Annotated in this window: 58 protein-coding genes and 1 tRNA gene (2 of these 59 only partly in view); 28 read left to right on the forward strand and 31 right to left on the reverse strand. The window is 62.1% G+C overall.

Annotated elements, in window-relative coordinates:
- From AC2YI2_RS04235 to olsB, 4 genes are all read left to right on the forward strand, one after another.
- Positions 1–40, forward strand: partial view of a TrmH family RNA methyltransferase gene (locus tag AC2YI2_RS04235; protein ID WP_487385167.1) — the end only. It extends 824 nt beyond the left edge of the window; only the last 40 of its 864 coding nucleotides appear in the window; its start codon lies off the left edge, out of view; its stop codon occupies positions 38–40.
- Positions 37–537, forward strand: coding sequence for a signal peptidase II (gene lspA / locus AC2YI2_RS04240; protein WP_487385168.1), 501 nt, complete (start codon positions 37–39; stop codon positions 535–537). The genes AC2YI2_RS04235 and lspA overlap by 4 nt, the downstream gene beginning before the upstream one ends.
- A gap of 59 nt (positions 538–596) precedes the next feature.
- Positions 597–2558, forward strand: a complete 1962-nt coding sequence (locus AC2YI2_RS04245) for a hybrid sensor histidine kinase/response regulator (RefSeq protein ID WP_487385169.1) — start codon at positions 597–599, stop codon at positions 2556–2558.
- 164 nt (positions 2559–2722) lie between these two features.
- On the forward strand, positions 2723–3541 hold the full coding sequence (gene olsB, locus AC2YI2_RS04250; RefSeq protein WP_487385292.1) for a l-ornithine N(alpha)-acyltransferase: 819 nt from the start codon (positions 2723–2725) through the stop codon (positions 3539–3541).
- An 87-nt stretch (positions 3542–3628) separates the two neighbouring features.
- On the opposite strand, the gene AC2YI2_RS04255 is transcribed toward olsB, so the two are convergent.
- Positions 3629–3808, reverse strand: coding sequence for a hypothetical protein (locus tag AC2YI2_RS04255; RefSeq protein WP_487385170.1), 180 nt, complete (start codon positions 3806–3808; stop codon positions 3629–3631).
- Positions 3809–3990: 182 nt separating this feature from the next.
- Between AC2YI2_RS04255 and AC2YI2_RS04260 the strand changes: the two genes are divergently transcribed.
- Positions 3991–4911 carry a LysR substrate-binding domain-containing protein gene (locus tag AC2YI2_RS04260; protein WP_487385171.1) on the forward strand — a complete coding sequence of 307 codons (921 nt, stop codon included), beginning with the start codon at positions 3991–3993 and terminating at the stop codon, positions 4909–4911.
- A gap of 11 nt (positions 4912–4922) precedes the next feature.
- On the opposite strand, the gene AC2YI2_RS04265 is transcribed toward AC2YI2_RS04260, so the two are convergent.
- The 3 genes from AC2YI2_RS04265 to AC2YI2_RS04275 form a co-directional block, all read right to left on the reverse strand.
- Positions 4923–5210, reverse strand: a complete 288-nt coding sequence (locus AC2YI2_RS04265; protein WP_487385172.1) for a HigA family addiction module antitoxin — start codon at positions 5208–5210, stop codon at positions 4923–4925.
- A gap of 12 nt (positions 5211–5222) precedes the next feature.
- A complete protein-coding gene (locus AC2YI2_RS04270; RefSeq protein ID WP_487385173.1) occupies positions 5223–5501 on the reverse strand; it encodes a type II toxin-antitoxin system RelE/ParE family toxin in 279 nt (92 codons plus the stop codon).
- 69 nt (positions 5502–5570) lie between these two features.
- On the reverse strand, positions 5571–7853 hold the full coding sequence (locus tag AC2YI2_RS04275; RefSeq protein ID WP_487385174.1) for an NADP-dependent malic enzyme: 2283 nt from the start codon (positions 7851–7853) through the stop codon (positions 5571–5573).
- A 146-nt stretch (positions 7854–7999) separates the two neighbouring features.
- Here AC2YI2_RS04275 and mutS point away from each other — a divergent pair, with 146 nt between their 5' ends.
- The 3 genes from mutS (at position 8000) to AC2YI2_RS04290 (ending at position 12909) form a co-directional block, all read left to right on the forward strand.
- Positions 8000–10711 carry a DNA mismatch repair protein MutS gene (gene mutS, locus AC2YI2_RS04280; protein WP_487385175.1) on the forward strand — a complete coding sequence of 904 codons (2712 nt, stop codon included), beginning with the start codon at positions 8000–8002 and terminating at the stop codon, positions 10709–10711.
- A gap of 85 nt (positions 10712–10796) precedes the next feature.
- Positions 10797–11414, forward strand: coding sequence for a TetR/AcrR family transcriptional regulator (locus tag AC2YI2_RS04285; protein ID WP_487385176.1), 618 nt, complete (start codon positions 10797–10799; stop codon positions 11412–11414).
- Positions 11407–12909, forward strand: coding sequence for an MFS transporter (locus AC2YI2_RS04290; protein ID WP_487385177.1), 1503 nt, complete (start codon positions 11407–11409; stop codon positions 12907–12909). Before AC2YI2_RS04285 ends, AC2YI2_RS04290 begins: the two co-directional genes overlap by 8 nt.
- A 24-nt stretch (positions 12910–12933) precedes the next feature.
- Here AC2YI2_RS04290 and AC2YI2_RS04295 read toward each other — a convergent pair whose 3' ends face one another.
- Entirely contained in the window at positions 12934–13656 is a 723-nt protein-coding gene (locus AC2YI2_RS04295; protein ID WP_487385178.1) for a glycoside hydrolase family 16 protein, read from the reverse strand.
- Between the two features lie 60 nt (positions 13657–13716).
- Positions 13717–14604 carry an acetylglutamate kinase gene (gene argB, locus AC2YI2_RS04300; RefSeq protein ID WP_487385179.1) on the reverse strand — a complete coding sequence of 296 codons (888 nt, stop codon included), beginning with the start codon at positions 14602–14604 and terminating at the stop codon, positions 13717–13719.
- A gap of 156 nt (positions 14605–14760) precedes the next feature.
- Between argB and AC2YI2_RS04305 the strand changes: the two genes are divergently transcribed.
- Together AC2YI2_RS04305 and AC2YI2_RS04310 are read left to right on the forward strand one after the other, a co-directional pair.
- The gene (locus tag AC2YI2_RS04305) at positions 14761–15300 is read left to right on the forward strand and encodes a sigma-70 family RNA polymerase sigma factor (protein ID WP_487385180.1); all 540 of its coding nucleotides are present in this window, start codon (positions 14761–14763) and stop codon (positions 15298–15300) included.
- Complete coding sequence (locus AC2YI2_RS04310) at positions 15297–16016, forward strand: anti-sigma factor (RefSeq protein ID WP_487385181.1); 720 nt, start codon at positions 15297–15299, stop codon at positions 16014–16016. The genes AC2YI2_RS04305 and AC2YI2_RS04310 overlap by 4 nt, the downstream gene beginning before the upstream one ends.
- Positions 16017–16113: 97 nt before the next feature.
- Here AC2YI2_RS04310 and AC2YI2_RS04315 read toward each other — a convergent pair whose 3' ends face one another.
- On the reverse strand, positions 16114–16653 hold the full coding sequence (locus tag AC2YI2_RS04315) for a GNAT family N-acetyltransferase (protein WP_487385182.1): 540 nt from the start codon (positions 16651–16653) through the stop codon (positions 16114–16116).
- 270 nt (positions 16654–16923) lie between these two features.
- On the opposite strand from AC2YI2_RS04315, the gene AC2YI2_RS04320 reads away from it, so the two are divergent.
- A complete protein-coding gene (locus AC2YI2_RS04320) occupies positions 16924–17427 on the forward strand; it encodes a fasciclin domain-containing protein (protein ID WP_487385293.1) in 504 nt (167 codons plus the stop codon).
- A gap of 63 nt (positions 17428–17490) precedes the next feature.
- On the opposite strand, the gene AC2YI2_RS04325 is transcribed toward AC2YI2_RS04320, so the two are convergent.
- From AC2YI2_RS04325 to rpmH, 7 genes are all read right to left on the reverse strand, one after another.
- Complete coding sequence (locus AC2YI2_RS04325) at positions 17491–17934, reverse strand: GNAT family N-acetyltransferase (protein WP_487385183.1); 444 nt, start codon at positions 17932–17934, stop codon at positions 17491–17493.
- Positions 17934–19298, reverse strand: coding sequence for an amidase (locus AC2YI2_RS04330; RefSeq protein WP_487385184.1), 1365 nt, complete (start codon positions 19296–19298; stop codon positions 17934–17936). The genes AC2YI2_RS04325 and AC2YI2_RS04330 overlap by 1 nt, the downstream gene beginning before the upstream one ends.
- A gap of 48 nt (positions 19299–19346) precedes the next feature.
- On the reverse strand, positions 19347–20000 hold the full coding sequence (gene yihA, locus AC2YI2_RS04335) for a ribosome biogenesis GTP-binding protein YihA/YsxC (RefSeq protein ID WP_487385185.1): 654 nt from the start codon (positions 19998–20000) through the stop codon (positions 19347–19349).
- A gap of 60 nt (positions 20001–20060) precedes the next feature.
- Entirely contained in the window at positions 20061–21050 is a 990-nt protein-coding gene (locus AC2YI2_RS04340) for a DMT family transporter (RefSeq protein ID WP_487385186.1), read from the reverse strand.
- A gap of 127 nt (positions 21051–21177) precedes the next feature.
- A complete protein-coding gene (yidC, locus tag AC2YI2_RS04345) occupies positions 21178–22968 on the reverse strand; it encodes a membrane protein insertase YidC (RefSeq protein ID WP_487385187.1) in 1791 nt (596 codons plus the stop codon).
- Positions 22952–23362 (reverse strand): ribonuclease P protein component, encoded by a 411-nt coding sequence (rnpA, locus tag AC2YI2_RS04350; protein ID WP_487385294.1) that lies wholly within the window; start codon positions 23360–23362, stop codon positions 22952–22954. The genes yidC and rnpA overlap by 17 nt, the downstream gene beginning before the upstream one ends.
- Positions 23362–23502, reverse strand: a complete 141-nt coding sequence (gene rpmH / locus AC2YI2_RS04355; RefSeq protein ID WP_258159884.1) for a 50S ribosomal protein L34 — start codon at positions 23500–23502, stop codon at positions 23362–23364. Before rpmH ends, rnpA begins: the two co-directional genes overlap by 1 nt.
- A 235-nt stretch (positions 23503–23737) precedes the next feature.
- On the opposite strand from rpmH, the gene AC2YI2_RS04360 reads away from it, so the two are divergent.
- Together AC2YI2_RS04360 and AC2YI2_RS04365 are read left to right on the forward strand one after the other, a co-directional pair.
- Entirely contained in the window at positions 23738–25246 is a 1509-nt protein-coding gene (locus tag AC2YI2_RS04360; protein WP_487385188.1) for a sensor histidine kinase, read from the forward strand.
- 135 nt (positions 25247–25381) lie between these two features.
- Positions 25382–25458, forward strand: a tRNA-Arg gene (locus AC2YI2_RS04365).
- Positions 25459–25516: 58 nt separating this feature from the next.
- On the opposite strand, the gene AC2YI2_RS04370 is transcribed toward AC2YI2_RS04365, so the two are convergent.
- The 3 genes from AC2YI2_RS04370 to AC2YI2_RS04380 all read right to left on the reverse strand — a co-directional run bounded on the left by AC2YI2_RS04370 (position 25517) and on the right by AC2YI2_RS04380 (position 28349).
- Positions 25517–26152 carry a trimeric intracellular cation channel family protein gene (locus AC2YI2_RS04370; protein ID WP_487385189.1) on the reverse strand — a complete coding sequence of 212 codons (636 nt, stop codon included), beginning with the start codon at positions 26150–26152 and terminating at the stop codon, positions 25517–25519.
- Positions 26153–26354: 202 nt separating this feature from the next.
- Positions 26355–27137, reverse strand: coding sequence for a YdcF family protein (locus AC2YI2_RS04375; RefSeq protein ID WP_487385190.1), 783 nt, complete (start codon positions 27135–27137; stop codon positions 26355–26357).
- Between the two features lie 21 nt (positions 27138–27158).
- Positions 27159–28349: a TMEM43 family protein gene (locus AC2YI2_RS04380; protein WP_487385191.1), complete on the reverse strand. Its 1191-nt coding sequence runs from the start codon at positions 28347–28349 to the stop codon at positions 27159–27161.
- A 204-nt stretch (positions 28350–28553) separates the two neighbouring features.
- Between AC2YI2_RS04380 and AC2YI2_RS04385 the strand changes: the two genes are divergently transcribed.
- Together AC2YI2_RS04385 and AC2YI2_RS04390 are read left to right on the forward strand one after the other, a co-directional pair.
- Positions 28554–30596: a hypothetical protein gene (locus tag AC2YI2_RS04385; protein ID WP_487385192.1), complete on the forward strand. Its 2043-nt coding sequence runs from the start codon at positions 28554–28556 to the stop codon at positions 30594–30596.
- A gap of 74 nt (positions 30597–30670) precedes the next feature.
- Positions 30671–31072 carry an endonuclease domain-containing protein gene (locus AC2YI2_RS04390; RefSeq protein ID WP_487385193.1) on the forward strand — a complete coding sequence of 134 codons (402 nt, stop codon included), beginning with the start codon at positions 30671–30673 and terminating at the stop codon, positions 31070–31072.
- A 216-nt stretch (positions 31073–31288) separates the two neighbouring features.
- Here the strand turns inward: AC2YI2_RS04390 and AC2YI2_RS04395 are convergent, their stop codons facing one another.
- Complete coding sequence (locus AC2YI2_RS04395) at positions 31289–31837, reverse strand: c-type cytochrome (protein WP_487385194.1); 549 nt, start codon at positions 31835–31837, stop codon at positions 31289–31291.
- Positions 31838–31984: 147 nt separating this feature from the next.
- On the opposite strand from AC2YI2_RS04395, the gene AC2YI2_RS04400 reads away from it, so the two are divergent.
- Genes AC2YI2_RS04400 through AC2YI2_RS04410 form a run of 3 tightly spaced genes read left to right on the forward strand, consistent with a single transcriptional unit; the run spans position 31985 to position 33864 of the window.
- Entirely contained in the window at positions 31985–32734 is a 750-nt protein-coding gene (locus AC2YI2_RS04400; protein WP_487385195.1) for a 3-deoxy-manno-octulosonate cytidylyltransferase, read from the forward strand.
- 24 nt (positions 32735–32758) lie between these two features.
- Positions 32759–33628, forward strand: a complete 870-nt coding sequence (locus tag AC2YI2_RS04405) for a prephenate dehydratase (RefSeq protein ID WP_487385196.1) — start codon at positions 32759–32761, stop codon at positions 33626–33628.
- Positions 33628–33864: an Lrp/AsnC ligand binding domain-containing protein gene (locus tag AC2YI2_RS04410; RefSeq protein ID WP_487385197.1), complete on the forward strand. Its 237-nt coding sequence runs from the start codon at positions 33628–33630 to the stop codon at positions 33862–33864. Before AC2YI2_RS04405 ends, AC2YI2_RS04410 begins: the two co-directional genes overlap by 1 nt.
- 31 nt (positions 33865–33895) lie before the next feature.
- Here the strand turns inward: AC2YI2_RS04410 and AC2YI2_RS04415 are convergent, their stop codons facing one another.
- Positions 33896–34192 (reverse strand): hypothetical protein, encoded by a 297-nt coding sequence (locus tag AC2YI2_RS04415; RefSeq protein WP_487385198.1) that lies wholly within the window; start codon positions 34190–34192, stop codon positions 33896–33898.
- A 135-nt stretch (positions 34193–34327) separates the two neighbouring features.
- Between AC2YI2_RS04415 and AC2YI2_RS04420 the strand changes: the two genes are divergently transcribed.
- On the forward strand, positions 34328–34954 hold the full coding sequence (locus AC2YI2_RS04420; RefSeq protein WP_487385199.1) for a ribonuclease D: 627 nt from the start codon (positions 34328–34330) through the stop codon (positions 34952–34954).
- Between the two features lie 5 nt (positions 34955–34959).
- Here the strand turns inward: AC2YI2_RS04420 and AC2YI2_RS04425 are convergent, their stop codons facing one another.
- Together AC2YI2_RS04425 and AC2YI2_RS04430 are read right to left on the reverse strand one after the other, a co-directional pair.
- Entirely contained in the window at positions 34960–35547 is a 588-nt protein-coding gene (locus AC2YI2_RS04425) for a calcium-binding protein (RefSeq protein ID WP_487385200.1), read from the reverse strand.
- 146 nt (positions 35548–35693) lie between these two features.
- A complete protein-coding gene (locus AC2YI2_RS04430) occupies positions 35694–36272 on the reverse strand; it encodes a calcium-binding protein (RefSeq protein WP_487385201.1) in 579 nt (192 codons plus the stop codon).
- A gap of 102 nt (positions 36273–36374) precedes the next feature.
- Here AC2YI2_RS04430 and AC2YI2_RS04435 point away from each other — a divergent pair, with 102 nt between their 5' ends.
- Entirely contained in the window at positions 36375–37265 is an 891-nt protein-coding gene (locus AC2YI2_RS04435; RefSeq protein WP_487385202.1) for a DUF817 domain-containing protein, read from the forward strand.
- A 52-nt stretch (positions 37266–37317) separates the two neighbouring features.
- A complete protein-coding gene (locus AC2YI2_RS04440) occupies positions 37318–37860 on the forward strand; it encodes a DUF1697 domain-containing protein (RefSeq protein WP_487385203.1) in 543 nt (180 codons plus the stop codon).
- On the opposite strand, the gene AC2YI2_RS04445 is transcribed toward AC2YI2_RS04440, so the two are convergent.
- Positions 37855–38190 carry a DUF6665 family protein gene (locus AC2YI2_RS04445; RefSeq protein ID WP_487385204.1) on the reverse strand — a complete coding sequence of 112 codons (336 nt, stop codon included), beginning with the start codon at positions 38188–38190 and terminating at the stop codon, positions 37855–37857. The genes AC2YI2_RS04440 and AC2YI2_RS04445 overlap by 6 nt on opposite strands.
- A 175-nt stretch (positions 38191–38365) precedes the next feature.
- On the opposite strand from AC2YI2_RS04445, the gene AC2YI2_RS04450 reads away from it, so the two are divergent.
- On the forward strand, positions 38366–40057 hold the full coding sequence (locus tag AC2YI2_RS04450) for a hypothetical protein (protein ID WP_487385205.1): 1692 nt from the start codon (positions 38366–38368) through the stop codon (positions 40055–40057).
- A 141-nt stretch (positions 40058–40198) separates the two neighbouring features.
- Here the strand turns inward: AC2YI2_RS04450 and rpsA are convergent, their stop codons facing one another.
- From rpsA to pdxR, 4 genes are all read right to left on the reverse strand, one after another.
- The gene (gene rpsA, locus AC2YI2_RS04455; protein WP_487385206.1) at positions 40199–41902 is read right to left on the reverse strand and encodes a 30S ribosomal protein S1; all 1704 of its coding nucleotides are present in this window, start codon (positions 41900–41902) and stop codon (positions 40199–40201) included.
- Positions 41903–42016: 114 nt separating this feature from the next.
- The gene (cmk, locus tag AC2YI2_RS04460; protein ID WP_487385207.1) at positions 42017–42643 is read right to left on the reverse strand and encodes a (d)CMP kinase; all 627 of its coding nucleotides are present in this window, start codon (positions 42641–42643) and stop codon (positions 42017–42019) included.
- 184 nt (positions 42644–42827) lie between these two features.
- Entirely contained in the window at positions 42828–43079 is a 252-nt protein-coding gene (locus tag AC2YI2_RS04465) for a hypothetical protein (RefSeq protein ID WP_487385208.1), read from the reverse strand.
- Between the two features lie 718 nt (positions 43080–43797).
- The gene (gene pdxR, locus AC2YI2_RS04470; RefSeq protein WP_487385209.1) at positions 43798–45255 is read right to left on the reverse strand and encodes a MocR-like pyridoxine biosynthesis transcription factor PdxR; all 1458 of its coding nucleotides are present in this window, start codon (positions 45253–45255) and stop codon (positions 43798–43800) included.
- A gap of 75 nt (positions 45256–45330) precedes the next feature.
- Here pdxR and AC2YI2_RS04475 point away from each other — a divergent pair, with 75 nt between their 5' ends.
- Both AC2YI2_RS04475 and AC2YI2_RS04480 read left to right on the forward strand, forming a co-directional pair.
- Entirely contained in the window at positions 45331–45969 is a 639-nt protein-coding gene (locus tag AC2YI2_RS04475; RefSeq protein ID WP_487385210.1) for an FMN-binding negative transcriptional regulator, read from the forward strand.
- A 205-nt stretch (positions 45970–46174) separates the two neighbouring features.
- Positions 46175–46864, forward strand: a complete 690-nt coding sequence (locus AC2YI2_RS04480) for a DUF4328 domain-containing protein (RefSeq protein ID WP_487385211.1) — start codon at positions 46175–46177, stop codon at positions 46862–46864.
- A 42-nt stretch (positions 46865–46906) separates the two neighbouring features.
- Here the strand turns inward: AC2YI2_RS04480 and AC2YI2_RS04485 are convergent, their stop codons facing one another.
- From AC2YI2_RS04485 to AC2YI2_RS04495, 3 genes are all read right to left on the reverse strand, one after another.
- Positions 46907–48505, reverse strand: a complete 1599-nt coding sequence (locus tag AC2YI2_RS04485; protein ID WP_487385212.1) for a CRTAC1 family protein — start codon at positions 48503–48505, stop codon at positions 46907–46909.
- 2 nt (positions 48506–48507) lie between these two features.
- Entirely contained in the window at positions 48508–49815 is a 1308-nt protein-coding gene (locus AC2YI2_RS04490) for a vanadium-dependent haloperoxidase (RefSeq protein WP_487385213.1), read from the reverse strand.
- 152 nt (positions 49816–49967) lie between these two features.
- Complete coding sequence (locus tag AC2YI2_RS04495; protein WP_487385214.1) at positions 49968–50390, reverse strand: calcium-binding protein; 423 nt, start codon at positions 50388–50390, stop codon at positions 49968–49970.
- Positions 50391–50501: 111 nt separating this feature from the next.
- Between AC2YI2_RS04495 and AC2YI2_RS04500 the strand changes: the two genes are divergently transcribed.
- The 3 genes from AC2YI2_RS04500 to AC2YI2_RS04510 are packed head-to-tail and all read left to right on the forward strand — an operon-like array spanning position 50502 to position 52866.
- A complete protein-coding gene (locus tag AC2YI2_RS04500) occupies positions 50502–50846 on the forward strand; it encodes a PepSY domain-containing protein (RefSeq protein ID WP_487385215.1) in 345 nt (114 codons plus the stop codon).
- Between the two features lie 5 nt (positions 50847–50851).
- Positions 50852–51517, forward strand: a complete 666-nt coding sequence (locus AC2YI2_RS04505) for a response regulator transcription factor (protein WP_487385216.1) — start codon at positions 50852–50854, stop codon at positions 51515–51517.
- The gene (locus AC2YI2_RS04510; protein WP_487385217.1) at positions 51514–52866 is read left to right on the forward strand and encodes an ATP-binding protein; all 1353 of its coding nucleotides are present in this window, start codon (positions 51514–51516) and stop codon (positions 52864–52866) included. The genes AC2YI2_RS04505 and AC2YI2_RS04510 overlap by 4 nt, the downstream gene beginning before the upstream one ends.
- A gap of 223 nt (positions 52867–53089) precedes the next feature.
- On the opposite strand, the gene AC2YI2_RS04515 is transcribed toward AC2YI2_RS04510, so the two are convergent.
- On the reverse strand, positions 53090–53794 hold the full coding sequence (locus AC2YI2_RS04515; RefSeq protein WP_487385218.1) for a DUF899 family protein: 705 nt from the start codon (positions 53792–53794) through the stop codon (positions 53090–53092).
- A 124-nt stretch (positions 53795–53918) separates the two neighbouring features.
- A complete protein-coding gene (locus tag AC2YI2_RS04520) occupies positions 53919–54470 on the reverse strand; it encodes a TetR/AcrR family transcriptional regulator (protein ID WP_487385219.1) in 552 nt (183 codons plus the stop codon).
- Positions 54471–54549: 79 nt separating this feature from the next.
- Here AC2YI2_RS04520 and AC2YI2_RS04525 point away from each other — a divergent pair, with 79 nt between their 5' ends.
- Positions 54550–54847, forward strand: partial view of an SDR family oxidoreductase gene (locus AC2YI2_RS04525; protein WP_487385220.1) — the 5' portion only. The gene runs 626 nt beyond the window's last position; the window shows 298 of its 924 coding nt (coding positions 1–298); the start codon lies at positions 54550–54552; its stop codon lies off the right edge, out of view.

The raw sequence follows: 54847 nt of genomic DNA on the forward strand, positions 1-54847 counted from the left end.
TGAAGCACGTCGTCATCTTCTCAAACTGGACGATCGTTGATGGACCGCAGACCGCTTTTCGCGCGGCCACCCGTGGCCGTGGCCTTCATTATTGTCGCGCTGCTGCTCGACCAGTTGATCAAATATCTCGTCGAACAGCACCTGCCTTTCCAGCAGATGGTAGAAGTCATCCCGCATCTCGCTCTCTACCGGACCTGGAACGAGGGCGTCGCCTTTTCCTTCCTCTCGGGGATGAGCGGCTGGGCCATCGTCGGCATGCGGCTGGCCATCGTCGCGTTCATTCTTTGGTGGTGGCGGAGCAGCGAGCATCCGAGCCCCTTCTCCCATCTCGGCTTTTGCATGGTGGTTGCCGGCGCCTTCGGCAATATCGTCGACCGGCTGATTTACGGCCATGTCGTCGACTATGTGCTGTTTCACACCGAGACATGGTCCTTCGCGGTCTTCAACCTGGCTGATAGTCTGATCACCGTGGGAGCCGTGCTTATCGGTTTCTGCGAGATTTTCCTCAACCGCAAGACGCAGGATGAAAGGCGGTGACGGCTCGTTAAGCATCGCGGGAAAGCCTTTGGAAAGCCCGTCCTGCTAAGGTTGAGCCAATGACCGAGCCACGCAAATTGCAGGACCGCCTATCGATCGCCTTCGGCGGTGCGGCATCCTTCACGTCGGATGCCGGCAACGGCAGCCTTGCAGCCATCCATGATGCGCTTGGCGACATCGCGCTTTCCCGTAACCTCGATGGCATAATCCTCGCCGCCAACCGCACATTCCGCGAAGTCACCGGTGTCGATGCCCCGGAAGGACGGACCTGCGTCGAGCTCGGCATTCTATTCAAGCCGGGCAAGGTGGCCCATTCCTACGATGTCGAATTCACCGGCTCCGGTTTCCGTCGCGTCTTTCTCTGGCATGACGTCGTCATCCGCGATCCGCTGGTCGATGGCCTCATCATCCAGTCGATCGCGCGCGAGGTGTCCGAGGAGCGCCTGCAGATCGAGGCCGGCGAACGGGCACGGCGCGCCGCCGAGGACGAGAGCCAGCGCAAGTCCCGCCTCATCGCCATGGTCAGCCACGAAATCCGCACGCCGCTCAGCGGCCTGCTCGGCATGGGCCAGTTGCTCGCCGGAACAGAGCTCACACCTGAACAGAGCAACTATCTCGAAGGCATCAGGCAATCCGGTACCGATCTCGCCCAATTGGTCGAGGATCTGCTCGATTTCTCGACGCTCGCCGCCGGCCGCTTCTATCTCCGGCCACGCCAGACAGCGATTCGGCCTTTGATCGAGAATGTCGTCGAAATGCTGTCGAGCCGGGCGCATGCCAAAGGCATCGAGATCGCGGCGATCATCGATCCCGTGTTGCCAGAGGCCGTGGAACTGGACCCGGCGCGTTTCCGCCAGGTCCTCTTCAATGTCATCGGCAATGCCGTGAAGTTCACGGAAAAAGGCGGCGTGCTTGTCCGTGTCGACCGTATCGATGAGGGCCTGATCATAAGGGTCGAGGATACGGGGCCCGGCATGAATGCCGCCGAGCTCACCCGCATCTTCGGCGAGTTCGAACAGGGCGACCTGAGCCGCGCCCGCGAAGGTGGCGTTGGCCTGGGACTGGCGATTTCCGCGCGGATCATGGCCGAAGCGCATGGCGCGATCGCGGTCGAGAGCGAATCGGGAAAAGGCACGCGCTTCACCATCCGGCTGCCGGCGGCGTCCGCAGGTGCCGGCATGCGCAATGGCCGCGAACTTGCCTCCGCTGACGTCATGCTGCTTGCGCCGGATGGCCCGGCGGCCCATGCAATCACGACTTCCCTCACGAACCTAGGCGCCAGGGTCCGCAACTTCACCAGTGTGGAGGCTGCGCGCTACGAACTGGTCCGACGACCGGTCAATGGCGTGATCGTCGATCATCGGCTCGATGCCGATTTCGCGGCACATATGGCGGATGATCCCGCGCTTGCGGCGGCCCGCAAGGTTTTCCTCGTCAGCCCCGAATCACGCCCGGCGACGATGTCTGGCGATGTCTATGACGGCTGGCTCATCCGGCCGCTTCGCGAGCAATCGCTGATCGACGTCCTGACTGGCAGGCTCAAGGGCCTGGAGCGCCGCCAGACCGATCGCGAGGAGTTCCCGGTTCTCGCGGCCGAGGCGTCCGACGATGGCGAGCCGCGCCCTGCTATGCCCCGCTCGGCGAGCGTCATTCTCGCCGAGGACGATCCGGTCAATGCGCTCATCGTCCGGACAATGTTGGAAAAGGCCGGCTTTGCGGTACGGCTCGCCACCAGTTTCTCGAAACTGTCAGAACTTCACAGGACCGAACCCGCGTCACTCATCGTCACCGACAACACGCTCGACGACGGCACCTGCGACAGTTTCATTGCTGCCTTGCGCGACCGCGAGGATGCGCTTTCCGTCGCCCCAGCCCCCATTATCGTGCTGACTGCAGACAGCCGGCAGGAGATTCGCCACGACCTTCTTACGCGTGGCGCCAATCTCGTTCTCTTCAAGCCTGCAAGGGCGGATGCGCTGATATCAGCGGTCCGCGACCTGCTCGGCCGCCACGCAGCCTGAATTTTGCCCCCTGCGACAACCAGCAACTGTCATTCTGCTGTCGTCTTGATATGGTTATAGACGACCCATATTAGAGGTCAGCCATATCCAGCGAGGACAGTCGACGGATGACGCTTGAGGTCGCCGAAACCAGGATCGCAACACGCAGCCCCGCCGCCCGCGCGATGGACGCCGCGGCCTCGACGCCTGTGCTGGGACGCCTTGGTTCGCTTGAAACTCGTCTTGCCGCGAATGGGGAAGAGATCCGCGCCGCCCAGTTGATCCGCTACCGGGTCTTCGTCGAGGAGATGGGCGCCCGTCTGCCGCCAGAGGCGATGATGGCCGGGTTGGATTTCGACGCCTTCGACGACATATGCGACCACCTTATCGTTCTCGACAAGTCGCTCGAAGGCGATACGCCGGACCAGATCGTGGCGACCTATCGCCTGCTACGCCAGGAAGTGGCCGATCGGCATTCCGGGTTTTATTCGACAGCTGAATTCGATATCGCCCCGATGATCGCCCGCCATCCCGGCAAGCGCTTCCTCGAACTTGGCCGCTCCTGTGTTCTGGCACCCTACCGCACCAAGCGTACGGTGGAACTGCTCTGGCAGGGCAATTGGGCCTATGCGCTCAAGCACAATCTCGACGTGATGTTCGGCTGCGGGTCGTTCCCGGGCGCCTTCCCGGAATTCCATGCGCTGGCGCTGTCCTTCCTGCATCATAATTCGTTGGCGAATGGCGATTGGGCGGTGCGCGCCACCTCGAACCGCTATCGCAACATGGACTTGATGCCGCTCGAGGCGGTTAATCCAAAGCGGGCGCTGATGGCGATGCCGCCGCTGATCAAGGGGTATCTCCGCCTTGGCGCCATGGTCGGCGAGGGGGCAGTGGTCGACCATGCTTTTGGCACGACCGATGTGCTGATCGTGCTTCCCGTCGAGAGCATCTCGACGCGTTACCTGAATTACTACGGCACCGACGCGCAGCGTTTCGGGTCCTGAGTTTGCGGTTTTTGCTCGCTGAACATCCGAACCCCTAGCCTTCAGCGGGTCCGGAGCTCCTGAGCTCCGGCATTTTATTCTCTCCCCTCACGCCGGGCAGTTGCTTTGCCCGGCGCTCCTCGTCCTAATCGAGCCGAAGGGCAAGTCCGCGAGCTCTCGCTCGGTCATGCGCCGTAGCGCCGGGTGGAGCAGCGGGTCGATCTCCGTCTGATCGACGTCTGCGGGTTCAATGAGCCTCTCGATCAAGCTCGCGAGAAACTTCAGCATTCCGATACGCCTTTCATCCTTTGGAGCCGTTGGATGTGTCGATTTGGCTGTGGTTTTCGCTTGTCTCGAGCGTGTTGAATACGACGTTTCCAAGGCTTATCGTTGTTGTGATGAAATCAATATCTGCCCAAAGCGCTCCGGAAACAATTGAGATTACCGGCAGTCCGATATAGAAAAACTATATGAGAAACCTCAACACCGTGCATTTGAATGGTCTGCGAGCACTGGAGGCCGTCGGCCGCCTGGGGTCGCTGCAGGCGGCTGCGGACGAGCTCGGCGTCTCGATCGGCGCGGTTAGCCAGCAGGTCATCAAGACCGAGGGCCAGCTCGGACACGCGATTTTCGAGCGGACCGGCAAAGGCCTGGTCGCGACCGAAATCGGCCGACCCATTCTCGCGCGCCTGACCGATGGCGTTCAGAAGCTTTCCGAGGCGGTGGCGCTCGCCCATCGGCGTGACAACAATTGCCTGACGATCTCGGTGGCGCCGGTTTTCGCGTCGCGCTGGCTCGTGCGCCGTTTCGACAATTTCGCCCGTGAGCATCCGGAAATCGTGCTCCGGATCGATGCGACGATGCAACTGATTGACCCCGCCATATCGGATGTCGATCTCGGCATTCGCGTCGGCGACGGGCACTGGACCGACGTTCAGTCGGAACTGCTGCTGGAGCAGCAGGTCTTTCCCGTCTGCACTCCGGAACTGGCAAGAGGACTTACCAAGCCGGCTGATGTGCTCAGACTACCGGCCGTGATCGACAGTCGGGCGATGTTCACATGGAACGTCTGGCTGCGCGCCGCCGGCCTGGAGGGCAGCCAGGTCAACGAACGCCATGTGTTCAACGATGCCTCGCTCTGCCTCGATGCCGTACTCGCAGGCCAGGGCGTCATGCTGGCCTGGCAGACGCTGACATCAGACGTCATCGCCGACGGCCGCCTCGTCGCGCCATCAGGCATCCGCGCAAAAACCGGCTATGGCCATTATTTCATAACCGCCAAGGGCGCACGGGAGAGCCGCAAGGTGCAGATCTTCAAGGCCTGGCTTCGGCGTGAACTGGCCAGGAGCATGGACGATCTCGATAGGCGCTTTGCTGCAGTGGGAGGCTAAGCTGCGCGCCGCTAACCTGTGGCGTCGAAGCGCTTGACCTCGATCGGCGGAGTTGATCTCCGGATCTCTGCGAGGTCATGGGCTGCTTGCATTCTCAGCCAATTGTCGGCGCTGCTGCCCAGGGCCATTTCGAGCCGAACAGCAACCTCTGGCCCGATTGCGCTACGCCCAGCGATGAGATTGTGAAGCTGCTGTCGAGAAATGCCGAGACCCTTTGCTGCCTCCACAACAGACATCCCCAGATCTTCAAGATTTTCCCTGATCACCAGACCGGGATGCAGAGGATTCTTCATTTCCATCGCATGCTCCATTCAGTGATAGTCCACGAGATCCACGTCCCAAACCCGACCATCTTCAAACCTGAAAATCACCCGCCAATTTGCACGCACCGTGACGGACCAGAAACCTTTCAAATTGCCGGTCAACGGATGAAGCCTGAATGTTGCGACATCAAGATCACCAATGTTCTGCGCGGTGTTCATCACGGTCAAGATAACTTTGAGCTTGGTAACGTGATCCGGATTTACTCCGCGTGCGCTGTCGTCCTCAAAAAGTTGCCGCAACCCCTTGTGCTTGAAGCTCTCGATCATTCCAGCTCAGCAATGAATGTAAAATATCATTTTACACATTGCAAGGCTGCTCTTTCTGCATTTGCATAATCACAGCCCCGCATTATAGGCAGCAATCGCTGCCATGTTGACGATGTCGCTGTCCTTGGCGCTGATCGAGGCGATCTGGACGGATTTGTCGAGGCCGACGAGGAGCGGGCCGATGACAGTGCAGCCCCCCAGTTCCTGCAGCATCTTGGTCGAAATCGAAGCCGAGTGGAACGCTGGCATGACCAGCACGTTGGCCGGGCCGGAGAGCCGGATGAAGGGATATTGCTCCATCAGCGCCGGATTGAGCGCCACGTCTGCGGCCATCTCGCCGTCATACTGGAAATCGACCCGGCGCTTGTCGAGAATCTTCACCGCCTCTCGCACGCGCTCCGAGCGCTCCCCCTCGGGATGGCCGAAGGTCGAATAGGCGAGCATCGCCACGCGTGGATCGTAACCGAACCGGCGGGCGACACGGGCGGCCTCCTCGGCGATGTCGGCAAGCTGCTCCGATGTCGGCATGTCGTGCACGGCCGTGTCGGCCACCAGCACCGTCTTGCCGCGGCAGAGTGCGAGCGACACACCGATAACGGTGTGGCCGGGCTTGGCATCGATGCAGCGGCGCACCTCTTCGAGCGATGTCGAATAGTTGCGCGTCGTGCCTGTGACCATGGCATCCGCATCGCCCAGAGCCACCATGCTGGCAGCGAAGTGATTGCGGTCGGTGTTGATCAAGCGTTGCGCGTCACGGTACAGATAGCCCTTCCGCTGCAGCCGGGCGTAGAGGTAGTCGATGTAAGCCTCGCGGCGCGTCGAAGTGCGGGCATTGATGAACTCGATGCCCGGCCGATTGAGATCGATACCGGCGCGCTCGGCGTTCGCCTGAATGATATCGTCGCGGCCGAGCAGGATAGCCGTGCCGAGCTGCTGGTTGACGTAGGAGAGCGCCGCGCGCATGACCTGCTCTTCCTCCGCCTCGGCGAAGACGACCCGCTTGGGGAAACGGCGCACGCGCTCGTAGATCCGCTGCAGCGTCGAGGCGATCGGGTCGCGGCGCGCCTTGAGGTCGCGCGCGTAACGATCGAGGTCGGCGATCTCCTTGCGGGCCACGCCGGACTCCATCGCCGCCTTGGCGACGGCGACGGGGATGGAGGAGATCAGGCGCGGATCAAAGGGAACCGGGATGATATAGCTCGGCCCGAATCGGGGCCTGTTGCCCTGGTAGGCGGCGGCGACATCATCGGGGACGTCCTCCTTGGCGAGGTTGGCCAGCGCCCGGACGGCGGCGATCTTCATCTCGTCATTGATGGTCGAGGCGCGCACGTCGAGCGCGCCGCGGAAGATGTAGGGGAAGCCGAGCACGTTGTTGACCTGATTGGGATAGTCCGAACGGCCGGTCGCCATGATCGCGTCGTCGCGGATCCGTGCGACCTCTTCCGGCGTAATCTCCGGGTCGGGATTGGCCATGGCGAAGATGATAGGGTTCGGCGCCAACGACCGGATCATGTCGGCGTTGAAGGCGCCCTTGGCGGAAAGCCCCAGCACCACGTCAGCCCCGTTCATGGCCTCAGCCAGCGTGCGCCGGTCGGTCTTGGCGGCGTGGCCCGATTTCCATTGGTTCATGCCTTCGGTGCGGCCCTGGTAGACCACGCCCTTGGTGTCGCAGAGGATGATATTGTCAGGATTGAAGCCCATTGCCTTGATCAGTTCGATACAGGCAATCGCCGCGGCACCCGCCCCGTTGCAGACGAGTTTCGTCGTCTTGAGACTACGACCGGTAAGATCGAGCGCATTGAGCAGGCCAGCGGCGGCGATGATCGCCGTGCCATGCTGGTCGTCGTGGAAGACCGGGATATCCATGATCTCGCGCAGCCGGCTCTCGATCACGAAACAGTCTGGCGCCTTGATGTCTTCGAGGTTGATGCCGCCGAACGAGGGGCCGAGAAAGCGCACGCAATTGATGAATTCCTCGACATCCTCGGTATCGACCTCGAGATCGATCGAATCGACATCGGCGAATCGTTTGAAAAGGACGGCCTTGCCTTCCATCACGGGTTTCGACGCCAATGCGCCGAGATTGCCCAGGCCCAGAATCGCCGTGCCGTTGGAGATCACCGCCACCATGTTGCCACGGGTCGTATAGTCATAGGCCGTCTGCGGATCCTCGGCGATTGCCTTCACCGGCTCTGCAACGCCAGGGGAATAGGCGAGCGAGAGGTCACGTTGGGTCGCCATCGGCTTGGTCGGGGTGATTTCAAGCTTGCCCGGCCGCCCGCGCGAATGAAAGTCAAGCGCCTCCTGGCGGGTGACGGTGGGCTGATTCCGGTCTGGCTTGTCCGCTGGCATTGTTCCTCCCCTCATGCTTCTTGTGGGCACGCTCGCTTTGCGGCACCCAGCTTGTTGTCATTCATGCATGCCCCACTCTAATGTTCAACGCCTTTATCCCGATTGCGCCATCCTCCGTCGGATCGGCCCCGCCTGAAAAGTCCTTGATGACCATCGAAGCCCTTACAGTGTCCCAGCTCGCCTCCGAGGAAAGCCGCCAGACGGCGACGCCGATGATGGAGCAATATATCGAGATCAAGGCCACCAACCCGGACAGCCTGCTGTTCTATCGCATGGGCGATTTCTACGAGCTGTTCTTCGAGGATGCGCTGGAGGCATCGCGGGCGCTCGGCATCACGCTCACCAAGCGCGGCCAGCATCTGGGGCTGGATATCCCGATGTGCGGCGTGCCGGTCCATGCCGCCGACGACTATCTGCAGAAACTGATCGGCTTCGGCTATCGCGTCGCGGTCTGCGAGCAGGTCGAGGATCCCGCCGAGGCCAAGAAGCGCGGCGGAAAATCGGTGGTAAAGCGCGATGTCGTCCGGCTGGTGACGCCGGGCACGATCACAGAGGAGAAGCTGCTCAATCCCGGCGACAGCAACTACATGATGGCGCTGTCGCGTATCCGCGGCGGTGAGAAGACCATCTATGGTCTCGCCTGGATCGATATTTCGACAGGCGTCTTCCGCCTTGCCGAGACCGAGCTCTCGCGGCTTCTGGCCGACATCCTGCGGATCGACCCGAAGGAGTTGATCGTCGCCGATTCGATCTTTCATGATGCCGACCTTCGTTCGGTCTTCGATGTCCTCGGCCGCGTCGTGAGCCCACAACCCGCGGTGCTGTTCGATTCGGCAACGGCGGAGAACCGCATCGCCCGCTACTACGGACTGCCGACGCTGGATGGCTTCGGAGGCTTCACCCGAGCCGAAATGTCCGCTGGGGCCGCGGCCATATCCTATGTCGAGAAAACCCAGATCGCCGAGCGCCCCGCACTCGGCCCTCCGGAGCGGGAAAGCACGGCCTCGACTGTCTTCATTGATCCCGCCACCCGCGCCAATCTCGAATTGGTCCGCACGCTGTCCGGCGAGAGGTCGGGCTCGCTGCTCAAGGCCATTGACCGAACCGTTTCCGGTGCCGGCGCACGCCTGATGGCCGAACGGCTGATGTCGCCGCTGACCACGCCCGAGGAGATCAACAAGCGGCTCGACTCGGTCGGCTTCTTCCTCGACGAGCCGCGGCTCGCCGCCGATGTCAGGCAGGCACTCAGGCACGCGCCGGACATGCCGCGTGCCTTGTCTCGGCTGGCGCTTGACCGCGGCGGTCCGCGCGATCTTGCCGCCATCCTCAATGGCCTGCGCGCCGGGCGCGAGATCGCTGCACGACTCGTCAGCTTTCGCATGGCCGAGGAAATCAACGGCGCGTTCCTGGCACTCGGTACGGTGCCCTATGGTCTCGAAGACCAGCTCTCCGCCATGCTGGCCGACGAACTGCCATTGCTGAAACGCGACGGCGGCTTCGTCCGCGACGGCTCCATCCCCGAACTCGACGAACTCCGCGAATTGCGCGACCAGTCGCGCCGGGTGATTGCCGGCCTGCAGGCGAGCTATTCCGAGGAGACCGGCGTCAAGTCGCTGAAGATCAAGCACAACAATGTGCTCGGTTACTTCATCGAGCTGACATCGGGCACGGCAGGCGTGATGACCGGGACGCCCGAGATGCGCGCGCGATTCATCCATCGCCAGACCAATGCGAACGCCATGCGCTTCACGACGGTCGAATTGTCGGACCTTGAAAGCCGCATCGCCAACGCCGCCGAACAGGCGCAGGTGATCGAACTTGGCGCGTTCGACGAGCTGCGCGCCGCCGTCATTGCCGCCGGCGAAGAGATCAAGAAGGCGGCCTCGGCGCTGGCCATTCTCGATGTTTCGGTTGCGCTTGCGGCTTTGGCCGACGAGCAGGCCTATTGCCGGCCGCATGTCGATGGCTCGGTCGATTTCGCGATTTCCGGTGGACGCCATCCCGTCGTCGAGCAGGCGCTGCGCAAGGCGGCGCAGAATCCATTCGTTGCCAATGATTGCGATCTCTCGCCTGGCACCAATGGAAAGAATGGCAGCATCTGGCTGCTGACCGGCCCGAATATGGGCGGTAAATCAACCTTCCTGCGCCAGAATGCACTGATCGCGATCATGGCGCAGATGGGCTCCTACGTGCCCGCGACCGACGCCCGGATCGGCTGCGTCGACCGGCTTTTCTCCCGCGTCGGTGCGTCCGACGATCTCGCCCGCGGCCGTTCGACCTTCATGGTCGAGATGGTCGAGACCGCGGCGATCCTCAATCAGGCTACGCCGAAATCCCTCGTCATCCTCGATGAGATCGGACGCGGCACTGCAACCTTCGACGGCCTCTCGATCGCCTGGGCCGCAGTCGAGCACCTGCACGAAGTCAATCGCTGCCGCTCGCTGTTCGCCACCCATTTCCACGAATTGACGGTTCTGTCCGAGAAGCTCGCCCGACTCGCCAATGTCACGATGCGGGTCAAGGAATGGGATGGCGATGTCGTCTTCCTGCACGAGGTCGGCCCCGGCGCCGCCGACCGTTCCTACGGCATCCAGGTCGCCCGCCTCGCCGGCCTGCCGGCCGCCGTGGTCAGTCGTGCCCGAGAGGTTCTCGACCTGCTCGAGGATGCCGACCGCAAGAACCCCGCCGCCAAGCTGATCGACGACCTGCCGCTTTTCCAGGCCGCGATCCGCCGAGAGGAGCCCAAGCCATCCAAGGCATCGGCGGTCGAAGATCGGCTCAAGACCTTCAATCCCGATGAAATGACGCCGCGCGACGCGCTTGAAGCACTCTATTCTCTCAAGAAGTTGCTCGGCTGATTCAATCTCTTACGCAGAATCTCCATCAGATGATTGACTCTTCTAGCGAAATCAATCAAGTGATTGATTGACATATGGAGCCATCATGATCCCGCCAGTCCAGAGATACCAGGCCACGGACGACCGCAAGCGCGCCATTGCAGCGGCAGCGCGCTCGCTGATCGTCGAAAAGGGCTTCGAGGGGTTGAGGACACGCGAGATAGCCGATCGCGTCGGCATCAACATTGCCACGCTCCACTACCATATCCCCACCAAGGATGCCCTCATCGAGCTGGTCGCACAGTCGATGAAGGAAGACTTCACGGAGCAATTCTACCGCTATCCGCGCGAGGGTCTCAATCCGCTCCAACTGCTCGAACTGGAGATCGACAAACATCGCGACACCCGCCGTCACAATCCGGAGCTACTGCTCGTCATGGAGGAAATGGGACGGCGCGCGCGCCACGACGCGACCATCGCCCTCTATATCGACCCGATGCGCAGCTACTGGAGACAGCAGATAATCGACATCCTCAAAGACGGCGTCACCGATGGCAGCTTCCGCGTGGATCTCGACCCCGAAGGCGCCTCCTACATGGTGATCGGCACGATGATCGCGATGTCCGTCTATCGACTCGACGACGAGGCGAGCGTCAATGCTGCCAAGAATACACTCATCAATTCCATACTGTCCGACCGCACAAAGGCTCAATCCGATGTCTGACAATCCCATTTCACCACCCATGGCCCAGGCCGAGGCGCATGCCTTCGAGCGCCGCTGGGTCGCCATGTTCGTGCTGCTCATGGCGAGCTTCATGAACATGATCGATATCACCATCGTCAATGTCGCGCTGCCGAGCATGCAGAAGAGCCTCGGCGTCTCCGAAAGCGGCATCGAATGGGTGGTGGCGGGTTTCATTCTCGCCTTCGCGCTTGGCTTGCTGCCCTTCGGCCGTTATGGCGACATTATCGGCAAGAAGAAGATCTTTCTGATCGGCGTGACCTGCTTCTCGATCGCGTCGCTGCTCTGCGGTATGGCTGCGAATGTCGAGATGCTGATTGTTGCCCGCATCATCCAGGGCGTCGCCGGTGCCGTGATGATGCCGCAGGTGCTGGCATTGGCGCAGATCATGTTCCCGCCGAAGGAGCGCGCCGTCGCCTTCTCGCTCTTCGGCCTCACCGCCGGCCTTGCCTCGGTGGCAGGTCCGGTGACCGGCGGCCTGCTCATCCACGCCAATCTCTGGGGCCTCGACTGGCGGCCGATCTTCCTGATCAACGTGCCGATCGGCATTGCCTGCGTCATCGCCGGCCGCTCGCTGATCCCCGACGTCAAGGGCAATCCTGACCTTAGGAACGATTGGGTGGGAATCGGTTTGGCAGCGCTCGCCATGTTTGTCCTGATCTTCCCGCTGATCGAAGGCCGCGGCTTCGGCTGGCCGGCATGGACCTTCGCCATGATGGCCGCCGCCATTCCGGTCGCGGCGATCTTCGTCTGGTGGGAGCGGCGGCAGAATGCGAGAGGTGCAGCCGAACTCGTGCCGCTCAGCCTGATGCGCAACCGAAATTTCGTCGTGGGTTCGCTTGGGCTGATGGTGTTCTTTTCGGCCATGCCCGGCTTCTTTCTGATCCTGGCGCTCTTCCTGCAGTCCGGCTACCAGCTCGACGCGCTGCATTCCGGCCTCACGACCATCCCGTTCCCGATCGGCGTGCTCGTCGCATCGGTCGTCACGGGCCGTCTGGGCGGCAAGGCGCCCAAGTTTCGGATCCTGTTCGGCTCGGCCATTCTCGTCGTGTCGGCATTGCTGCTCAGGCATGTCGTCGCCGGTGTCGGCGACCAGATCGTCAGCACGGACTTCATCCTGCCGCTGCTTCTCGGCGGGCTGGGTACCGGTATCACCATCTCGCCGCTGTTCCAGGCTGCACTTGCCGGTGTTCCGCCGCGCGATGCAGGCTCGGGCTCAGGTGCGCTGCAGTCGATCCAGCAGGTCGGCGGCGCCTTCGGCGTGGCGATCATCTCGCAGATCTTCTTCTCGCTGCTGGCTGGCAGCATGGCAGGCGGTATCGCCTCGCATGAAGCCTTCAAATCATCCTTCGAGGCAGCCGTGATCTACAACATCGCCTGCTACCTGGTGGTCGCTGCCTCGACGATCTTCCTCAATTCGCCGCCCATTCACGCACCACAGCATGGACACGGCCGGCCCGCGCCGGCCGTGGATTGACGGACACCGGAGCGCCGGCGGGGATCACTCCGCCGGCGTGAAGGTGAAGTGGTTAATGATTACCTCGACGGGCTTGTCGTCGCTCGGCGACTGTCCCTGAAAACCCCAGAGATTGAAATAGATGGGCATGGGGCTCGAGCTGATCCGATCGGCATAGTCCGATGGCGAGAAGTCCCAGGAGACCTCGCGCTCAACGCTACCATCATCGCGAAGCAGCTGCGACACGTAGAGAACGCTGTCGGCCTTCCAGGTGAACCGGTGGATGCTCCGGCCATAGCCGCGGCGGACACTGAACGTCGTATGCGCATTCTTCAGACCCGGCTTGACCGGCCAGACGGTATAGTTCAGCGGCTTGTAACTGTTTCTGCCCCAGCGGGCGAATTCCACGTCGATCTCGTGTGTCGCATCCGGCCCGACATCGGCCGGCGGATAGTTGAAGAAGCCGAAGACGACATTCTTGTCCTGGCCGTGGATATCGCCCTCGAACTCGATCTCATAAGTGCCGAAACCAAGCCGGCTGACCGACTGGACCTCGCCCGCCAGCCACTTGCCCTTTTTCTCCGAGAAACGCAGATGCAGCCGGCCCTTGGTATCGACGAAGGCCTGCGACGTCGCCCAGTCGTTCGGGCCGGGGCCCATCCCGTTGCCCTGCTTGATCTTGAAATCATAGCCGGCGAAGCGGAGTTGCTTGGCGTCGGCTGCGCTCCCAAGCAATGCGGATAGGAAAAGAGCGGCGAGCAGTCTCATGGTTCACTCCAGCGGGATGACTGCTTCTAATCCCGCCGGCATGAACGAAACTGGCGCTCGTTACGGAACGATCAGCGTACCGGCGCCGACTTCCGTGAAGAGCTCGAGCAACACCGAATGCGCCGTCTTGCCGTTCAGGATGACCACACCCTCGACGCCGCCCTGGATCGCCTCGATGCAGGTCTCGACCTTGGGGATCATCCCGCCGGAGATCGTACCATCCTTGATCAGCGCATGGGCCTGGGAAACCGAGAGTTCCTTGATCAGCTCGCCATTCTTGTCGAGCACGCCGGGCACGTCGGTCAGGAACAGCAGGCGCGTCGCGTTGAGCGCGCCGGCAATCGCACCGGCAAAGGTGTCGGCGTTGATATTGTAGGTGTGACCGTCGCGGCCAGGTGCCACCGGCGCAATAACCGGGATCATCTCGGAGCGGGCGAGCAGATCGAGCAGCGTGCGGTCGACTTCCACGACTTCGCCCACGAAGCCGAGGTCGAGCACGCGCTCGATGTTGGAATCGGGATCGATCACCTTCTTCTCGGCCTTCTCGGCGAAGACCATATTGCCGTCCTTGCCGCACAGGCCGATCGCCCATTCGCCGGTCTGGTTGATCAGCGCGACGATCTCCTTGTTGATCGAACCGGCCAGAACCATCTCGACCACCTCGACCGTCTTCTGGTCGGTGACGCGGAGGCCGTTCTCGAAGCGGCTCTCGATGCCGAGCTTGCTCAGCATCGCGCCGATCTGCGGGCCGCCGCCATGGACGACGATCGGGTTGACGCCGGATTGCTTGAGCAGCGCGATGTCGCTCGCAAAGGCCTTGCCGAGCTCGGGATTGCCCATGGCATGGCCGCCATATTTCACCACGATCGTCTTGTTCTCGTAGCGCTGCATGAACGGCAGGGCCTGGACGAGCAGACGCGCCTGGATTTCGCTTTCAGACTGGGACATGGAGGCCTCTGCAGATGTCTAGATGGCATTTTGTGGTGCCTCATTAGCCGATGTTTTTGTCACATGGAATGATCCGCGGCGAAGAAATGCACGTATGCGCATGCGTCGAGAACCGATCCGCTATGCATATGGCGGGCGACTCTCCCGGAGGGCTTCGTGCGTATGGACGAATTGGCGACATTGCTGAGCCGCGTGGCACTGCGCGACCGCAAGGCCTTCGCGCGGCTTTATGATCTGACTTCCCCGAAACTATTCTCCATCGCAATCCGTATCGTCAGGGATAGAACGGAAGCCGAAGAGGCGCTGCAGGAGATCTTCATCAAGGTGTGGCAGAGAGCGGAACGTTTTGAGCCCGACCAGGGCGGACCGATGACATGGCTTGCGGCAATCGCCCGCAACCACGCGATCGACATCATCCGCGCCCGCAAGCCACAGACCTCTGACCTCGACGACGCCTTCGAGATCGCCTCGCCCGATCCGGGGCCGGAAGCCACGGCGATCAACACAAGCGAGCGGTCGCGCATCGACGGATGCATGCGGACCCTCGAATCTGATAAGGCTGACGCAGTCAGAAAGGCTTATGTCGAAGGTTTGAGCTATCAGGAATTGGCAGATTTCTATAAGATACCGCTGAATACGATGCGGACCTGGTTGCGCCGAAGCCTGCTGAAATTGAGAGAGTGTCTCGAGCAATGAGCGACAAACCGGAGGAATGGGATCGCAGCCGGGATGAAATCATCTCTGGCGAATATGTGCTCGGCGTCCTCTCCGCGGAGGATCGCCGCCGCGTCGAAGCGCGCATGGCCGTCGACAAGCGCTTTGCCCAGCAGGTGCGCCGCTGGCAGACCAACCTCTCTGGCTTCAACGACGACTATGACGAGGTCCGCCCGCCGGCCCAACTTTACAACAGGCTGGAACGCCGACTGTTCAGGACCGAGGAGTCGTCGTCCGGCTCGTTCTCCCGGCTTTGGGGTTCGGTCGCAGTCTGGCGCGGTCTTGCCACGGCTTCGCTGTTCGTCGCGGCCAGCCTTGGCCTCTATCAACTGTCGGGAACATTGACCGGCGGTCCCGACCGGCCGCTCATAGCCGAGCTTGCAGGCCAGGAGAACGCGCCCTTCAATCTTGTCGCCGCCTTCGATGCGGCAAGCGGCCGGCTGAGTGTCGTGCCGATCGCGCTCAAGCAGCCCGAGCCGAAGTCGCTCGAAGTCTGGATCATCGAAGACGGCAAGGCGCCCAAGTCGCTCGGCATCCTGCCCGAAAACGGCAATGGCGAGATCGTCGTCAGTGCCGACATGCGGCAGCTCTTCGCCGAGGGCAAGACGATCGCGATCACGGTCGAGCCCTATGGCGGCGCGCCCGAGGGCAAGCCGACCGGGCCGATCATCGCAGCCGGCAAGACACGGTTTCTGTGAGTATTTGCGACAAGCTGAGGCTTGCTTCTTCTTCTCCCAGCTGGGGAGAAGAAGGAGACCACGGCACCGCCACATTCGCGATGGGAATATGCTTCCGTCAAAGCCTTGGGCTATTCCATTCCAAGCGCGTCAACTCATACCAGACTTCACCCTGCTCGCTGCCGGGAATCGGATCGGGCCATTCGATATAGTCCGTGCGGACGTAACTCATGCCGATCCTTTCCATCACGCGGCGCGATGTGTTGTTCACCGCCATCGTGGTGGACATGACCTTGTCATAGCCGCCATTTCGGAATCCCCAGTCGACGAGAGCCGAAGCCCCCTCCGATGCCAAGCCTTGACCCCAATCCTGCCGGCGCAGGCGATATCCGAGCTCGGCAAAGGTCTCACTCTCCGGCCACAAACAGAACCACCCGACGAATGCACCATTGGCCGTGCGACGCGCCGTCCAGACATAGGGCTCTGTTCCCCGGGGCATGAGAAACGTCGCATTCGGGTCGACATGCTCATGGTCAACGGGCAGTCCGCCGTTGAGAAAGCGCATGACCTCCGGATCGCGCTCGAGGGCGATAAAGTCAGCGCGGTCGTCAGGACAGCACGGACTGAGCGTCAGGCGCGTCGTCTGCAACACGGCCATTTTCGAAATCCCATCCCTCGCATCGCCGAAGCTTGATGGTGGTACAGGGCAGCCAATCCGCTCACAAGTGTTACGCCGGGAAATTGGCCCGCAGAGAGGTATCGCAAAAAATGAAAAGATTCTTGCCGTGGCTGAAACTCGAATTCCCCTGCTCCCGTAGTTCCTCATGTCCCCTGCAGAACAGGGATGACCTCACAGGGAAGGAACCGCCACATGCTCCGCAATTCGCTTCGCAATATCGCATTCTTTTCGGCCTTCGCCGGCTCCGTCATGCTTGCTCATGCCGCCATGAATCCGGAAGTCGGCGGCGCGCCGATGTATGCCACCAAGAATATAGTCGAGAACGCCGTCAATTCGAAGGACCACACCACGCTGGTGGCCGCAGTCAAGGCAGCCGGCCTGGTCGATACGCTGATGGGCAAGGGTCCCTTCACCGTCTTCGCGCCGACCAATGAAGCCTTCGCAGCGCTTCCTGATGGCACGGTCGACACGCTGCTCAAGCCCGAGAACAAAGACCAGCTGGTCAAAGTCCTGACCTGCCATGTCGTCGCGGCAGACGCGATGTCGGCCATGATCGACAAGATGATCAAGGACGATGGCGGCATGCACAAGGTCAAGACCGTCGGCGGCTGCGAGCTCACGGCCTCGGAGAAGGGCGGCAAGATCATGCTGACCGATGAGACCGGCGGCATGGCGACTGTCACCATCGCCGACGTGAAGCAGTCGAACGGCGTCATCCATGTCATCGACAAGGTCCTGCTGCCGAAGGGCTGAACCTGTCACGAAGCAGCAGACAGACCGCTCCGGCATAGAACCCTTGCCGGGGCGGTTTTCATGTCAGGGTGTCAGGTCGTAGGTAACCCAGTTGGTGCGGGTCGCGACCTTGTCGTAGACCGAGCGCGCTCGGTAATTGTCGTCGCGGGTGATCCAGCGGATCACGGACCAGTTCTTCTCCCGGCCGAGCGCCTTGGCTGCATCGAACAGCAAGTTCACCGCGCCGCCGCCACGCTGGCCCGGATCGACGAAGAGATCATCGAGATAACCGGCGACGGTCGACGAAAGCGGCCGCAGGAATTCCCGGATATGGGCGATCCCGACCGGCTTTCCCGTCTCGTCCAATGCCATCAGGCAGTTGATCCGGCCTTCCATGATCCAGCCCCAACTGCGGTCGCGCATCTCCTGTGTCTGCTCGACCTGGTAATATTCGGCATAGGCCGCATAGAGCACGTTCCACTCGGCCCTGTACTGCGCGACGTCCCTGGTGATCCGATAGTTCGCCATCAACCCCTCACAACGTCTTCGACGGCCAGCGCCGCGCTCAGCAGGTGTTCATCCGTGTTCGGCAGACCCGACAGCAGCAGTCCGACCGGCATGCCGGCAGCACCCGTTCCGCAGGGTATCGAGACGCCGCACCAGTCGAAGAAATTGCCGATGGCGGTGTTGCGCAGCGTCTTGCCATTCATCGCCAGGAAGGCATCGAAGTTCTCGGCCAGCGGCGCGGTCGGCGGCGCCACATGCGGCAGCGTCGGCGAGACGAGAATTGCGTCATCAGGCACCTGCCGGGCCAGTTCGGCGATCATGCGCTCGCGGGCATCAAGGATCGCGATATAGTCAGGCATCGAGGTCTTCTCGCCGAGCTTGCAGCGCATGACGACGCGCGGGTCCATCCGGTCCGCCGCAGCAGAGAACAGGCGCTCGCGGTGGAGGGCGAAAGCTTCCGCCGTCACCAGCGGGCCGAACTTCGTCATCAGATCGAAGAGCCCGTTGAAGATCGGAAAATGCTGGCGGCTGATCTTCGCGCCCGCCTTGCCGAGCCGATCCAGCGCCGCCTCGAATGCCGCCTGCACGCCCGGCTCGATTGCGTCGAAGAACACGGTCTCCGGCACGATCAATTGCAGATCCCCGACAGATCCGCGCGCGATCGACGGCGCCGACTGCCGGCGCATCGCGGCATCGACCCAGACCGCGTCCTGCACCGTGCGGGTCAGCGGTCCGAGCGAGTCGAGGCTCTTGGCGAGCGGGAAGACGCCATCCATCGGGTAGCGTCCACGCGTGGCCTTATAGCCGACCACGCCGTTGAAGGCGGCCGGGATGCGGATCGAACCTCCGGTATCCGTGCCCATGGCCACCGGCACGAGCCCGGCCGCCACCGCCACACCCGCACCCGAGGACGAACCGCCAGGCAGGCGCGGCGCATCTGGCGAGTGCGGGTTTTCCGGCGTGCCGTAATGCGGGTTGATGCCGAGGCCGGAGAAGGCGAATTCACTCATGTTCGTCCGGCCGACCGCGATCATGCCGGCGGCCTTCAGCGCATCGACCACCGCTGCATCCTTGCTGGCAGCAGGCACATCGGCCATCACCACGGAGCCCGCAGTCGTTGCCATGCCCTCAAGGTCGAACAAGTCTTTCCAGGCGATGGGAATGCCGTCGAGAAGCCCGAGCGAGCGGCCGGCGCGGATGCGATCCCGGGCCGCATCCGCCTCGGCCATCGCTCGCTCCGGCGTCAGGCTGACGAAGATCGATCGGTCGCGATAGGCGCAGATGCCGTCCAGCACCTCCTCGGCGAGCGCTACGGGATCGAGCGCACCGGACTGGAGCATTACCGAAAGCTGGGCGACCGTTTTGCCCGGATTGCCTGACGTCATGGAGCCTCCCGCTCTTCAAGTGTCACACCGGGTGTGACCCGGACCCATTCAGGTCTTGAGGACTTCGATGATCGCCTGCCGCGTCTCGTCGATGCCCTCGCTCTTCTCCGACGAGGTGGCCAGGATGAAGGGATAGGCAGCCGGGTGCTTGGCGATCTTGGCCAGAGTCTCCACCTTCAGCTTCTCAAGCGCAGGCGGCTTGATTTTGTCGGCCTTGGTCAGCACGATCTGGTAGGAGACGGCGGCGGTATCGAGCAGCTTGAAGACCTCGTCATCATTCTTCTTGACGCCATGCCGGCTGTCGATCAGCACATAGACGCGCTTCAGCGTCGTGCGGCCACGCAGATAGTCGAAGACCAGCTTGGTCCAGGCATCGACCTGCGCCTTCGGGGCCTCGGCATAGCCATAGCCCGGCATGTCGACCAGCGCACAGGGCGGCATATCGTCAGCGGCGCCGGAGAAGCCGTCGGGTACGAAGTAGTTGAGTTCCTGCGTGCGGCCCGGCGTGTTGGACGTGCGGGCAAGGCCGTTCTGGCCGACCAGCGCGTTGATCAGCGACGACTTGCCGACATTGGAGCGGCCGGCAAAGGCAATCTCCGGCGGCCCCTCAGGCGGCAGGAACTTCATCGCCGGAACGCCGCGGATGAAAATCCACGGGCGCGTGAACACCTTCACATCGAGATCGGATTGTTCATTGGCCATGCGTGGGCTCGCAAATTCGCTGAAAGGATTCCGCGGGCTTCAGGGTTTTGGGCGCGCTTGTCAAGTTGGCGTCGCCGTCTGGCCGACAATCTGCTGCTTGCGGAGCGCGGAATAGAGGTAACCGAGCAGCGCCAGAAGCACGATCGCACCGCCGATGATCGTCTCGGTGCCCGGTATCTCATGGTGCACCACCGCGACCCAGACCGGGCCGAGAACAGTCTCCGCCGTGCCAAGCAATGCTGCGAATGCCGAGGGGATCATCCGCGCGCCGGTGACGAAAAGCGCCATGCCGAGACCGAGATTGAGCGCACCGAAAATGATGAGGATGCCGAACTCCCCCGCCGTGACGCTGATCGTCGGCGCCATGAAGAGTGCGACCAGCGCCGCCGTGAAGCAACCGAGGCTCGCTCCCGGCGTCTGGCGGACATTCTGGAAGCGCCGGGTCACCACGGTGACCATGGCGAAGACCGTGGCGATCGTTACGGCGAGCAGGTTGCCGATCCAGGCATGGTTCATGTCGATCCCTGCCCCCGGCATCTCGGCGGTGGCGAACATGTCGATGCCCAGCATCGCGTCGAGTGTTTCGAGCACCGGCCCGCCCATCACCATGAGGGCCACGCCGAAAATCACTGCGGCAATAGCGATCCAGGTCGAAAGCCCAATCCGCTCGCGATAGACGATCCAGGCCATCAGCGCTGCCAGCAGCGGCACGCCAGCCTGGATCAGGATGACATTGGCGACCGTGGTGAACTGGATGGCAATGATGAACGAAGTCGACGCAACGGCAAATCCGAAGCCCACCGCGAGTCCGGGAAAACCCATATTGCGGTAGAGCCGCAGCGTCTCGCGCGGACCGTCCCGGGTCAGCAGGAAGCCGAGAAGGAAAAGACCGGCGAACAGCCCCCGCCAGAAGACGATGGTCCAACTGCTTTCGATATCAAGGAAGCGTGCGATGGCGCCGCCGAAACTCCAGAACAGAGCCGAGAGGAAAACGAGCGTCGCCCCGAGCTTTTCCTGGGATGCGGCACTTGCCGTGACAGCCTTGTCCATAGCGCGATCCTCAAATGAAAAGGGCCCCGGAAGGAGCCCTTCACAAATATCAAGTTAGACCGCTCTTGCGTCGCGGAGGGATATCAATTGCGACATCCGTGATCCATGAAGAATTTTCAAGACGCATTCACGCCGATGATGGTTTGCGCTTGAACAGGTCCCTGAGATTGTCGAACAGCTCGATCTTGGCGCCGTTGCGCTTCATGATGATGCCCTGCTGGAGCACCGACAGCGTGTTGTTCCAAGCCCAGTAGATCACGAGACCGGCCGGGAAGGCCGCCAGCATGAAGGTGAAGATCAGCGGCATCCAGTTGAAGATCATCGCCTGGGTCGGATCGGGCGGCTTCGGGTTCATGCGCATCTGCACGAACATTGTCACGCCCATGATGAGCGGCCAGACGCCGAGCATCAGCGCTTGCGGCGGCGTCCAGGGAATCAGGCCGAACAGATTGAACAGCGTCGTCGGATCCGGCGCCGAGAGGTCGTGGATCCAGCCATAGAAGGGCGCATGGCGCATTTCGATGGTGATGTAGATGACCTTGTAGAGCGCGAAGAACACCGGAACCTGCAGCAGGATCGGCCAGCATCCCGCAAGCGGGTTGACCTTCTCTTCCTTGTAGAGCTGCATCATCGCCGTCTGCAGCGCCATGCGGTCTTCGCCGTGCTTGGCCTTCAGTTCTTCCATCTTCGGCTGGAGCACCTTCATCTTCGCCATCGAGGCATATTGCCGGTTGGCGATCGGGAAGAAGATGAGCTTGACGATGACGGTCGTGCCGAGAATGGCGAGGCCGAAATTGCCGAAATACTTGTAGAGCCAGTCCATCAGCTTGAACATCGGCCGGGTGATGATCTCGAACCAGCCCCAGTCGATCAGCTTGTAGAAATTCGTGATGTTGGCCCGTTCCTGATAAGCGTCGATGACATCGACTTCCTTGGCACCGGCGAAGACACGGGTCTCGAATGTCTTGCTCTGGCCTGCCTTGATGTCGCCGGAGAGCTGGCGGTAGTCGGCCTGGAACGGACGTACGCCCGTCGCCACATGGGTGAAGGAGGTTTCGAACTTGGTGTCCTTCGGCGGAATGATCGTGGCTGCCCAATATTTGTCGGTGAGACCGAACCAGCCATCGGCTACATCGGTATGCTTGACCGGCTCGACGTCGTGCGCCCAGGTCGTCTCGTTGAGCGTACCATTCAGCACGCCGACATAGCCCTCATGCAGCACATAGGCCGGCGCGACATCCGGGATGGTGTTGCGCACGAGACGGCCATAGGCGATCAGCGGCACATCTGTGGCGGATTCGTTCTTCACCGCGTCGACGACATCGAACATATATTCGCTGTCGATCGAGATCTTGCGTTCGAAGGTCAGTCCGCCCGGGCTCTTGTAGGTCAGCGTCACCGGCTTTTCCGGGGTCAGCATCTCGTTGCCGCTCACCGTCCAGGCCGTGTTCGGGCCCGGCAGGCCGGCATTCGGTGCACCGGTGTAGCCAAGCTCGACGAAGTAGCCGTCCTTGGTGTTGTTGGGGCTGAGCAGCGTGATGATCGGGCTGTTCTTGTCGGCCGTCTCGCGATAATTCTTGAGCTTGAGGTCGTCGATGCGGCCGCCCGTCAGGTTGATCGAACCTTCGAGCTTCGGCGTTTCGATCTTGACCCGCTTGGACTGGGCAAGTGCCTGTTCGCGGGTGATGACCGCATCAACGGCAACTTCGGTACCGGGAATCGGCTGACCTTGCGCATCTACCGCCGGCGTGGTCACCTTGGTCGGATTGGCCTTCTGCTGCTTGGCGATTTCCGCCTGCCGGGCTTCCTCGGCGACCCGCTGGGCCTCGATTTTCGGTCCCATATAGAAGAACTGCCAGACGAATACGATCAGGACCGAGAGAACGATCGCGATATAGTAATTACGATTTTGCTGCATCACTCTTTCCCGGTGCCCGGCTCTTGTCCTTTTGCCGGCTGGCAATGCGCGTAACGAGCGCCTTTGTCAATTCTTCAAATGACGCTTCAAGCGCGTCACGATGACCGACGAACACATAGTCATGGCCCGCCAGCATTGCAAACCTGCCATGCAGCCGGACCGCCTCCTTGAGCCGCCGCCGGATGCGGTTCCGTTCGACGGAATTGCCCTGCTTCTTGGTGACCGTAAATCCGGTGCGCGGCGCTTCCTCGGGCGCTTTTCGATCCAGTATCTCGAGGATGAAATAGGGACCGCGGCGGCGTTCGCCCTGCCGCATACGCAAAAACTCCGGCCGGCTCTTCAGCCGGCCGGGGTTCGTTCCGTTCTGTACTGTGTCGGTCAAGGCCCCGCCGATCAGGCGGAGAGCCGCTTCCGGCCGCGGTTGCGGCGAGCAGCGAGGACCTTGCGGCCGCCCTTGGTGCCGAGACGGGCACGGAAACCGTGACGGCGCTTGCGAACAAGCTTCGACGGTTGATAGGTACGCTTTGTAGCCATTTATTTAGTTACCGCGGAGTGCGGCCCTTCTTGAATTTTAGCGTTTTTGATTTCGTCCGGACTTTTGTTCCGTTAGGAACTGGCCTTCCAGACGTGGCGGTCTCATAAGGAAACCGGCCCTCAAAGTCAACAATATCCGTGAAATTCAGCATTTCGGACCTTGGAATGAACCGACGCGTGTCGTCCCTCGTAACTTAAACACTTGTTAAGTTGCGAGTTTTTCCTGGAGCCTGCTATGGTGGTTCATGAGATGAACCGGATCAAACTCCATCCGGCGGTGGTTCTGGAGCGGGGCGTGGACAAGGCGGTCAAGACGGTGCGGCAACTGTCGCCGACGGAGATCGGCACGGTTCCGCTTGCCTCGCGGCTTTCCACCAAGCTCCTGGTGCTGACCGTCATCTTCGTCGTTCTGGCGGAGATCCTGATCTTCGTGCCGTCGATCACCGACATGCGTCTCTCCTGGCTGCGCGACCGGCTGAACACCGCCGCAGCCGCGGCGATCATCGTCGACGGGCTGCCCAATGTCGAATTGCCGCGGCCCCTGCAGGACGACGCGCTGATGGCGACCGGCACCAAGGCGATCGCGCTCCACAAGGCCGATATCACCCGCATGATCGTGGTCTCGGAAGTGCCGCCGAGCGTGAACGCGCAATATGACCTCTCGCATCGCGATTTCCTCCAGAATGCTCGTGACGCCTTCTCGACCCTGTTCTTCGGCGGCAACGAGGTCTTCAGTGTGCGCGGACCCGTCGGCACCAGTGGCATGGTGATAGAACTGGTGATGTCGGACCGGGCGCTGCGCAAGGCCATGATCGTCTATACCCAGGAAATCCTCCTCTTCACCGTCATCATCTCCTTCATCACGGCGTCGATGATCTTCTTCGCCATCAACCGCACGCTGATCCGGCCGATCGCCCGGATGACGTCCAGCATGCAGGCCTTCGCCGACGACCCCGCCAATCCAGCCGCAATCGTCCAGCCGCCAAAGGGCACTGACGAACTGGCGCTTGCCGCCCGCCATCTCGCCGCCATGCAGGGCGACCTGCAGCGGACGCTCCGCCAGCAGAAGAACCTCGCCGATCTCGGCCTCGCGGTCTCGAAGATCAATCACGACATGCGCAACATCCTGTCGTCGGCGCAACTGATGTCCGATCGCCTCGCCGACGCCGGCGATCCCGTCGCGCGCGGTCTCTCATCCAAGCTTGTCCGCACACTCGGTCGCGCCATCGGCTACTCATCCGAAGTGCTGTCCTATGGCCGTGCCAACGAGACCGAACCCCGTCGCACCCACATCCTGCTGCGTCCGCTGGTCGAGGACACGGCCGAAATCCTCGGCCTCGGCGCCGACACCGATACGTCGTTCCGGATCGAGGTGCCGAAAGAGCTGGAGATCGACGCAGATCCCGAACAGGTCTTCCGCGTGCTCTATAATCTCTGCCGCAACTCGGTTCAGGCGCTCGAATCCGACGACAATCCCACCAAGCAAATCACGGTCTCGGCAGAACGCCATGGCGACCGTGTGGACGTCACTGTCGACGACAACGGTCCCGGCATGCCGCCCAAGGCGCGCGAAAATCTCTTCGCCGCGTTCCGCGGCTCGGTCCGTGCCGGCGGTATAGGCCTCGGTCTCGCCATCGCCCGCGAACTGATCGAAGCACATGGCGGCGAGATCCGGCTCGCCGACAAGGACGGTCGCGGCACCCGCTTCATCTTCACCATCCCCGACCGGCCCGCCACAGCATAAGCCATTGGGCCGACTATGCCATTTTCAACGCATAGCTGCCCTGTCAAAAAAATTTCGCAAAATCACTTGCTTTTCCAAACGCAACGAATTAGTTCATCGCCTCGCAGCCGGCCGCAACGCCGGGCTCTGCGGCACGCACCCGTAGCTCAGCTGGATAGAGCATCAGACTACGAATCTGAGGGTCGGACGTTCGAATCGTTCCGGGTGCGCCATTACTTTCAAGCCTTACACGTTCTTCCGCTCGACTTATGGCGAGCGTCGCCTCCACTTTCACATCACATCGTCAGGATGCCGCCCCGGCCGCGCCTTGTAGACCGGGAAGGTCCAGCCCCATCTCAGCGCACCGCCGCGGATGATAAAGACGGCGAGCATGGCGATGAGGAAGCAGGCGAGTTGGCTGAGGCCGAGCATGTCGGCGCCGGTATAGACCGCCGCGCCGGCCATCGCCGCCGAAACGTAGATCTCGGGCCGCAGCAGCACCGAGGGTTCGCCCGCCACGATATCACGCAGAATGCCGCCAAAGGTCGCCGTCAGCATACCGGTGACGATCGCCACCACGGGCGAGCCGGTAGCGGCAAGGCCCTTGGCCGCGCCGAGTGCGGCATAGGCGGAAAGCCCGATCGCATCGAGCCAGAGCAGCAGGCGGTAACGCGATTCGATCAGATGGGCGGTGAAATAGACGAAGACGCCAGCCGCCAGGCAGACCAGCAGGTAATTGGGGTTCTTGACCCAGAACACCGGCAACTGGCCCAGGATCAGGTCGCGGAACGTGCCGCCGCCAATGCCGGTCACCGCGGCCAGGAAGACGAAGCCGACGAGATCGATCTGCTTACGGCTGGCCGCAAGCGCGCCCGTTGCCGCAAAAACCGCGATTGCCAGATAGTCGAGAAATTCAAGAATCGTCATTGCCGTCCCCCGTTGATCGTAAGGGATGATGCAAACGCCGCATTGTCAATCAGTGCCGTCTCCTTGGCAGAAGCAAACCCCTGCTTGAAAATGACAGTCTCGGACGTCCGGATGCGTCCGACGTCGGTTCTGAGAATCCGTCCAGCGACAACAAGCGCGCAACCACCACGCCGGCGCTTGCGTGCCTGCGACCGCTCCGCTCCTAGGGTGCCAAGGGATCCGATTGCCCACTCAGCCGCGAGAACCAGATGGCGCCCCATTCCCTGGCAGCGGTCGAAGCAAGCTGGGCATTGAGCGACGGCTGGGTGAAATCGAGCCTCAATTCCACCCGGCCGCTGGAGCGATAGTCGCTCGGCCAGGGCATTGTCGTAACACCCGCCTGGTCGAAGAGCGCCTTGGCGCGCGGCATGTGATAGGCCGAGGTGATCAGCAGGCAATCGGTCAGTTGGTTCGTCTCGAGCAGTGTCTTGGTCTCGCCGACATTTTCGGCGGTGTTGCGCGATGCCGTCTCTCTGATGATGCGAGAAGGCTCGATGCCCATCGCCTCGAAATAGGCGGGCGAGAGCTCGGCGTCGCCCTTGTATTCGCCCGAGAAGGAGCCGTCGCCGCCGGAGACGAGAATTTTCGTTTGCGGATAGAGCCGCGCTAGCCGCGCCGCCTCGATGAAGCGGTCGGCCGCCTGGTTCATTTCCATGCCGCCGCGACCGGCGCTCACTTCGAGATCGAAGGCGCCACCGAGCACGATCATGCAGGCCGGCGGCGCGGTCAGCGTCGGCCTCGGATAGCGCGCCTCGAGCTGCTGCAGGCTCCAGGCGCCAATCGAGGTGAAGAGCACGACGAAGAGGATTGTGCCGGCGAGCAGCGACAAGAACCCCGCGAGCTTCCGGCGCCCGGTGAGAAGCGCCAGAAAGGCGAAGACCTTGACGGTGAGCGCCAGCGTCAGCGGCTGGGCGACGATCCAGAATGCCTTACCGAAGAAGAACATGCGTGATCGCCGCCCTGCTGTTTAGGCGCCGCGGCCGAGCACCACGGTCTCAGCGGGCACCGCCGGCGCACGCTTACGCCGTAGGAAGATCAGAAGCGCTGCGATCGCCAAGCCGGCACCGATGATGGCGAAGGCCAGCAGCGGCCGGTAGGCGATCCAGCCGATCGCGATGGTGATCGGGCCGATGATCAACGTCAGGATCAGCGCAATGATGGCGGTGCCGCCGCGGACGATTGAACCGATGAACGGAATCACGTCGCCGATCACGCCGAAGAGGCCGAAGAACAGCTGGAAGCCGATGAAAATGCCGATGAGACCGGCGGCACGGATCACCCAGGTGATGATCGTGTTCTCGGTCTGCGCCTGCTCGAACATCGCCGGCGCATCCTTCTTGCCGGCAGCGCTCAGGAAGATCTCCCGGCCGTTGGTCGCCGTGTAGGCGGTGATCGTGTCGCCCTGCTGCTTGCCGACGAAGCTCGCCTCGGCGAGATCGGTGCGCTCGAAGCGGATCTTGAGGTCGCCGACCTGCGGCGAAGTCGACGAGTTGCCGATATAGATCCCGCCCTGGTTCAGGCGCACCGGACGTGTCGTGGCGACATTCTCGGCCATGCGGTCGGCATCGGCCTGGGTCAGCGGGATAGTCTTCTGGTCGCCGAGATTGGCAACCGAGGAGCCATCGAGCACGAAGGCGCCGACATTGGCGCTTTCCACCGTCACCGTATTGGCCGGGACCGCGAAGTCCGGATTCTCATGGCCGTTCTGGACCTTGAAATCAGAGGAATCGTTACGATCAGAGCTCCATTCCTTGGAATAGGTATAGGTCGTGGTGGTCTCTTCGCTGCCGCCGACATTCTTCTCGGTCTTGCTCTCGCTCTTCTCGACCCACTGATACATCTCGACTTCGCGGGCAATGGCCAGCGCGCCATCGGCGCGGATGTCGAATTGCGGATCGACGACCTCGCCATTCGGCTTCACTGGGCCGGTGATGTGCACCAGCTTACCGTCAAGCGCCGCCTCGACCTTGTTGCTGTCGATGGAAACGACGAGGCCTGCCCCTTCGACCAGAGTCCGATAAGTCTGGATCGCGCGGCCTTCATTCCAGAACAGGAAATAGATCGCCACGAGAATAAGCACGATCCCGATCAGCGTGCCGACCACGCCGTTCTTCAATTTCGTGAACCACGACGTGCGTGTTGTTTCTGTATAGCTCATGTCCGTCTCCCCAGCCGCAAAGCGGCAACGCCCGTCCGCATTATTACTACGTGACCTTTTTCGGCAATAGCAGGACGGCGCCGCGGCCGGACTTATTCTGGGGTCAATCGAAAATCCTTGCAAAGGTCATAAAGACAACGAATAGAGAGACATCGGCTGTGATCTGCATGTTGCGACGGCAGTCGAACAGGGGGCGGGCATCACATGGATCAAGGGAAAGGCGGGTTTCTCGATTCGGCCAATCGGCTGATCGAACGCTGGCATGGGCCGGTCTTCGCAATCTCGGCCTTCGTTCTCGGCATCATCGTCGCCTGGCATGTGCTGACGCTGGCGACTCCGCTGGCGACCGGCGAGGTCATCCTCATCATCGTCTGCCTGGCCGGACTTGCCGCAGGACTCTGGGTGCGCGGCGGCGAGATGCGCCTCCAGGCGGCCATTGCAACAACCGCAGTCTATGCCGGCGGCTTTGCCGCATCGCTCGCCGTCTACAATGCCATCGTCAATCCCGCAGCGCCGGTGCCGGAATGGCAGGTCTGGCTGATATTTACCGCCATCTTCGTGCTCGTTTACCGCTGGCTGCAGACCTGGTTCAAGCCGTCGCGCCGGCTCGAGGCGATGACGGAAGAAGAGCGGATCGAATATCTCGCCGGCCGATCCGCCGAGGCGCACCGCAAGGCGGAGCTCAAGAGCCTGCCCTCGAACGGCTGGTACGAGCTTGCGAGCTTCGTCACGGGTGCCGCCATGATCGGCTCCTTCGCCACGACCGCAATCGGCTTCTATCACGAGATCGTCGATCCGCTGGATCCGCCACTGGTGCAATATGGCATCCCGATCGGCCTCTCGGCGCTGGCGGCGCTTATTATCTGGGCCGGCTGGAACTTCGTGTTCCTCCGCATCCGTATCGCCCGCAACACGATCTCGCGGCTCTTCGGCTTTATCGTCGGCCTGATCGTTCTGGTGCCGCTCACACTCGCCATCCACACCGTCTTCGGCATTATCGGCGTCGGCGGCACCGAGGGCCTGCGGGCGCATAACCTCTGGTATGCGGACGTGCTCGACGCCTATGAGCGCCGCGTCGACGGTATCCGGGCGATTGAGGCGAGCAGGCTCGACGGCGCGCTGTCCTACATGTCCAACCAGCTCAAGGCCGCCGCGGCCAACGAGGAGACGACGGGCCAGGGCTGCGGCGCCGGCCGCGGATCGCTTTTCACCTTCTACACCGACAGCGCCGCCCGCACCCAGACGATCCTCGAGGTCGTGACCAACCGCAAGAATGCCAACCAGGACATCAAGCAGGAAGTCGAGGCGCTCCGCGCCCGCATCCGCAAGCCCGAGGGCAAGCTCGAGGACATCCAGCCGGAGCTCGCCGCGCAGGCTGACCGCATCCGCAAGAAGATCGTCGACACCGACAATTCCTCCGCCCTGCCGAGCGTGAAGACCTTCGTCACCGAGACCCGCGCGACCGTCAATTCCGACGCCTTCTTCTCCGGCTGGTCCGCCTGCACGCTGACGAAAAAGGACGTGATCCTGAGCCAGCTCAACACGCTGGTCGATTCCGTCGAGGAAGCCGCCAACAGCGCGACCCGGGATATCGACGCCCGCAAGCGAAGCTCCGAATTCCGCATTCCCGTCGAGAACCGCATCGAGACGATCCCGCTCATCGACCGCTATTTCCACGGCGAACGCGTGACCCCGCCGTCCGAACTTCTGCAGAACCAGACCGAGGAAGCCAATACCGTCCCGGTCTTCGTGCCGCTCCGTCCATTCTGGGCCGTGGTGTCCTATGCCGGCAGCCTGATGGGCTATATCGCGCTGCAGCTCGCACTCGACTTCTCGCCGGCCGTCCTCGGCCTGCTCTTCGCCCTGCTCGCGCCCTTCCCGACCCGCAAGACGCGGCTGGGTGCCGCCTGGGACGGTTTCCTGGAGAAGCGTTTTCCGAAGAAGGCCGAGCCGGAGCGGCCCGACCCGTTCGTGGCGCCGCTCGCGGGTGACAGGACAGCGACGCCCGCCACGTGGACGCAGGTGGACGACACACCGACCGAGGATGACGTCGCCGTCGCCCGGCCGACACGTGCGGCGGATATCGACGATGGCGAAGACGACGGCTTCGTCGAGCCGGGGGAACTGGCTTCGCCGCCCGCGGATGCAAAGTCGCAAACGAAGGTCGATGCCCGGTTCGAGGAAGAACAGCAGGATGAAGACGATCACATCCGCGACGGCAAGCCAGGGGATGTTAGGCCGTTTTGAAGGCAGATAGTGGGGCAGGTCCCCTCTCCCCGCTTGCGGGGAGAGGGTTAGGGTGAGGGGCAAAGCGACAAGCTATGCGAGGAGCCGACAGGAAAGCGACATTGCGTGCTCGCGGCCTGCGTCAATTCGACAACGATGCCGAATGGCAATTTTGGGTAGAAGTCCGAAATCGACGTCTGAATGGCTTCAAGTTCGTTCGTCAGCTTCCGATCGGACCATATTTCGCGGACTTTGCTTGTCGGGAGCTCAAGCTCGTTGTCGAGCTGGACGGCAGCCAGCACGCTGAGAGCGCTTATGACGAAGCCCGGAACGCGTTCATGAACTCGTCCGGCTGGAATGTTGCGCGGTTCTGGAGTCACGATATTCTCCAAAGTCGGAATTCTGTTCTGGAGACAGTTGTCGCCATTTGCGATGGCAGACTGGTTGATCCCGTGGATTCTCGGGACTTCAGATTCTTCCCCGCCCTGCGACGCTAGCTACGCCGGCGCCTAAGGTTGCCCCTCACCCTGACCCTCTCCCCGCTCGCGGGGAGAGGGGACGCTAGTGGCGCTGACCGATGCCTCGAATCCCTTCTGCCCGCCGTGACGGGGAGAAGGTGCCGGCAAGCGGATGAGGGGCAAATCAGCAAACATTCAACAACAAAAAGGCCCGGGCATAACCCCGGGCCTCCGAATTCCATCTGCGTCCGGCGCTTACTTCGCGGCGGGTAGCGGCAGCGGCGCGTCGGACTTGGAGTTCAGGTAGGCGATGATGTCGGCGCGCTCTGCGTCCTTCTTGTCGCCGGCGAAGCCCATTGCGGTGCCCTTGATGTATTTCTTCGGCGCCAGCAGGAATTGGTTCAGGTGTTCGAAGTCCCAAACCTGCTTGCCACCTTCGGCGAAGGACTTCATCGCAGCCGAATAGCCAAATTCGAGCTGGGCGATCGGGCGGCCAACGACACCGTAGAGATTCGGGCCGACCTTGTTGCCCGCGGCCTTGTCGGTGCTATGACAGCTCGCGCATTTCTTGAACAACTGTTCGCCCTTGGCCGGGTCGGCCTTGGCCATCAGGTCGGCGATCGGCACGAGGGGAGCTTCTTCCTTGGCGCCTTCGGCGCTCGCCACTTCTTCACCTTCGATGACGAAGCCCGGCTTTTCCGGATTTTCGGAATGATACAGCCCTTCGGACGCCAAGGAGACCGAGAACAGCACGAAGACTGTCCCGAGCAGTGCGCCCAATGCCATATTCATGTAACCATTCATCTTGCAAAGCTCCCTTGCCGTCGTCCCGACCGGCGCATCTTGAAATCGCGCGGAACCTATGTCTTTTGGGCTGAAAGTTCAACCACCAAACCATAGGGTCTGGTGAGACTAATTGCCACTTTTTCAAGTGCTTTTGAAGGCCCTTCAATGACGTCAGCGACATTCGACAACACCATTGTTCTCATCCCGGCACGGATGGCCTCTACGCGACTGCCCGGCAAGCCGCTTGCAGACATTGCCGGCCTGCCGATGATCGTCCAGGTGGCGAAGCGTGCGCATGAGGCCGGCATCGGTCGCGTCACCGTCGCCGTCGATCACGAGGACATTCTGAAAGCGGTCAAGGATGCCGGCTTCGACGCCGTCATGACGATGGTGACCCATCAGTCAGGTTCGGACCGCATCCACGAGGCGCTTGGCAATGCCGATCCCGCCGGTCGCGCCGAATTCATCGTCAATGTTCAGGGCGACCTGCCGACGATCGAGCCCGAGACGATCCGCGCCAGCCTGCGCCCGCTGGAGAACGAGGCGACGGATATTGCAACACTCACCGTAGAAATCACCCATGAGGACGAGAAAACCAATCCCAATGTGGTGAAAATCGTGGGTTCGCCGCTTTCGGCTTCCCGGCTCCGGGCGCTCTATTTCACCCGTGCCACCGCGCCCTATGGCAACGGCCCGCTCTACCACCACATCGGGCTCTATGCCTATCGCCGCCGCGCGCTCGAACGCTTCGTCACGCTCAAGCCCTCGGTGCTGGAAATGCGCGAATCCCTCGAGCAGCTCCGCGCACTCGAAGCCGGCATGCGCATCGACGCGGAAATCGTTGACTCGGTCCCGCTCGGTGTCGATACTCCCGCCGACCTCGAACGGGCCCGGGCCATCCTCGGCCACGATTAAGAACAAGCAGGGCGGAAATTCCCCATGATCGTCAAGACCAATCGCATCGCCTTCCAGGGCGAGTTCGGCGCCAATTCCGATATGGCGTGCCGCGACGTTTTCCCCAATCTCTCCCCGCTGCCCTGCCCGACTTTCGAGGATGCCTTTGCCGCCGTCGAAAATGGTGACGCGGATCTGGCGATGATTCCCATCGAGAACACTCTGGCAGGCCGCGTCGCCGACATCCACCGCCTGCTGCCCGAATCGCGATTGCACATCGTCGGCGAATATTTCATGCCGATCCGCTTCCAGCTCATGGTCCTGCCCGGCGTGAAGCATGCCGACATCATGACGGTGCACAGCCATATCCACGCGCTGGGCCAGTGCCGCAAGATCGTGCGCCGCAACGGCTGGAAGGCCATCGTGGCCGGTGACACCGCGGGCGCTGCCAAGCTGGTCTCGGAGACCGGCGACCGCACGATGGCGGCGCTTGCCCCAGCGCTCGCCGCCGACCTTTACGGCCTCGACATTATCGAGGAGAATGTCGAGGACGACGAGAACAATGTTACCCGCTTCATCGTGCTGACCCGCGAGCCGCAGGTCATCAAGCGGAATTCGCCCGAGGAGAAGCTGGTCACCACCTTCGTCTTCAACGTCCGCAACATTCCGGCCGCGCTCTACAAGGCCATGGGCGGCTTTGCGACCAACGGCATCAACATGACGAAGCTCGAAAGCTACCAGATCGGCGGCAAGTTCGTGGCCACCCAATTCTACGCTGATATCGAAGGCCATCCCGATGACGAGAACGTCAAGCGGGCACTCGAGGAACTGAGGTTCTTCTCGACTCAGCTCCACATCGTGGGTACCTACAAGGCGCATCCGATGCGCGGCACTTTGCTCGAAGGAGAAGCCTGATGATCTGCGTTTTCGTCCAGCTGCAGTGCAGGCCCGGCACGGCTTACGATGTAGCCGATCGGCTCTATGAGCGCGAGATCTGCTCGGAACTCTATTCGACCAGCGGCGAATATGACCTCATGGCCAAGATCTACATGCCCGAGGGCACCGATGTCGGCCATTTCATCAACAACAAGGTGCTCGATATCGACGGCATCGTGCGTTCGCTGACGACGATGACCTTCAAGGCGTTTTGACCACGGCGCGAGCCAACCGGCTGCGCTCAGATCAGTTCGACTGATAATACTGTTTGAGCTTCCGGTATTCGATCAGGTTGGGCGGCCGGTTTGAGCCGGAACTGAGCTGTCCTTCGTCGCAGCTATAAGTGCGTTCGGCCAAGCCATTGCGTGCGGGAAAGCGGGACGGCCAGGTTCGTTCGAGCTGGCTCGTGCAGACAGTATCGAGCTGCACCGCCTCCTCCTTTGCAGGGTCTTTGACGCCCGGCAGGTTCTTGAACGTATCCTTGGCCGCCGCCGCGAAGGGCAGGGTCGAAACCAATATCAGCGCGAGCGCGAGCCGCTTCATCCGAAACCTCGTTGTTTGTCCAAAGATAGGCAGCGACGCTCCGCGGGTAAAGACACCTCCGCGTCATCGCCGGCGCTTTGTCTCCGCGCCGTTTTCCGCTATAGCCGCTCGAAACGGATTTACGGGGCTGGGGCAATGAGCGATTCGATCAGGCTGCATAAGGGCGACATTTCGGCGGAGGCAGCCGCGCGCTATGCCGGCGCCATCGCCATCGATACCGAGACGCTGGGCCTGATCCCGCGCCGCGACCGGCTCTGCGTCGTGCAGCTCTCGCCGGGCGATGGCACCGCCGACGTGATCCAGATCGCCAAGGGGCAGACGCAAGCGCCGAACCTTGTCGCCATGCTCGAGGATCCGATCCGCCAGAAGATCTTCCATTTCGGCCGCTTCGACATCGCCGTGCTCTTCCACACCTTCGGAGTCACGACCACGCCGGTGTTCTGCACCAAGATCGCCTCGCGGCTCTGCCGGACCTATACCGACCGGCACGGCCTGAAGGACAATCTCAAGGAGTTGCTGGAGATCGACATTTCCAAGGTTCAGCAGTCATCCGACTGGGCCGCGGAGACCCTGACCCCGGCGCAGCTGGAATATGCCGCATCCGACGTGCTTCATCTTCATGCACTGCGCGAGAAGCTGACCGACCGGCTGATCCGCGACGGCCGCTGGGACATCGCCACCGCCTGCTTCGAATTCCTGCCGACCCGCGCCAAGCTCGATCTCCTCGGCTGGGAAGAGACCGATATTTTCGCGCATAGCTGAAAGTATCAGCCGCCGAAGATCAGGAAGTTGTCGGCACTCAATTCGCCGATCCTGACATCCAGCAGAACCAGAACATCGCCGCCGCCGAAATCCATGACCGTGTTGCCACGGTCCTGCTGCATGCCCGCGCGAAGTTGTCCAAAAGTGCTGACGCCGAAACCATAGTTGATCAGCATCGTGAGGATGTCGCCATCGCGCCCTCTGGGATCGAAGTCGGTGATGATATCGATGCCATGGCCTGCGCCGGGAAGTAAATTGCCGTTGGCGGTATAATAGAAGATGTCGAGGCCGCTGCCCCCGCTTAGAACATCTCGACCGCCCTCTCCAGACAACTTGTCGTCGCCGGGACCGCCCGAAAGCCGATCATCGCCTCCGCTGCCGAACACCGCGTCGAAGCCGGGACCGCCGCTCAGGCGGTCATTGCCCCAACGGCCGAGTATGTTGTCGTTGCCACCGCGGCCATTGTAAGTGTCGTTAAGATCACTTCCTTCGAAGATGTCGTCCCCGTTGGAGCCGTTCTTGCGGAAGAAGAAATCGTCGGCCCGGGAGCCAATCTCGTCATGCCTGAAATGCGAATGCTTGACCTTGCTCATGCCAACACCCTGATGTCTTCAGATCGGCCGCAGCCGCATGCCAAGAAGGTAGTCCAGTCCCGGAGTTTGTCACCCCTCCGAATGGGGGATGGACAGGCCCCAAAATGCAACTGAACTGCGGCAGAAGCATTTTGATCGTGGGCTTGTCAGGCCACGTAGATATGAAAGTGATCGGCGCGCAATTGCGCGATCCGAACATCCTCGAGCACAAGTGTGGCAATGCCGCCGAAGCCCATGACAACGTCGTGGCCGTCCTGCACCATGGTGGCCTTGAGTTCGGCGAAAGTCGCAATCTCGAAGCCTCGGGCGATACCCATCGAGACATGTTCACCACGCTCGTGCACGTCAAAATCCGTGATGACGTCCAAGCCGGAGCCACCGGATTCCTCAGTCCAGGCGTCAAAATAGAAGACATCCGCACCGCCACCGCCCATGATGGTGTCTTCTTGCTCATCACCTGAAAGCGTATCGTTTCCCAGTCCCCCGACAATTCGGTCGGCGCCATAACCGCCATAAACACTGTCGGTTCCGGCACCACCGAACAGATGGTCCTGGTCGCCAAGACCATAAATGACGTCATTGCCGGCATGGCCCTTATAAATATCGGGGGTATCGACTTTTGGAGCGTTCGAAGCATCCCCGAGGAAGTAGTCGTTCCCATTTGTGCCATGCAAGCGCACCGTGAGGTCTTCCTCGCCTTCCGTCGTGATCCCGTTCTTTTTCATGCGCCAGTCCTTTGATTTCATTGTCCCAAAACGTTCTGTAGCAAAGACAATCCTTCAGACAAAAAGATGTCACGGTTTCGCATAGGGGACGCTAGTATTGCAATGACGCCTGAGACCGCGCCGCAACACGAAACCGGCCCCTATCTCGAACCACTCCGTCGTCTCCTGCGTGGCTGGCTCACGCTGCTGCCATGGTGGCTGTCCGAGTTCGTCCTGTTCGGCTTGAAACAGGCCTGGGCCTGCCTGTTCGCCGGTATCATGCTCGGGCTGATGATCGCCACAAAGTTCCTGTGGCAAGCCGACTGGTGGCTTCATCGCTACGACTTTCTCTTTCTCATTGCGCTCGCCGTACAGGTCCTGTTCCTCCGCTTCAAGATGGAGAGCTGGGAGGAGGCGCGCGTCATTTTCATCTACCATGTAACGGGCACGGCCATGGAAATCTTCAAGGTCCATATGGGATCCTGGGCCTATCCGGAGCCGTCGATCTTCAACATTGCGGGCGTGCCGCTGTTCTCCGGCTTCCTCTATGCCTCGGTCGGCTCGTTCATCGCCCGCACCATCCGCATCTTCGACATGCGCTTCACACACTATCCACCCGGGTGGCTCACCGGGCTGCTGGCGCTGGCGATCTACCTGAACTTCTTCGCGCATCACTTCCTGCCCGATATCCGCTATGCGATGTTTGCGGCGACCGTCATCATCTTCAGGCGGGTCAGCATCCATTTCACCACCGACCGCACGACCTTGCATATGCCGCTCACCGTCGCGGCCTTCCTCGCCTCGCTCTTCCTCTGGATCGCAGAGAATATCGGCACCATCACCGGCACCTGGATCTATCCGTCGCAGAAGGTCTGGCACATGGTTTCCTTCGGCAAGCTCGGCTCTTGGTACCTGCTGCTCTATGTCAGCTTCGTGCTGGTCACGATCGTGCTGAAGCCAAGGGCGCCGGATTCGACGCGAGCCGTCTATCGCGACAGCGCAATCCCGGGGTGACATTTTCGAGGGTCTCGAATAATCACGGGTCACCTTCATCAAGGGTGGCATCATGACCAACCGGACTTATATCGCCCTGCTACGCGGCATCAATGTCGGCGGCAAGGTGCTGAAGATGACCGATCTCAAGGACGCGGTGGCGAGCCTCGGTTTCGAGGACGTCCAGACCTATCTGCAAAGCGGCAACATGGTCTTCAAGGCAGCCAAGGCCGGCAACGACGTGCTCGCCAGGCGCATTTCAGGTGCGATCCGCGACCACAAGGCCATGGATGTGAAGGTCATGGTGCGCGACACGGTCGCGTGGGGCAAGATCGTCGCCGGCAATCCCTATCCGCAGGCCCATGAGTTCCCCAAGACCGTCCACACCTTCATCCTCGACGAGACGCCCGATCCATCACGGCTCGAAATGCTGAAAGCCAAGCAAGCGGGCCACGAGGAATGGCAGATCGTCGAGGGCACGCTCTATCTCCACACGCCCGACGGCTTCGGCAAATCGGTGCTGGGCGGGATCATCGAGCGGATTCTCAAGGTGCCGATGACGGCGCGGAACTGGAACACCATGCTGGCGCTGCACGATCTCGCGAGCAAATCATGATGCCGGATCGGGCTTCTTCCTGCTGACGCCGAGCCGGGCGAAGACCACGCCGGGAATGCCATAGCGGGCGATCACCTCGCGGCCGTTCTTCAGTCCACAAATCTCGCGCTGGATGAACATCGCGTAGACTTCGGCCGCGGCCGCGTCGATCAGCGCTTCACGGTCGGCCTCCGGCGCAGCCTCTTGCAGTCTCTGCAACGCTGCCTCGGCACGTAGCCCAGCGCGGCCGAGGGCATCGGCGCGCTCGGCCATCAACTCATATTCCAGCACGCTGAACGACGATTTTCCCGACGGATTCTGTTGATAGCGAGAAGGCGGACGCAACGACATGAAAACTATTAGCCTTGCATTAACCATTTTTATCTAGCATCGTCCAAATATAGGCCGTCCTGCGCGCAATGCAAATCAGCGCTATCCAGCGAATTCTTCGCCAACGGGACCGCCGAGGGCCGCATGAGCGGCTTCGTGTTATCAGTGCACGTTTCACCCATTCGAAAGTCCTCCCATGCTGACGTCGCCTGTCAACGTCACCATAGCCGCCAGCAGTGGCGTCGCGCTCAAGGCCAATACCGCAGCCTCCGATCACGGCACGCGGCGTGAGCCGCCGTTCGTGCCGCCCCACCCGGCGCAGCCAGCAGAGAGCATGATCGAGCCGGAACTGCCGTCGAATTCCCCGCTGACCAATGTCAATGCCGTGACCGCAACGGTCGGCAACCGGACGGTGCTGCAGGAACTCACGCTGAATATCGCGGCGATGCTGAAGCTCGTCCGCCGCTCGGACGAGAACCTCACCTCGCTCTTCCTCCGCATCATCGCGACGATCGAGAAGATGCCGCAGGCTGAACGCCTGCAATTTGAAATCAAGGCCGGCCTCAAGCCGCTGAAGATCACGCTTGCCGATCTCGTCACGGCGCTCCGCAAGCCCGACGGCCAGGAAGCCGCCCACGTGACGGCCCTCGCCGAAGCTCCATCGTCCATGTCGGGCCGCACGGCCGCAAATGCAGCGACGACCACCTACCTCGAAGAGGGCACCGACAGCGGCCACACCGAGGAAGCGCTTGCAATGCGGGCCGCTGCCCGCCACAGCGCCGCCGGCCAGAGCGTGTTTTCGGCGGAGAGCAAGCTGCGTCCTGCCGATGCGCAGCCGGCCGATGCCAAGGTGCTGCAAAATCAACTGAAGGTGATGTTCGAGCCGGGCGAGACCAGGACGGAGGAACAGCCCGAGACCGTGGAACAGCCTCAGGCGAACGTCCTTGAGGACGTCATCACTGAGGACTCGCCGACTGCCGAGAACCATGCTGGCATCGGCGGCATGACTGCCAAGCCGGCGAAGCCGGAGGTGGCACTGCCGAATGTCCGGCAGCCGATGCCGCCTGCCTCGGGCACTGCCGCCCAGAACGTGACCTTCTCGTCCGCCAATCTCAAGCTCGATTCGCTCACCGTCGAGAAGATCCGCGACGTGGCACAGGCGATTGCCCATCTGGCCGAGACTGTCCGCGCCGACCAGGAGCGTCCGGCATCGGAGAAGGTCGAGGACCGCCGCCTGCAGACCATGCTGACACTCAAAGGTCTCGCCGAAGTCGTGACCGCAATGCCGGCCAAGGCCGCCGAATTGCTGGCCGCCATGGTCGCGCAGGCCGCCGCGCCCCTGCCGGAATCAGCGGACGCGACGGAACAGCGTGCTGCCGGACCGCTGCAGCAGGCTTTCGACGAGGCGCAGCTTCCGGAATTCGCCTCGACCGGCGATGTGGCCGTTGCCGAAGACGCTATCGCTCTTGCGCCGACGGACGAGATGCCGATCGACGCTCCCACAGAGAGCGCCACGCCCGCAGCCGCGCATATCGAGGTTGAGCACGAGGCCGTCATGGTTGACGAGCACCAGGCGACCAACGACTTCGAAGGCCTGCCCGTCGCCCGGCAGGACCTTACCCTGCATGCAGTACCCTTCACCTATGCGCAGGTCCAGCCGGCGCGCGAGGAGATGATCCTGACCGTCGAGGAAGAAGACGCCCGAGACGAGACCGACGAGGACGGCGAGGACGACGGTGACGAGGACGGCGAAAAGCGCCGACCGCGTGACGAATATGACGAGATCCACGATCCGCTTCCCGAGGAAGATCCGGCTGTCGTCATCAATCGCGACTCCTCGGAAGCCGACCGCGCCTTTGCGCTCTACCAGCGCATGGGCGGCTTCTGACTCTATCGATCTGCTTGCTGCTCGAGGTGCGTGAGGTTAGGGGCCGCGCTTCGCAGCAAAAAACCCGCCGGAGCGATCCGGCGGGTTTCCTTATTTCAGGGCCCAGAATTCAAATATGAATTCGGGCGGAAGCGAAGAGGCTTATTCGCCGCCGCGGTTCTTGAGAGCCGCGCCGAGGATGTCGCCGAGCGACGCGCCCGAGTCGGACGAACCGAACTGTGCGACGGCTTCCTTCTCTTCAGCGATTTCCAGCGCCTTGATCGAAAGCTGAACCTTGCGGTCCTTCTTCGAGAAGTTGGTGACGCGGGCGTCAACAATCTGGCCAACCTGGAAGCGTTCGGCACGCTGTTCGTCACGGTCACGCGACAGGTCCGCACGGCGGATGAACGAGGTGAGGTCTTCGTGGTTGACGAGCTTCACTTCGATGCCACCATCGGTGATGGCGGTGACTTCGCACGAGACGACCGCATTCTTGCGGAGGTCGCCCGAAGCGGCCGCATCGCCAACGGCATCCTTGCCGAGCTGCTTGATGCCGAGCGAGATGCGCTCCTTCTCGACGTCAACGTCGAGAACCTGGGCGCGAACGACATCACCCTTGTTGAACTCCTCGATGACCTGCTCGCCCGGACGATTCCAGTCGAGGTCGGAGAGGTGAACCATGCCGTCGACATCGCCGTCGAGGCCGATGAACAGACCGAATTCGGTCTTGTTCTTGACTTCGCCTTCAACGACCGAGCCGGCCGGATGGGCGTTGGCGAATGCCTGCCACGGGTTCTCGAGGGTCTGCTTGAGACCGAGCGAGATGCGGCGCTTGGACGGATCCACTTCGAGCACGACCACGTCGACTTCCTGGGTCGTCGAGAGGATCTTGCCGGGATGGACGTTCTTCTTTGTCCAGGACATTTCGGAGATGTGGATCAGGCCTTCGATGCCCGGCTCCAGCTCGACGAATGCACCGTAGTCGGTGATGTTCGTGACGGTGCCGCGGATCTTCTTGCCGACCGGGTACTTCGCGCCGATATCGCCCCAGGGATCCGACTCGAGCTGCTTCATGCCGAGCGAGATACGGTGGGTTTCCTGGTTGATGCGGATGATCTGAACCTTGACCTGCTGGCCAATGGACAGGATTTCCGACGGATGGTTGACGCGACGCCATGCCATGTCGGTGACATGGAGCAGGCCGTCGATGCCGCCGAGATCGACGAACGCACCGTAATCGGTGATGTTCTTGACGACACCCTCGACAACCTGGCCTTCTTCGAGGTTCTGGACGATTTCCGAACGCTGTTCTGCGCGGGATTCCTCGAGAACGGTACGGCGCGACACGACGATGTTGCCACGGCGCTTGTCCATCTTGAGGATTTCGAAGGGCTGCGGAACATGCATGAGCGGGGTGACGTCGCGGATCGGACGGATGTCGACCTGCGAACGCGGCAGGAAGGCGATGGCGCCGTCGAGATCGACGGTGAAGCCGCCCTTGACCTGGTTGAAGATGATGCCTTCAACGCGCTCGCCATTGCCGAACTTGACTTCGAGCTTGATCCAGCTCTCTTCGCGGCGAGCCTTCTCGCGCGACAGAACGGCTTCGCCCAGCGCGTTTTCGATACGCTCGACATAGACTTCGACTTCATCGCCGACCTTCAGCGAGCCGTCCTTGGCACGGGCGCCGAATTCCTTCATGGCAATGCGGCCTTCGACCTTCAGGCCGACGTCGACGATCGCCATGTCTTTTTCGATCGCCGTGATGATGCCCTTGGTGACATAACCTTCGGCGAGATCGACCTTGGAAAAGGATTCTTCGAGGAGGGACGCGAAGTCCTCCTTCAGGGAAGTAGCTGCGGACATTGAAACTCCAAAATACGAGCATTCAGCTCGCGGGCGCCGGTGGCTTGAGTTGAACACAGGCTCGATGCGATCCGCTCCCGAGGGAGCTTTTCCGGCGCGAGGACCGCACGAAACCTATTTCAGGGCAGCGTCGATGATCTCGCGCGCTGCTTGAAACGCGGCCTCTATACCCATTGTCGACGTATCAATCAAGTGCGCATCGGAGGCGGGCTTCAACGGGGAGTCGGCGCGGCCCATGTCGCGGGCGTCGCGGCGCTCGATATCGGCGAGCACGGTCGGGAAATCGGCCTCGCCTCCACCGCCGACGATCTCGTCAAAGCGGCGGCGCGCCCGGACCTCCGGAGACGCGGTGACATAGAGCTTCACTTCGGCCTGCGGGCAGACGACGGTGCCGATATCACGGCCGTCGAGCACCGTACCGGGTGCCTTGCGGGCAAACGCGCGTTGCGCATCGACCAGCGCACGACGGACATTGGGCATGACGGCGATCTTCGACGCTGCCTCGCCGATCCCATGCGCCGCAAGCACCGAGCGGTCGAGGCCCGACAGGTCGATGTCCTCCGCCACCTTGGTCGCAACTGCCTCGTTGTCGAGCGGCAGATGACTGTCGAGCAGCACCTTGGCGACGGCACGGTAGGTCAGGCCCGTATCGAGATGATGGAAGCCGTAGGCGTCCGCGATCAGGCGCGAAAGCGTGCCCTTCCCCGCGGCAGCCGGTCCGTCTATCGCAATCGTCGTCATCGCGGCCCTGGTCTCATTGCCCTTACGCAACTCCGGACGGAAAACTCTTACGCGCTTTCCCGGAATCGCTTGAGGCCGGCGGAATCGCGCAGCCATCGTTCACGTCCCGTTTCATAGGGAAGGCCGACGTGAACGACAAGGCATTGTGACAGACGAACGACAGAATTCGCGGAGATGTGACCTGTCAGCAGGAGCAGGGCTGCCCCTCGCCACCGAAATTCTTGCGGGCGAAATCCGACGCGCTCGACGAACTGGTATAGCTCGCGAACTGGCAGACATCGGAGCCGCGGCGCACCTTCATCTGGGCGAGGTCCCAGAAGGAAATCTCGATCCGGTCGTCGGCGCAATAGACGGTGTATTTCTCGATGTCCTGGGCAACGGCGGCAGCGGGCGCCAGGACGGCGAGGATGAGGCAGGCGGCGACGCGGAATTTCATAATGTCCTCCGGGAAGTGCCCTTGGGCGGGCGAGAAGTGCGGGGCGGGTGAGAAGTTTGGAATAAGGACGGATCATTCCGCTTTCCTATTCTGGAGACTCAGCATGGTTTCGCGTTCACGCGGCGGAATTCCGTCCGTGTTGTGGCGCATACTCACTCCCGATCCCCTCGCTTTCGCATGAGGGATCGGCCGGGGCACGCAACCGTGCCACGTTAGTAATGACTGCCTCGCGGCAGCCGATAAGGCGCGTTTCCGTGCCCCGTTCGGTGGTTTTTCCCGCGCAACTCCGGTCCCTCTGCGTCACCGAATGCCTTGGGAACGGGTACGCTTGTTCAGCCTACCCGCCCGCGATGTGAAGCCCGCCATCCATCGCTGGCATGTCGGGCCCGCGGGACCATCACCTCCCGCCTGGCATCCGATGCCTCCTATGCCTCACAGGCACGCCAGGCCCTTTTTCAGGCCTGAGGAGGACCATTTTCTGCACGGGCCCTGGCATGGAGCTTTGCGTCGTCTCTCCGTGCCAGGCACCGGCCCCGCCTCGACGCATCGCCATGCGTGGTAGCCGATGCGGGACGGAAGTGATTCTCGCACAGGTTCCGAGGGCCGTGGAAATCTTGGCATAACTTATTGTTATGATTGGATAATGCTTGAAATTTTTTGGACGGGATTCACTGCTTGAAGTAGCTTGTATCCAACGGGTGTATCTCAAAGTCTCTCGTCATCTCCCAGACAGGTGTCCGCTCACCAGCTCCGCCAACCTCTCCACCCCCTTGCCGATCAGCGCCACCGGCATCGACGCATATCCGAATATGAACCCAGCCCGCGGATCCGTTGGAGAAGCAAACAGGCGGGACAGCGGATAAATTCCGACATCATTTTCGCGCGCGAATCCAGCGAACCCTTCTTCGTCCCGCGCCTTCACCCGGTTGAACCAGACGACGACGTGGAGGCCGGCGGAGGTTCCGACGATCTCGACATCGTTGCCGAATGCCTTGGTCATCGCCACCAGAAAGGCGCTTCGCCGCTCCGCGTTCGACCGCCGCATCTTGCGGACATGGCGCTCGTAGGTGCCGGTTTCGATCAGGGAGGCGAGCGCCTCCTGTTCGAATGTGGCGCTGTGCCGGTCGGCGATCTGCTTGCAGCGGACGAAGGGTTCGACGAGTTCGGTGGGCAACACCATGTAGCCGAGGCGCAGCGTCGGAGACAGGGTCTTGGACAGCGTGCCGACATAAATGACACGGTCCGGACCCGACAAATGGAGCGGCGGGATCGGGCCGACATCGTAGCGATACTCCCCGTCGTAGTCGTCCTCCACGATATAGGTGTCTCCTGCATCGGCCCATTCGAGCAAGGCCCGGCGCCGCTCGGCGGACAGGACCCCGCCCAGGGGAAACTGATGGCTGGGCGTGACGCAGGCAAGCGCGATGCCTGCCGGCTCGGGTAGCCGGGACGTATCGACCCCGTCGCCGTCGCAGGGTACGGCGATGGGCACTGCGCCCATCGCCACAAGGACATTGCGTGCCATGGCATAGCAGGGTTCTTCGAGCACCACCGGATCACCCGGATTGACGAGCACGCGCGCGCAAATGTCGAGAGCCTGCTGGGAGCCGTTGACGATGACGATCTGGTCAACCGCGCAACTGATACCGCGGGCGCGCCAGAGATAGCCCTGCAAGGCCCGCCGGAGTGCCTGACTTCCGGCAGGATCATCATAGCCAAGTCGCTCGCGGTGCACGAGGATCGCGGCGCTCGTCGCTTTCCGCCAGGCAAGTTTCGGAAAGTCCGCCGGCGCGAGGTCGCCATAGCGGAAATCGTACTTCACTCGGTTCCGCCCGATGGGGATGTTCGGCGGCAGGTCCATCGCACGCGCGGCATAGGCAGAGAGTTTTCGGGTGGAGTCGCGGTGCCGTTGCGCGCGGTCGGAGCCAACAGGTGCCACATTCGGTGTGACGGTGGCCCGCCTGCCCTGCCGGACCTGTATGTAGCCTTCGGAGATCAGCTGGTCGAATGCCGAGGTCACCGTGGTCCGGGAGACGCCGAGTTCTTCCGCCAACGCGCGGCTCGATGGAAGCCGTTCCCCGGCCGCGTAGACGCCCGACGCAATCTGCTCGCGCAGGGCGAGATAGATGCGGCGCGCCGCACCGTCCTTCCGCGGATCCGTCTCCAACTGGACCAATGAAATACTCCGGAACTGGCCATTTATTTTGGGCCAGTCGATGGCAATAGTGACGCCAAGTCAAGGAGACATCAGATGTATAATCAACCCGCCTTCGTCGTCGACGACACGGCAGAGCTCTACGCAATGATGCGGCAATGCCGCCTCGCCAATTTCATCACGGCCACGTCAGAGGGGCCGATGGCCACGCCCTTGCCGATGTTTCTCGACGAGACGGAGGGCGAGACGGGTGTTCTCTATGCGCATCTCGCGCGGCCGAATCCGCAATGGAAGGCCGAGGTCATCGGCGGCGGCCTCGCCGTCTTCATGGGCCCCGACGCCTATGTGACGCCGTCGTGGTACGCATCCAAGGCCGAGCACGGTAAGGTCGTCCCGACCTGGAACTACACGGCTGTCCATGCCCGCGGGCGTGTGGAATTCTTCGACGATGCCGACCGGCTGCTCGACGTCGTGAGCCGCCTCACCAATCTTCACGAGGCGTCGCGGAAGGTGCCCTGGCACGTTGCGGATGCGCCTGAGGCTTTCATCAAGGCCCAACTGCGCGGCATTGTCGGCATCCGCATGCCGATCGCCACGCTCGAGGGCAAGCGCAAGATGAGCCAGAACCGGCCCGAGGCCGATCGCCGGAGTGTGAAGCTGGGCCTGGGCGAAAGCGCCGACTGGAAGGATCAGGCGGTTTCCGCGGTGATCCCGGTGCCCGGCCCCGCCGGCTGACCTCTGGAAGCCTGCACCTTCCCGGCCGGATATATCAGCAATGGATGAAACATTGGCCGCCGCCGCCGACTTCCCGCTGAAACACGGCTGACTGATAAGCGCTCAACACTTGATGTCGATCCGATTGGTGGCCCCTGCATGGGACGCTGCCCCTCGTGGATCGCATGGCGCAACAGATTCAGTAGGCCGAGTTTCGGATTATCTCATGACGACTGACGTGAATTGGCATAGGGACCGCGTCGCCGGGACCAGCAACCTGCTTTTGATCCTGACCTGGGCGACGCTGCTCATACTGCTGGTCGAAATGTGCCTCAACGCCTTCCAGTACCAGCTGATCAGCGATGCCATCTCGGGCAACTACGCCTCCGCGGCAGAGCTCGCGGAACGGGCGACACAGAACTACAATTACCGGCTGATCGAGGGCGCCGTGCGCGTGGTACTGGAAGTCGCCGCGGCCATTACGTTTCTCGTCTGGGTCTATCGCAGCGACGCGCTCGCCCGCGCGCTCGGCTCCGACCGGATGGCACATTCTCCGGCCTGGTCGGTGATCTGGTTTTTCGTTCCCTTCGCCAATCTGGTGAAACCCTATTATGTGCTCAAGGAGATCTATGTCGGCACGGTCGTTCCCAAGACCTACAATCTTCGCCTGGACGAGCCCGCCGGCCTCCACATACTGACCCTGTGGTGGTGGGCGACGATCGCCGAAGGATTGTTCCAGGCCCTTGCGCCATTGCTGGCGGACGGGTCCGAGGGACTGCAACTGAGGAGCACCAATATCTTCGCGGGCTCCGGCGCCCTGTCGATCGTCGCCACCATCCTGATGCTGCTCGTCGTCATGGATTTCGAGCGCGAGCAACAGACAGCCATGCCGAACGCCGCGCCGACGATGGCCTAAGCGCGACGATAGCGGGGTAGCTCACCAGCCTGTCCGGGCGGCCTACTTGGCCGCCCACTCCGCGACGGACTTGCCCTTTTCAACCACATAGAACTTGCCGGCATCGACCGTCTGCCATTCGCCAACCGTGCCATCGGCCCAGATCATCCGCACTTGCGCAGTCTTTTCCGTGCCGATGCCGAAATGATGCCAGGTGAGAGCGCCGGAGACATGGCCGCCGCCGGAGGTGATCTCGCGACGCATCACGTCGGCACCGCACTTCACCTCGATCCAGGCGCCGATCGCGTCGCGGTTGGCGCCGTCCTGGACGGGCTTGAAGGCGACGAAGGCGCCGGCGTCCGGGGTGGTGTTGCGGTAGATTTCGGCATTGACCCAGCGGTTGACGACCGCGAGATCAACAAGGCCGTCCATATTGAAATCGGCGAGCGCCGCGCCGCGGGCGACATTCATCGAGGCGATGCCCGCCTTGTCGCCCATTTCGACGAACTTGCCATCGGGCTGCTGGACCAGCAGGTTGTTGGGGTCGAGAGCCGCGAAATCCTCCATCTTGGCGACATTGCCCTTGGCGATGAAGAGATCGACGAGGCCGTCATTGTTGACGTCCTGGAAATCGGTGTGCCAGGCCGTCGAAGGGTGCCAGTCGCCGCCGGTATAGGGCCGGTGCGCTGTCACGCCCTTCTTGAAGGCGACGTCGGCGTAAGACGGCTTCGGCTTGCCGTCCTTGGGCACCTCGGCCAGCATCTGCAGCTTGTTGTCGGCCATCGAGGTCAGGAAACAGTCGGGATAGGTATCGAAGTTCAGGTCATAGCTGGCAATGCCCATGCCCCAGATGCGCAGGTAACGCCAGCCTTCCTTCTGGGTGTAGAGTTCGGGCGCCTTGCCTGTTACAACCTTCCACATCTGCTCCTGGCCGCCCTTGTAATATTCGCGGTCGTTGGAGACGCGGAGCGACGGCGTGCCGGAACGGTTCCAGTCGGTAAACATCATCGAGAGCGGGCAGAAACTGGGTTTCAGCGCCAGGGGTTTGGCGAATTTTTCGCCCTCGGCGTTTTCCGGACGGAACAGCAAATTGTCAGTGCAGGTGCCCCAGGGATAGAGTTCCTCCTTGCGGTCGACATAGGAGCCGATGGCGAGCGTCGGCCAGCGGTTGCCCTTCTCCCAGGTCGCGGCGAAGGCCGTGTTCCAGGCATCGCCACCGGCGAAGTTCCACGCTTCGTTGGCGCGCTCGAACTGACAGCCGCCCTTTCCGCGCATCACGATATTCTCGCCGACGCGCAGGACGACAAGATCGGTCTTGCCATCGGAATCCACGTCGAGCGGATAGGCGCCGGTGACCGCGTCGAATTCGAGGCCGGATTTCTCCTCGGCGAATTTCAGTTCGCCGCCCTTGGTCGACTTGTTGAGATAGAACTTCGCCGGCTTCTCGCCACCGGCGAGATAGAGATCGGCAAAGCCGTCGTCATTGCAGTCGAACGCGGCCGCGCCGCCACCGACCATATATTGCCAGTCGCCGGCATAGACCGAGTTGATGCCCGAGGACTTGGTCTCGTCTGCAAATTTCGGCACCGGGATGTTGGGATCGGCGGCGAAGGCCGGGCCGGACAGCACAACCACGGCGAAGGTGAAAGCGAGCTTCTTCATGATCACTTCCTCGTCTTGAGCTTGGCGGCATATGCGCCGATGCAGCGGCCCTGTTCGAGGCCGCGATCGATCGCGGCCCGGAAGTGGATGCCACCATAGAGGCGCGAGATGCCGGCCTCCTCGGCCGCCGCCCAGAAGCTGGGGAACTTGCGCGGGATCAGGCCATCGGCCTCATGGGTCGCGTCGGTGAAAGCATAGTTTTCTCCGAACAGATGGGTGAGAGCCACGGCTGCGGCACCGGATTGGGTGGAATGACCGGACGGATATTCCGGGAAGGGCGGCGTGATCAGCAGTGCCTGCCACTTCGGGTCGATCTGCTTCTGGATATAGGTGAGCGGCCGGATCAGATCGTACTGGAATTTCGCATCCCAGCAGCCGATGAAGCCATCGGCGACGGCCACGCCGAGAACGGCGAAGGCCTCGACGGCGCGGTCGACCGGCGCGTTGTCCTTGCCAAGAATCTGCCAGACGATCGAGATCCAGTGGCCGGGCGGAGTCGGCGACAGCATGGGATCATCCGACCAGAAGCGGGCGATGGCACGCTGCTCGGGGTCGAGGTTGTTGACCGTCTCGTAGACCTCGTTGGCCTGCTTGTAGAATTCGGAATTCTTGTCCTCGCTATATGCGGGCGGGGGCTCCAGGCCGCAGGCAGCACCATTGGGCATGGCAAAGGTGCGCACCTTGCCCCATGCGGGCAGGAGCGGCATCTGCTGCTGCTGGATCACCGATGTCGGCACCCAATGGCCGGGGTCCTTGCTGACAGGATATTCGCGGGGGAAGCCCATATTCTCGACCACGGCGCCGCCGTCGGTCTCCGACCATGCGAGGATATGCTCGGCGACCTTGCGACCATAGTCCTCGGAGCGGGTCACGACGTCTGAGGGTACATCCTTGACCACCGTCTCGGCCATCTTCTTGGTCAGCGCCGCAAGCGCGCGCTGCCCGGTCGGGCCGGTATGCGAGAAATAGCTCTCGGCGGTGATGGCCATCGCCGTGTTGAGGATCACGCCCTCGTCATAGGCTTGGCCCTGTTCGCGGGCCGGCAGCGGTTTCAGTTCGTTGAGCTGCCCGGCAAGGGTCACGAGCTTGCTGTCGGGCGCGGACGCCGTGACTTCGTAGCCGGTTACGCCAAAATAGGCGAAGGCGCGGCTGGCCACGGGCGGCGAGAAGGTCGGCGTATGGCGGACGAGCTCCAGCACCATGCGATACCAGGTGTGGAGCACCTTTTCCGGTATCTCCCTGGCCTGCACGGGCGCAATGACGAGTAGTGACATTGCGACGGCCAGCACTGCGACAACAGTGCGTTTCAAACGATTTATCATGGTCCCCCCGGACATTTTCCGCAAATTGTTGAGCGGCTTTGGCCGGATTAAACATACCAGGAGGGGAGACCGCAAGAGGTTTCAGCGCGGTTGGCCCACGGCGGAACGGATAGCCGCCATGGGCAAAGAAGCGGCAAGTCTCAGATGAAGTCGAAGTCGGACGCCCTGAGATCGGAGAGCCTGGTATCCTCGAAGCGGAGCTCGTGCTTGCCGAAATCGATCAGCACATCCTCGCCTTCGTCGGCGGACTTGGCGAGCTTCATCAGCTCATCGAAATTGTCGACGCCCAGATCACGGCTGATGTGAACGGTATCGTCGCCGCGGCCAAAATCGTCGATATCGGTCTTGCCCGTCTTGAAGATGAAGACGTCGTTTCCGAGACCGCCTTCGAGGTCGTTGCGGCCGCTGCCGCCATCGAGCACGTCGTTGCCGTCGCCGCCTTCGATATCGTCATTGCCACCAAGACCAAAGAGCCTGTCATTGCCGCCACGGCCCTCGATGTCGTCGTTGCTGTTGGTGCCACGCAGCGTGTTGGCCTTATCAGTGCCGTTGATGTTCGCCATTTCGGGATCTCCTTTTTGTTACGATCGAATCCCTTCTGGCATCCCTGCCCTGTCGTCCTCCTGTCAGCCGCTGTCAGGCAAATGAAAGCTTCCCGGGCCTATGGAAAGGGCATGATCACGAAAACCGCCCTGCTCGTCTCCACCGCCCTTGCTGCCGCCGTGCTGCTCACGCCGCTGATGGCCGAGGGCAATACCGAGTTCATGCTGATCGAGAGCAGCCCGCAGGACGAGGCGCGCGAGGCGGTCAGGCAGGGTCTGGTCCGGCCGCTCGAGGAGATACTGACCGAGGTCCGCAAGACCATCAAGGGCGACATTGTCGAGATCGAATTCGAGAAGGATGACGGCCGTTTCATCTACGAGATTGAATATGTCGCCCCGGACGGTCATCTTATGGAGATCAAGATCGACGCGAAGACGCTCGCCGTGATTTCGATCGGCGCCGAAGACGAAGACTAGAGAAAATGAGACTGCTGATCGTTGAAGACGACCGGCGCATCGCCGCCGACATGGCGGCCGCGCTTTCGACGGCGGGCTACGGCGTCGAGATCTGCGGCAACGGCGAGGAAGCCTGGTTTCTCGGCGACACGGAAGACTACGATCTCGTGGTGCTGGATATCGGACTGCCCGGCATGGACGGGCTCAGCATCATCAAGCGCTGGCGCGCCAATGACCGGCACATGCCCGTCATCATGCTGACCGCGCGCGGCAGCTGGGCCGAACGGGTCGAGGGTATCGATGCCGGCGCCGACGACTACCTGCCAAAACCCTTCCAGTTCGAGGAGCTGATCGCACGCGTGCGGGCACTGATCCGCCGCTCTGTCGGCATCGGCAGCGCGGTGATCGACGCCGGCAGCATGAAGATCGACCCGCGGGCGATGCGCGTGAGTGTCGGCGGGATTCCGCAATCGCTGACCCCGCTCGAATACCGGCTCGTCAGCTATCTCGGGCATCATCGTGGCCGCGTGGTCCCCGCGGCCGAACTGCAAAACCACCTCTATGGCGATGATTTCTCCCGCGATGCCAATGCGATGGAAGTCCTGATCACCCGGCTGAGGAAGAAGCTCGGCCCTGATTGCATCGGCACGCGGCGCGGTTTCGGCTACTATATTGGCAGCGAGGAGCCGTGAGTTCGAACAGGCCCGCGCGGCGCCAATCGCTTCGGCTGCGGCTCGCCACCGCCAGCGGCATCTCGCTGGCCATTGCGCTGGTTGTCGCCTTTTTCGGCCTGTCTCTGATCTTCGAGCGCCATGTCGAGCGACGCGTCGCCGCCGAGCTGACGCTGCATCTCGACCAATTGATCGCCGCCCTGAACCAGAGGGACGACAAACTGGCGCTCGACCGCGAACCGACCGATCCACGCTTCGCACGGCCGCTCTCGGGCCTCTACTGGCAGATCGAAAGCCGTGGCGAGACGCTGCGCTCCCGCTCGCTGTGGGATACGGCGCTGGTCCTGCCGCCGCTCGAACCCGGGGAGCCGGTCAACCGGACGATCGACGGGCCGGCGGGAACATCGCTGCTCGTCGTCGAGCGCGAGATCGTCGCCGGCAACCGGTTGGGCAACCGGTCGGTTCTGCTCGCGGTCGCGATCATCCGTACCGACATAGAAGCGGCGACGACAGAGTTCCGCCGCGACATGCTGCCCTATCTCGCGCTGCTGGGCGGGTTGTTCATGGCCGGTACGGTGGTGCAGATCACGATCGGGCTCAGGCCGCTCTCCGTGCTGCGATCGAAGATCGCCGAGATCCGCCGGGGCACGGCGCAGCGCATGGGGGATGATTTTCCGACCGAGATCCTGCCACTGACCCGTGAGCTCGATGAGCTGGTCGCTTCGCGCGAAACCCAGATCAAGCGGGCGCGCGAGCATGCCGCGGACTTTGCCCATGGGCTCAAGACGCCGCTGCAGGCGCTGGCAGGCGACATCAACCGGCTGAGGGAACGCGGCGAGACGGCGCTGGCGGACGACATCCAGTCGCTGTCGGTGCTGATGCGCCGCCATGTCGACCATCAACTGGCACGGGCGCGCATGGCCGGAAGGCCCATCGGCCGCAGCGATGTGGGCGCCGTGATCAGCCGTGTCGTCGGCGTGCTGGAACGGACGCCGAAGGGCAGCGCGATCGATTGGGATATCGCGGCGGACGACAATGGCGGCGCGCGGATCGAGACCGAGGACCTGACCGAACTTGTCGGCAATGTCCTGGACAATGCGCTGCGCTATGCGGCAAGCCGGATCGAGATCGCGGCGGCCAAGGATGGCGGGGAAATCCGCATCGAGATCCGTGACGACGGGCCGGGCATTCCCGATGACATGATCGGCCATGTGCTGGAGCGCGGCGGGCGGCTGGACGAGACCAGCGGCGGCGCCGGGCTTGGCCTTGCGATCGCACGCGACATCGCCGCAGCTGCAGGCGGATCCATCGTGCTTGCCAACGACGAGCCCGGACTTCGCGTGACCATCAGGCTCGCGGCCGCGGGCTGATCGGTGCTGGGTTGGCGCCGAGGCGGTGGATGGGTTGGCGATCTGGGACGCTGGTCGATAGGACCCCTCCCACCCCTCCACACCGGGGAGGGCTAACTTGGGGCTAGTGGACCTGTGCCATCTCAACAAATTGCAACATTGCATGAGCGGAAGCTGCGCCGCGGATTAAGCCCCTCCCCCTTGTGGGGAGGGGTTTGGGGCGGGGTCTTTTCCCCGCACACCCTCAATAGCTCAGCTTCGGATACCAATGCGGCGCCCTTCCCTCCGGCGTCGCGTCCAGTATGGTCCACAGCGGCATCAGGTCCGGCGCGCCGCGCGGGTCCTGGCCGGGATCGGCGGTGACATCGCCCATTTCGCCGCTCCAGAAGTGGCGGATGGTGCCGTCGCGACGGGTGAAGACGTGGAAGCCGGGATTGTCGTCCTTTCCGTCGCTGCCGGTCGAGTGGAAATCCTTGCTGAATTCGTCGGTGAGGTCTGAATAGACCGGCAGATTGCGCCAGCCGCGTTCCCGCTTGAAGGCCGAGAGTTTCGCGATCGGCGAGCGCGCGACGACGGCGAGGCCGACGCGCTGCATCACATCCGGCGCTTCGCCATCCCAGGAGGAGAGAAGCGAAGTGCACATCGGGCATGGCCGTTCGCGCGCCGGGCCGTACATCCAGCAATAGACGACCAGCGTTTCCTTGTCGCCGAAGAGATCCTCGAAGCTGGCGGGCCCGTTCTCGCCCTCGAAGCGATAGCTGGTCTTCACCCGACCGCCGGGTGGTAGCGCGCGCCGCATCTCGGCCACGCGTTCGATGTGGCGGCGGAGTTCGATCTCCTCGGCGAGCAGTGCTGTGCGGGCACTGCGATATTCGTCGCTTTCATGCGGGAACGTCACCCCGTTGCGGATGGCGAGATCCATAGCGTGGGGGAGTGTGTGGGTGTCCATGCGATCCTCCTCATGCAGTGATGGCCGAATGGGTCTGGTCGAATGGCGGGCGCCGGATTCGACAGTCGCGGCTGGAACCAAACGCGGTCGGATGCGAGGGCGTTCCGTCTTCCCCGGAGGAGAGTTAGGCGCCCGCAGCAAGAGCCAGAAACGATCTCAGCCGCCGTTCGACATGATGCTCCACTTTCTGCTCCGGGTCAAAGCTCCACCAGAGGAGTGAGCCCTGCCACTGGTCGAGAATGGCGGCCGCAATTGCCTCGCCGCGATCGGGCAGACGGTGGCGAATCGCCGCGATCAGCACCGCATGCCAGGCGCGGCCGCGGGCGCGGAGATCGGGGTCGCGCAGATCCTCGCGCAAGATCAGGAGATTGTCGGCATAGGTCTCGATGTCGCCATAACCTGACAGGGCGACGAGCAGGGCAACGACGCCTTCCGCGCCATCCGGCGCCGCTGCGATGGCGTCCAATGTGGCACGGTCGAGCTGGTCCCAGGCATGGCTGGTCGCGGCCTTGACCAGCGCCGGCTTCGAGCCGAAGCGCTGCACGAGTGTCGCGCCCGACAGGCCCGTGGCCTTCGCCAGCGTGCCGAAGCTCAGGGCATCGGGGCCTTGTGCGCGCATCAGCGTTAGGGCGCTTTCCAAAACGGTTTCGTCGGACAGGCTTTTTGGTCTCGGCATTTTTTCTCTTTATTATAAACGATCGTTCGTTTATATATCTTTTCTGCTCAGATTTCAAACTACGATACGGGAGGTTCTCATGTCATCCACTCTTCCCCTCGCTGGCAAGATCGCACTGGTCGCGGGCGCCACGCGCGGCGCGGGCCGCGGCATTGCCGTGCAGCTCGGTGCTGCCGGCGCCACCGTCTATTGCACCGGCCGCACCACCCGCAGCCAGGTTTCCGAATATGGACGGACGTCGGAGACGATCGAGGAGACGGCGGAACTCGTGACCGCGGCAGGCGGTACGGGCATTGCCGTGCAGGTCGATCACCTCGTCTCCGCGGAGGTGAAGGTACTGGTCGAGCGTATCCGGACCGATCAGGGCAGGCTCGACG

This window comes from Rhizobium sp. SRI_017, from assembly GCF_057586295.1.

Excerpts from the sequence above, each read along its gene's own strand:
- AC2YI2_RS04245 (WP_487385169.1), top strand. The coding sequence starts at position 597 with ATGACCGAGCCACGCAAATTGCAGGACCGCCTATCGATCGCCTTCGGC.
- olsB (WP_487385292.1), top strand. The coding sequence starts at position 2,723 with ATGGACGCCGCGGCCTCGACGCCTGTGCTGGGACGCCTTGGTTCGCTT.
- AC2YI2_RS04255 (WP_487385170.1), bottom strand. The coding sequence starts at position 3,808 with ATGCTGAAGTTTCTCGCGAGCTTGATCGAGAGGCTCATTGAACCCGCA.
- AC2YI2_RS04260 (WP_487385171.1), top strand. The coding sequence starts at position 3,991 with ATGAGAAACCTCAACACCGTGCATTTGAATGGTCTGCGAGCACTGGAG.
- AC2YI2_RS04265 (WP_487385172.1), bottom strand. The coding sequence starts at position 5,210 with ATGGAAATGAAGAATCCTCTGCATCCCGGTCTGGTGATCAGGGAAAAT.
- AC2YI2_RS04270 (WP_487385173.1), bottom strand. The coding sequence starts at position 5,501 with ATGATCGAGAGCTTCAAGCACAAGGGGTTGCGGCAACTTTTTGAGGAC.
- AC2YI2_RS04275 (WP_487385174.1), bottom strand. The coding sequence starts at position 7,853 with ATGCCAGCGGACAAGCCAGACCGGAATCAGCCCACCGTCACCCGCCAG.
- mutS (WP_487385175.1), top strand. The coding sequence starts at position 8,000 with ATGACCATCGAAGCCCTTACAGTGTCCCAGCTCGCCTCCGAGGAAAGC.
- AC2YI2_RS04285 (WP_487385176.1), top strand. The coding sequence starts at position 10,797 with ATGATCCCGCCAGTCCAGAGATACCAGGCCACGGACGACCGCAAGCGC.
- AC2YI2_RS04290 (WP_487385177.1), top strand. The coding sequence starts at position 11,407 with ATGTCTGACAATCCCATTTCACCACCCATGGCCCAGGCCGAGGCGCAT.
- AC2YI2_RS04295 (WP_487385178.1), bottom strand. The coding sequence starts at position 13,656 with ATGAGACTGCTCGCCGCTCTTTTCCTATCCGCATTGCTTGGGAGCGCA.
- argB (WP_487385179.1), bottom strand. The coding sequence starts at position 14,604 with ATGTCCCAGTCTGAAAGCGAAATCCAGGCGCGTCTGCTCGTCCAGGCC.
- AC2YI2_RS04310 (WP_487385181.1), top strand. The coding sequence starts at position 15,297 with ATGAGCGACAAACCGGAGGAATGGGATCGCAGCCGGGATGAAATCATC.
- AC2YI2_RS04315 (WP_487385182.1), bottom strand. The coding sequence starts at position 16,653 with ATGGCCGTGTTGCAGACGACGCGCCTGACGCTCAGTCCGTGCTGTCCT.
- AC2YI2_RS04320 (WP_487385293.1), top strand. The coding sequence starts at position 16,924 with ATGCTTGCTCATGCCGCCATGAATCCGGAAGTCGGCGGCGCGCCGATG.
- AC2YI2_RS04325 (WP_487385183.1), bottom strand. The coding sequence starts at position 17,934 with ATGGCGAACTATCGGATCACCAGGGACGTCGCGCAGTACAGGGCCGAG.
- AC2YI2_RS04330 (WP_487385184.1), bottom strand. The coding sequence starts at position 19,298 with ATGACGTCAGGCAATCCGGGCAAAACGGTCGCCCAGCTTTCGGTAATG.
- yihA (WP_487385185.1), bottom strand. The coding sequence starts at position 20,000 with ATGGCCAATGAACAATCCGATCTCGATGTGAAGGTGTTCACGCGCCCG.
- AC2YI2_RS04340 (WP_487385186.1), bottom strand. The coding sequence starts at position 21,050 with ATGGACAAGGCTGTCACGGCAAGTGCCGCATCCCAGGAAAAGCTCGGG.
- yidC (WP_487385187.1), bottom strand. The coding sequence starts at position 22,968 with ATGCAGCAAAATCGTAATTACTATATCGCGATCGTTCTCTCGGTCCTG.
- rpmH (WP_258159884.1), bottom strand. The coding sequence starts at position 23,502 with ATGGCTACAAAGCGTACCTATCAACCGTCGAAGCTTGTTCGCAAGCGC.
- AC2YI2_RS04360 (WP_487385188.1), top strand. The coding sequence starts at position 23,738 with ATGGTGGTTCATGAGATGAACCGGATCAAACTCCATCCGGCGGTGGTT.
- AC2YI2_RS04370 (WP_487385189.1), bottom strand. The coding sequence starts at position 26,152 with ATGACGATTCTTGAATTTCTCGACTATCTGGCAATCGCGGTTTTTGCG.
- AC2YI2_RS04375 (WP_487385190.1), bottom strand. The coding sequence starts at position 27,137 with ATGTTCTTCTTCGGTAAGGCATTCTGGATCGTCGCCCAGCCGCTGACG.
- AC2YI2_RS04380 (WP_487385191.1), bottom strand. The coding sequence starts at position 28,349 with ATGAGCTATACAGAAACAACACGCACGTCGTGGTTCACGAAATTGAAG.
- AC2YI2_RS04385 (WP_487385192.1), top strand. The coding sequence starts at position 28,554 with ATGGATCAAGGGAAAGGCGGGTTTCTCGATTCGGCCAATCGGCTGATC.
- AC2YI2_RS04390 (WP_487385193.1), top strand. The coding sequence starts at position 30,671 with ATGCGAGGAGCCGACAGGAAAGCGACATTGCGTGCTCGCGGCCTGCGT.
- AC2YI2_RS04395 (WP_487385194.1), bottom strand. The coding sequence starts at position 31,837 with ATGAATGGTTACATGAATATGGCATTGGGCGCACTGCTCGGGACAGTC.
- AC2YI2_RS04400 (WP_487385195.1), top strand. The coding sequence starts at position 31,985 with ATGACGTCAGCGACATTCGACAACACCATTGTTCTCATCCCGGCACGG.
- AC2YI2_RS04405 (WP_487385196.1), top strand. The coding sequence starts at position 32,759 with ATGATCGTCAAGACCAATCGCATCGCCTTCCAGGGCGAGTTCGGCGCC.
- AC2YI2_RS04410 (WP_487385197.1), top strand. The coding sequence starts at position 33,628 with ATGATCTGCGTTTTCGTCCAGCTGCAGTGCAGGCCCGGCACGGCTTAC.
- AC2YI2_RS04415 (WP_487385198.1), bottom strand. The coding sequence starts at position 34,192 with ATGAAGCGGCTCGCGCTCGCGCTGATATTGGTTTCGACCCTGCCCTTC.
- AC2YI2_RS04420 (WP_487385199.1), top strand. The coding sequence starts at position 34,328 with ATGAGCGATTCGATCAGGCTGCATAAGGGCGACATTTCGGCGGAGGCA.
- AC2YI2_RS04425 (WP_487385200.1), bottom strand. The coding sequence starts at position 35,547 with ATGAGCAAGGTCAAGCATTCGCATTTCAGGCATGACGAGATTGGCTCC.
- AC2YI2_RS04430 (WP_487385201.1), bottom strand. The coding sequence starts at position 36,272 with ATGAAAAAGAACGGGATCACGACGGAAGGCGAGGAAGACCTCACGGTG.
- AC2YI2_RS04435 (WP_487385202.1), top strand. The coding sequence starts at position 36,375 with ATGACGCCTGAGACCGCGCCGCAACACGAAACCGGCCCCTATCTCGAA.
- AC2YI2_RS04440 (WP_487385203.1), top strand. The coding sequence starts at position 37,318 with ATGACCAACCGGACTTATATCGCCCTGCTACGCGGCATCAATGTCGGC.
- AC2YI2_RS04445 (WP_487385204.1), bottom strand. The coding sequence starts at position 38,190 with ATGTCGTTGCGTCCGCCTTCTCGCTATCAACAGAATCCGTCGGGAAAA.
- AC2YI2_RS04450 (WP_487385205.1), top strand. The coding sequence starts at position 38,366 with ATGCTGACGTCGCCTGTCAACGTCACCATAGCCGCCAGCAGTGGCGTC.
- rpsA (WP_487385206.1), bottom strand. The coding sequence starts at position 41,902 with ATGTCCGCAGCTACTTCCCTGAAGGAGGACTTCGCGTCCCTCCTCGAA.
- cmk (WP_487385207.1), bottom strand. The coding sequence starts at position 42,643 with ATGACGACGATTGCGATAGACGGACCGGCTGCCGCGGGGAAGGGCACG.
- AC2YI2_RS04465 (WP_487385208.1), bottom strand. The coding sequence starts at position 43,079 with ATGAAATTCCGCGTCGCCGCCTGCCTCATCCTCGCCGTCCTGGCGCCC.
- AC2YI2_RS04475 (WP_487385210.1), top strand. The coding sequence starts at position 45,331 with ATGTATAATCAACCCGCCTTCGTCGTCGACGACACGGCAGAGCTCTAC.
- AC2YI2_RS04480 (WP_487385211.1), top strand. The coding sequence starts at position 46,175 with ATGACGACTGACGTGAATTGGCATAGGGACCGCGTCGCCGGGACCAGC.
- AC2YI2_RS04485 (WP_487385212.1), bottom strand. The coding sequence starts at position 48,505 with ATGAAGAAGCTCGCTTTCACCTTCGCCGTGGTTGTGCTGTCCGGCCCG.
- AC2YI2_RS04495 (WP_487385214.1), bottom strand. The coding sequence starts at position 50,390 with ATGGCGAACATCAACGGCACTGATAAGGCCAACACGCTGCGTGGCACC.
- AC2YI2_RS04500 (WP_487385215.1), top strand. The coding sequence starts at position 50,502 with ATGATCACGAAAACCGCCCTGCTCGTCTCCACCGCCCTTGCTGCCGCC.
- AC2YI2_RS04505 (WP_487385216.1), top strand. The coding sequence starts at position 50,852 with ATGAGACTGCTGATCGTTGAAGACGACCGGCGCATCGCCGCCGACATG.
- AC2YI2_RS04515 (WP_487385218.1), bottom strand. The coding sequence starts at position 53,794 with ATGGACACCCACACACTCCCCCACGCTATGGATCTCGCCATCCGCAAC.
- AC2YI2_RS04520 (WP_487385219.1), bottom strand. The coding sequence starts at position 54,470 with ATGCCGAGACCAAAAAGCCTGTCCGACGAAACCGTTTTGGAAAGCGCC.